Origin of the sequence: Pyruvatibacter sp. (assembly GCF_040219635.1) — a bacterium.
In the GTDB taxonomy this organism is placed as follows: Bacteria; Pseudomonadota; Alphaproteobacteria; order CGMCC-115125; family CGMCC-115125; genus Pyruvatibacter.
This window is the reverse complement of record NZ_JAVJSC010000007.1, coordinates 1-57,671: the sequence shown is the minus strand read 5'-3', so window position 1 is coordinate 57,671 and position 57,671 is coordinate 1. Positions and strand designations below refer to the sequence as shown.

General features: G+C 56.7%; 47 protein-coding genes, 1 tRNA gene and 2 rRNA genes (1 of these 50 running past the window's edge). 31 read left to right on the top strand and 19 right to left on the bottom strand.

The genetic code is table 11. The annotated features are described in order from the left end of the window. The 6 genes from RIB87_RS11845 to RIB87_RS11820 form a co-directional block, all read left to right on the top strand. Positions 1 to 2,207 (top strand): 23S ribosomal RNA (locus tag RIB87_RS11845); it begins 551 nt to the left of the window's first position. A gap of 121 nt (positions 2,208 to 2,328) precedes the next feature. Then, a 5S ribosomal RNA gene (gene rrf / locus RIB87_RS11840) occupies positions 2,329 to 2,443 on the top strand. A gap of 151 nt (positions 2,444 to 2,594) precedes the next feature. Further along, positions 2,595 to 2,671: transfer RNA gene (locus RIB87_RS11835), tRNA-Met, on the top strand. Between the two features lie 132 nt (positions 2,672 to 2,803). Continuing rightward, the gene (locus RIB87_RS11830; protein WP_350146876.1) at positions 2,804 to 3,481 is read left to right on the top strand and encodes a nitroreductase; all 678 of its coding nucleotides are present in this window, start codon (positions 2,804 to 2,806) and stop codon (positions 3,479 to 3,481) included. A 235-nt stretch (positions 3,482 to 3,716) separates the two neighbouring features. Next, a complete protein-coding gene (locus RIB87_RS11825; RefSeq protein ID WP_502943244.1) occupies positions 3,717 to 5,192 on the top strand; it encodes a SulP family inorganic anion transporter in 1,476 nt (491 codons plus the stop codon). Positions 5,193 to 5,253: 61 nt separating this feature from the next. Next, positions 5,254 to 6,108 carry a universal stress protein gene (locus RIB87_RS11820; RefSeq protein WP_350146872.1) on the top strand — a complete coding sequence of 285 codons (855 nt, stop codon included), beginning with the start codon at positions 5,254 to 5,256 and terminating at the stop codon, positions 6,106 to 6,108. 120 nt (positions 6,109 to 6,228) lie between these two features. Here RIB87_RS11820 and RIB87_RS11815 read toward each other — a convergent pair whose 3' ends face one another. Then, entirely contained in the window at positions 6,229 to 8,241 is a 2,013-nt protein-coding gene (locus RIB87_RS11815; RefSeq protein ID WP_350146869.1) for a methyl-accepting chemotaxis protein, read from the bottom strand. A gap of 452 nt (positions 8,242 to 8,693) precedes the next feature. Here RIB87_RS11815 and RIB87_RS11810 point away from each other — a divergent pair, with 452 nt between their 5' ends. Continuing rightward, positions 8,694 to 10,280 carry an ArnT family glycosyltransferase gene (locus tag RIB87_RS11810; RefSeq protein ID WP_350146867.1) on the top strand — a complete coding sequence of 529 codons (1,587 nt, stop codon included), beginning with the start codon at positions 8,694 to 8,696 and terminating at the stop codon, positions 10,278 to 10,280. On the opposite strand, the gene RIB87_RS11805 is transcribed toward RIB87_RS11810, so the two are convergent. Beyond that, a complete protein-coding gene (locus tag RIB87_RS11805; RefSeq protein WP_350146864.1) occupies positions 10,277 to 10,771 on the bottom strand; it encodes a winged helix-turn-helix transcriptional regulator in 495 nt (164 codons plus the stop codon). The genes RIB87_RS11810 and RIB87_RS11805 overlap by 4 nt on opposite strands. A gap of 97 nt (positions 10,772 to 10,868) precedes the next feature. Here RIB87_RS11805 and RIB87_RS11800 point away from each other — a divergent pair, with 97 nt between their 5' ends. Genes RIB87_RS11800 through RIB87_RS11790 form a run of 3 tightly spaced genes read left to right on the top strand, consistent with a single transcriptional unit; the run spans position 10,869 to position 13,043 of the window. Beyond that, positions 10,869 to 11,624 carry an SDR family oxidoreductase gene (locus RIB87_RS11800; protein ID WP_350146861.1) on the top strand — a complete coding sequence of 252 codons (756 nt, stop codon included), beginning with the start codon at positions 10,869 to 10,871 and terminating at the stop codon, positions 11,622 to 11,624. A 49-nt stretch (positions 11,625 to 11,673) separates the two neighbouring features. Next, positions 11,674 to 12,267 (top strand): 2-hydroxychromene-2-carboxylate isomerase, encoded by a 594-nt coding sequence (locus RIB87_RS11795; protein WP_350146859.1) that lies wholly within the window; start codon positions 11,674 to 11,676, stop codon positions 12,265 to 12,267. Beyond that, positions 12,264 to 13,043, top strand: coding sequence for a thioesterase family protein (locus RIB87_RS11790; RefSeq protein ID WP_350146857.1), 780 nt, complete (start codon positions 12,264 to 12,266; stop codon positions 13,041 to 13,043). Before RIB87_RS11795 ends, RIB87_RS11790 begins: the two co-directional genes overlap by 4 nt. Positions 13,044 to 13,047: 4 nt before the next feature. Here the strand turns inward: RIB87_RS11790 and RIB87_RS11785 are convergent, their stop codons facing one another. The 10 genes from RIB87_RS11785 to RIB87_RS11740 all read right to left on the bottom strand — a co-directional run bounded on the left by RIB87_RS11785 (position 13,048) and on the right by RIB87_RS11740 (position 24,062). Beyond that, complete coding sequence (locus RIB87_RS11785; RefSeq protein WP_350146855.1) at positions 13,048 to 13,791, bottom strand: hypothetical protein; 744 nt, start codon at positions 13,789 to 13,791, stop codon at positions 13,048 to 13,050. A 59-nt stretch (positions 13,792 to 13,850) separates the two neighbouring features. Continuing rightward, positions 13,851 to 14,135, bottom strand: coding sequence for an usg protein (locus RIB87_RS11780; protein ID WP_350146853.1), 285 nt, complete (start codon positions 14,133 to 14,135; stop codon positions 13,851 to 13,853). A 174-nt stretch (positions 14,136 to 14,309) separates the two neighbouring features. Next, the gene (locus tag RIB87_RS11775; RefSeq protein ID WP_350146851.1) at positions 14,310 to 14,939 is read right to left on the bottom strand and encodes a hypothetical protein; all 630 of its coding nucleotides are present in this window, start codon (positions 14,937 to 14,939) and stop codon (positions 14,310 to 14,312) included. 141 nt (positions 14,940 to 15,080) lie between these two features. Then, positions 15,081 to 16,226: a bifunctional 2-methylcitrate synthase/citrate synthase gene (locus RIB87_RS11770; protein ID WP_350146849.1), complete on the bottom strand. Its 1,146-nt coding sequence runs from the start codon at positions 16,224 to 16,226 to the stop codon at positions 15,081 to 15,083. A gap of 61 nt (positions 16,227 to 16,287) precedes the next feature. Beyond that, positions 16,288 to 17,181: a methylisocitrate lyase gene (prpB, locus tag RIB87_RS11765; protein ID WP_350146847.1), complete on the bottom strand. Its 894-nt coding sequence runs from the start codon at positions 17,179 to 17,181 to the stop codon at positions 16,288 to 16,290. After that, entirely contained in the window at positions 17,181 to 18,686 is a 1,506-nt protein-coding gene (locus tag RIB87_RS11760) for an MmgE/PrpD family protein (RefSeq protein ID WP_350146845.1), read from the bottom strand. Before RIB87_RS11760 ends, prpB begins: the two co-directional genes overlap by 1 nt. Positions 18,687 to 18,926: 240 nt before the next feature. After that, positions 18,927 to 19,187, bottom strand: a complete 261-nt coding sequence (locus tag RIB87_RS11755; protein ID WP_350146843.1) for a hypothetical protein — start codon at positions 19,185 to 19,187, stop codon at positions 18,927 to 18,929. A 2-nt stretch (positions 19,188 to 19,189) separates the two neighbouring features. Continuing rightward, a complete protein-coding gene (locus RIB87_RS11750; protein ID WP_350146841.1) occupies positions 19,190 to 21,055 on the bottom strand; it encodes a Na/Pi cotransporter family protein in 1,866 nt (621 codons plus the stop codon). A gap of 122 nt (positions 21,056 to 21,177) precedes the next feature. Continuing rightward, positions 21,178 to 23,220 carry a TonB-dependent receptor gene (locus tag RIB87_RS11745; protein WP_350146839.1) on the bottom strand — a complete coding sequence of 681 codons (2,043 nt, stop codon included), beginning with the start codon at positions 23,218 to 23,220 and terminating at the stop codon, positions 21,178 to 21,180. A gap of 425 nt (positions 23,221 to 23,645) precedes the next feature. Beyond that, entirely contained in the window at positions 23,646 to 24,062 is a 417-nt protein-coding gene (locus RIB87_RS11740; RefSeq protein WP_350146837.1) for a VanZ family protein, read from the bottom strand. 123 nt (positions 24,063 to 24,185) lie between these two features. Between RIB87_RS11740 and RIB87_RS11735 the strand changes: the two genes are divergently transcribed. From RIB87_RS11735 to RIB87_RS11675, 13 genes are all read left to right on the top strand, one after another. Continuing rightward, positions 24,186 to 24,683, top strand: a complete 498-nt coding sequence (locus RIB87_RS11735; RefSeq protein ID WP_350146835.1) for a YHS domain-containing (seleno)protein — start codon at positions 24,186 to 24,188, stop codon at positions 24,681 to 24,683. Between the two features lie 55 nt (positions 24,684 to 24,738). After that, entirely contained in the window at positions 24,739 to 25,554 is an 816-nt protein-coding gene (locus tag RIB87_RS11730; protein WP_350146880.1) for a metallophosphoesterase family protein, read from the top strand. Between the two features lie 217 nt (positions 25,555 to 25,771). After that, positions 25,772 to 26,437, top strand: coding sequence for a hypothetical protein (locus RIB87_RS11725; RefSeq protein ID WP_350146833.1), 666 nt, complete (start codon positions 25,772 to 25,774; stop codon positions 26,435 to 26,437). 222 nt (positions 26,438 to 26,659) lie between these two features. Then, positions 26,660 to 27,289 carry a polysaccharide biosynthesis/export family protein gene (locus RIB87_RS11720; RefSeq protein WP_350146831.1) on the top strand — a complete coding sequence of 210 codons (630 nt, stop codon included), beginning with the start codon at positions 26,660 to 26,662 and terminating at the stop codon, positions 27,287 to 27,289. Between the two features lie 230 nt (positions 27,290 to 27,519). Next, a complete protein-coding gene (locus tag RIB87_RS11715) occupies positions 27,520 to 28,764 on the top strand; it encodes an outer membrane beta-barrel protein (protein WP_350146829.1) in 1,245 nt (414 codons plus the stop codon). 179 nt (positions 28,765 to 28,943) lie between these two features. Then, entirely contained in the window at positions 28,944 to 31,163 is a 2,220-nt protein-coding gene (locus RIB87_RS11710; protein WP_350146827.1) for a GumC family protein, read from the top strand. 135 nt (positions 31,164 to 31,298) lie between these two features. Next, a protein-coding gene (locus RIB87_RS11705) for an IS3 family transposase (RefSeq protein WP_350146825.1) occupies positions 31,299 to 32,446 on the top strand; the annotation gives its coding sequence in 2 pieces (ribosomal slippage) (positions 31,299 to 31,560 and positions 31,560 to 32,446; 1,149 coding nt in all). Between the two features lie 156 nt (positions 32,447 to 32,602). Further along, complete coding sequence (locus tag RIB87_RS11700) at positions 32,603 to 33,793, top strand: NAD-dependent epimerase/dehydratase family protein (RefSeq protein WP_350146822.1); 1,191 nt, start codon at positions 32,603 to 32,605, stop codon at positions 33,791 to 33,793. A gap of 299 nt (positions 33,794 to 34,092) precedes the next feature. Further along, the gene (locus RIB87_RS11695) at positions 34,093 to 34,806 is read left to right on the top strand and encodes a class I SAM-dependent methyltransferase (protein WP_350146820.1); all 714 of its coding nucleotides are present in this window, start codon (positions 34,093 to 34,095) and stop codon (positions 34,804 to 34,806) included. 174 nt (positions 34,807 to 34,980) lie between these two features. Then, a complete protein-coding gene (locus RIB87_RS11690) occupies positions 34,981 to 36,141 on the top strand; it encodes a glycosyltransferase (protein ID WP_350146818.1) in 1,161 nt (386 codons plus the stop codon). Between the two features lie 430 nt (positions 36,142 to 36,571). Continuing rightward, a complete protein-coding gene (locus RIB87_RS11685; protein ID WP_350146816.1) occupies positions 36,572 to 37,639 on the top strand; it encodes an acyltransferase family protein in 1,068 nt (355 codons plus the stop codon). 32 nt (positions 37,640 to 37,671) lie between these two features. Continuing rightward, the gene (locus RIB87_RS11680) at positions 37,672 to 39,111 is read left to right on the top strand and encodes an O-antigen polymerase (RefSeq protein WP_350146814.1); all 1,440 of its coding nucleotides are present in this window, start codon (positions 37,672 to 37,674) and stop codon (positions 39,109 to 39,111) included. 11 nt (positions 39,112 to 39,122) lie between these two features. Continuing rightward, positions 39,123 to 40,355 (top strand): oligosaccharide flippase family protein, encoded by a 1,233-nt coding sequence (locus RIB87_RS11675; RefSeq protein WP_350146812.1) that lies wholly within the window; start codon positions 39,123 to 39,125, stop codon positions 40,353 to 40,355. 198 nt (positions 40,356 to 40,553) lie between these two features. On the opposite strand, the gene RIB87_RS11670 is transcribed toward RIB87_RS11675, so the two are convergent. The 4 genes from RIB87_RS11670 to RIB87_RS11655 all read right to left on the bottom strand — a co-directional run bounded on the left by RIB87_RS11670 (position 40,554) and on the right by RIB87_RS11655 (position 45,281). Further along, positions 40,554 to 41,690, bottom strand: coding sequence for a glycosyltransferase family 4 protein (locus RIB87_RS11670; protein ID WP_350146810.1), 1,137 nt, complete (start codon positions 41,688 to 41,690; stop codon positions 40,554 to 40,556). Positions 41,691 to 41,752: 62 nt separating this feature from the next. Then, the gene (locus RIB87_RS11665) at positions 41,753 to 42,457 is read right to left on the bottom strand and encodes an FkbM family methyltransferase (RefSeq protein WP_350146808.1); all 705 of its coding nucleotides are present in this window, start codon (positions 42,455 to 42,457) and stop codon (positions 41,753 to 41,755) included. A gap of 14 nt (positions 42,458 to 42,471) precedes the next feature. Beyond that, the gene (locus tag RIB87_RS11660) at positions 42,472 to 43,752 is read right to left on the bottom strand and encodes a WcaI family glycosyltransferase (protein ID WP_350146878.1); all 1,281 of its coding nucleotides are present in this window, start codon (positions 43,750 to 43,752) and stop codon (positions 42,472 to 42,474) included. 17 nt (positions 43,753 to 43,769) lie between these two features. Continuing rightward, entirely contained in the window at positions 43,770 to 45,281 is a 1,512-nt protein-coding gene (locus RIB87_RS11655; protein ID WP_350146806.1) for an undecaprenyl-phosphate glucose phosphotransferase, read from the bottom strand. 366 nt (positions 45,282 to 45,647) lie between these two features. Here RIB87_RS11655 and cysD point away from each other — a divergent pair, with 366 nt between their 5' ends. The 8 genes from cysD to RIB87_RS11615 all read left to right on the top strand — a co-directional run bounded on the left by cysD (position 45,648) and on the right by RIB87_RS11615 (position 53,809). Further along, positions 45,648 to 46,442 carry a sulfate adenylyltransferase subunit CysD gene (gene cysD, locus RIB87_RS11650; RefSeq protein ID WP_350146804.1) on the top strand — a complete coding sequence of 265 codons (795 nt, stop codon included), beginning with the start codon at positions 45,648 to 45,650 and terminating at the stop codon, positions 46,440 to 46,442. A gap of 14 nt (positions 46,443 to 46,456) precedes the next feature. Beyond that, on the top strand, positions 46,457 to 48,376 hold the full coding sequence (gene cysC, locus RIB87_RS11645; RefSeq protein WP_350146802.1) for an adenylyl-sulfate kinase: 1,920 nt from the start codon (positions 46,457 to 46,459) through the stop codon (positions 48,374 to 48,376). Between the two features lie 64 nt (positions 48,377 to 48,440). Further along, entirely contained in the window at positions 48,441 to 48,683 is a 243-nt protein-coding gene (locus RIB87_RS11640) for a hypothetical protein (RefSeq protein WP_350146800.1), read from the top strand. A 108-nt stretch (positions 48,684 to 48,791) separates the two neighbouring features. Beyond that, a complete protein-coding gene (gene gmd, locus RIB87_RS11635; RefSeq protein ID WP_350146798.1) occupies positions 48,792 to 49,841 on the top strand; it encodes a GDP-mannose 4,6-dehydratase in 1,050 nt (349 codons plus the stop codon). A gap of 3 nt (positions 49,842 to 49,844) precedes the next feature. Next, a complete protein-coding gene (gene fcl, locus RIB87_RS11630; protein WP_350146795.1) occupies positions 49,845 to 50,786 on the top strand; it encodes a GDP-L-fucose synthase in 942 nt (313 codons plus the stop codon). A gap of 167 nt (positions 50,787 to 50,953) precedes the next feature. Further along, positions 50,954 to 52,033 carry a GDP-mannose 4,6-dehydratase gene (locus RIB87_RS11625; protein WP_350146793.1) on the top strand — a complete coding sequence of 360 codons (1,080 nt, stop codon included), beginning with the start codon at positions 50,954 to 50,956 and terminating at the stop codon, positions 52,031 to 52,033. A gap of 36 nt (positions 52,034 to 52,069) precedes the next feature. Next, complete coding sequence (galE, locus tag RIB87_RS11620; protein WP_350146791.1) at positions 52,070 to 53,059, top strand: UDP-glucose 4-epimerase GalE; 990 nt, start codon at positions 52,070 to 52,072, stop codon at positions 53,057 to 53,059. An 87-nt stretch (positions 53,060 to 53,146) separates the two neighbouring features. Then, entirely contained in the window at positions 53,147 to 53,809 is a 663-nt protein-coding gene (locus RIB87_RS11615) for a hypothetical protein (RefSeq protein WP_350146789.1), read from the top strand. A 17-nt stretch (positions 53,810 to 53,826) separates the two neighbouring features. Here the strand turns inward: RIB87_RS11615 and RIB87_RS11610 are convergent, their stop codons facing one another. The 3 genes from RIB87_RS11610 to RIB87_RS11600 all read right to left on the bottom strand — a co-directional run bounded on the left by RIB87_RS11610 (position 53,827) and on the right by RIB87_RS11600 (position 57,102). Beyond that, a complete protein-coding gene (locus RIB87_RS11610) occupies positions 53,827 to 55,248 on the bottom strand; it encodes an O-antigen ligase family protein (RefSeq protein ID WP_350146787.1) in 1,422 nt (473 codons plus the stop codon). A gap of 70 nt (positions 55,249 to 55,318) precedes the next feature. Beyond that, a complete protein-coding gene (locus tag RIB87_RS11605) occupies positions 55,319 to 56,587 on the bottom strand; it encodes a Rad52/Rad22 family DNA repair protein (protein ID WP_350146785.1) in 1,269 nt (422 codons plus the stop codon). Next, complete coding sequence (locus tag RIB87_RS11600) at positions 56,587 to 57,102, bottom strand: siphovirus Gp157 family protein (RefSeq protein ID WP_350146783.1); 516 nt, start codon at positions 57,100 to 57,102, stop codon at positions 56,587 to 56,589. The genes RIB87_RS11605 and RIB87_RS11600 overlap by 1 nt, the downstream gene beginning before the upstream one ends. Positions 57,103 to 57,671 lie beyond the last annotated feature (569 nt).

The following is a 57,671-nucleotide window of genomic DNA, read 5'->3' as shown; positions in this document are numbered from 1 at the left end:
ACGGCGTACCTTTTGTATAATGGGTCAGCGAGTTGGTCTATCGAGCAAGCCTAAGCCGTTAGGTGGAGGCGCAGCGAAAGCGAGTCTGAATAGGGCGTCGAGTTCGGTGGATCAGACCCGAAACCGGGTGATCTATCCATGGGCAGGCTGAAGGTGCGGTAACACGCACTGGAGGGCCGAACCCACCTCTGTTGAAAAAGCGGGGGATGACCTGTGGATAGGGGTGAAAGGCCAATCAAACTCGGAGATAGCTGGTTCTCCGCGAAAGCTATTTAGGTAGCGCGTCGCGTGATTACCGCCGGGGGTAGAGCACTGGATGGGCTAGGGGGGCGCGAGCCTTACCAAACCTAACCAAACTCCGAATACCGGCGAGTACAGCGCGGCAGACAGACCATGGGTGCTAAGGTCCGTGGTCGAGAGGGAAACAGCCCAGACCTCCAGCTAAGGCCCCCAAGTGGCGGCTAAGTGGGAAAGGATGTGGGAAGGCCAAGACAACCAGGAGGTTGGCTTAGAAGCAGCCATCCTTTAAAGAAAGCGTAATAGCTCACTGGTCTAGATAAGCCGGCCTGCGCCGAAGATGTACCGGGGCTCAAGCCGCCCGCCGAAGCTGAGGATGCATGCTTGCATGCATGGTAGCGGAGCGTTCCGTAAGCCTGTGAAGGGAGCGTCGTAAGGCCTCCTGGAGGTATCGGAAGCGAGAATGCTGACATGAGTAGCGATAAAGAGTGTGAGAAACACTCTCGCCGAAAGCCCAAGGGTTCCTGCGCAAGGCTAATCCGCGCAGGGTGAGTCGGCCCCTAAGACGAGGGCGAAAGCCGTAGTCGATGGGAACCAGGTTAATATTCCTGGACCCGGTGGTAGTGACGAACGTGAAACGTTGTCTTCCCTTATCGGATTGGGAGGGCTGCTGGATCGTTCCAGGAAATAGCTCCACCGTAGGACCGTACCCCAAACCGACACAGGTGGGCTGGTAGAGAATACCGAGGCGCTTGAGGGAACGGTGTTGAAGGAACTCGGCAAAATCCCCCCGTAACTTCGGGAGAAGGGGGACCTCCGTGTGGGCAACCATGCGGGGGTGGCACAGAGTAGGGGGTGGCGACTGTTTACTAAAAACACAGGGCTCTGCGAAGTCGACAAGACGACGTATAGGGTCTGACGCCTGCCCGGTGCCGGAAGGTTAAGAGGAGAGGTGAGAGCTTCGAATCGAAGCCCCGGTAAACGGCGGCCGTAACTATAACGGTCCTAAGGTAGCGAAATTCCTTGTCGGGTAAGTTCCGACCTGCACGAATGGCGTAACGACTTCCCCGCTGTCTCCAACACCAACTCAGCGAAATTGAACTCTCCGTGAAGATGCGGAGTACCCGCGGTCAGACGGAAAGACCCCGTGCACCTTTACTATAGCTTTGCAGTGGCATTAGAAAATGACTGTGTAGGATAGGTGGGAGGCTATGAAACCAGGGCGCCAGCTCTGGTGGAGCCAACCTTGAAATACCACCCTTTTGCTTTCTGATGTCTAACCGCGACCCGTGAAACCGGGTCCGGGACCCTGCATGGTGGGTAGTTTGACTGGGGCGGTCGCCTCCTAAAGAGTAACGGAGGCGCGCGATGGTGAGCTCAGGCTGGTCGGAAATCAGCTTAGAGAGTGCAATGGCATAAGCTCGCCTGACTGCGACACCGACAGGTGGAGCAGAGACGAAAGTCGGTCATAGTGATCCGGTGGTCCCGCGTGGAAGGGCCATCGCTCAACGGATAAAAGGTACGCCGGGGATAACAGGCTGATGGTTCCCAAGAGTCCACATCGACGGAACCGTTTGGCACCTCGATGTCGGCTCATCTCATCCTGGGGCTGGAGCAGGTCCCAAGGGTTTGGCTGTTCGCCAATTAAAGAGGTACGTGAGCTGGGTTTAGAACGTCGTGAGACAGTTCGGTCCCTATCTGCCGTGGGTGTAGGAGAATTGAGAGGATCTGTCCCTAGTACGAGAGGACCGGGATGGACATACCTCTGGTGGACCGGTTGTTGCGCCAGCAGCATAGCCGGGTAGCTATGTATGGTCGGGATAAACGCTGAAAGCATCTAAGCGTGAAACCCACCTCGAAACGAGTTCTCCCTTGAGAGCCGTGGAAGACCACCACGTTGATAGGCTCGGTGTGGAAGCGCGGTAACGCGTGAAGCTAACGAGTACTAATCGCTCGATCGGTTTGATCGTTCTCATTACCCATGCCCGTCACGGCTGCCTTTCAGGCAGGACGTGACGGATATCGATACGAAGCTACCTTTGGCGGCTTCAAAAGGCCCGTGTATTCATATTGCTCGCTGTTATTTGCCGGCTCGGTGATTTTTGCGAGGAGCCTAAACCCGATCCCATCCCGAACTCGGCCGTTAAACTCCTCAGCGCCGATGGTACTGCGTCTTAAGGCGTGGGAGAGTAGGTCGTTGCCGGGCCTGCAAATGACAGCAGCGAGATCAAAGATCCCTCATTCATGAAACACATCCGGCTGATCCGGATACCAGAACAATCGCCCCTACAGCATGACGCGGCCACGCGCCAATTTGGTCCCCGTCAGCTTTGCTTGATGGGCGCGTACGGCATTGGCGCGGGGTGGAGCAGCCCGGTAGCTCGTCAGGCTCATAACCTGAAGGTCGCAGGTTCAAATCCTGCCCCCGCAACCAAAAACAGAAGAGCCCTTGATGCTTGTCGCATCAGGGGCTTTTTTGTTTTGGCGGCGTAGCTTTGAATGGCTGCTTGTTCTGCATGGCGATAGCCGATATTTCGATAAGACAAAGCAATCGTAGGAACAAATAATGCAGTTTGACGACGTGATCCTGGGCCGGCGGAGCGTCCGCGGCTATAAACCCGACCCTGTTCCAAAGGCACTGATTGAGGAAGTTCTTAGCCTCGCGATGCGTGCGCCATCGTCGATGAACACTCAGCCGTGGAGTTTTTATATCCTGACGGGCGAACCTCTGGACCGCATTCGCGCTGGCAATACGGAGCGAAACCTGGCGGGTGTGCCGCACTCGCGCGAGTTCCGTGTTGGTCAGGCATTTGAAGGGAAGCATCGGGAGCGGCAGGTTGGGGTGGCGAAGCAGTTGTTCTCCGCCATGGGCATTGCACGTGAAGACAAAGAAGGGCGTTTGGACTGGGTGTTGCGGGGCTTTCGCCAGTTTGATGCGCCGGTATGTGTGATTGTGACTTATGACCGTGAGTTGGCTGAAAGCGACGATACGCCTTTTGATTGTGGGGCTGTGACAACCGCGCTGGTGAATGCCGCCTGGTCTCGCGGGCTTGGTGCCGTCATTAACAGCCAGGGCATCATGCAGTCACCCGTCGTGCGGGAACATGCCGGCATTGCGGACGATCAGGTCATCATGAAAGCCGTTGCGCTTGGCTGGCCGGATGAGACGTTCCCTGCCAATGCCGTGGTCTCGGAACGTAAGAGCGTTGATGAGGCCGCCATTTTCGTGGGCTTCGACGAGTAGGCTCGAGCCTGCGTGCCTTCAGGCCAAAACGCTCGTCTGGCACGCTCGGGCGGGCGTTTTGGCTTTGCTGGCCGGGTCACCCGTTCCCTGCGCATGTCTGCCTCCCCCAAATGGACCGTGTGCCTAGGCTTAAACTGTCTATTGTGCGGCGCAGCAAGAGCGTTCGCCTTCGCAGTGGGGAACGCTTTTTTGGTTTTTGCGTTTGAAGCGGAGTTCTCGCTTGTCTCAGTTTTCCGTGCCGCGGCTCAAGCATGAGTGGCTCGGCAATATTCGGGGTGATGTGCTGTCGGGGCTTGTGGTTGCCCTGGCGTTGATCCCCGAAGCGATTGCGTTTTCCATCATTGCCGGTGTTGATCCCAAGGTCGGCCTTTATGCCTCTTTCTCGATTGCCGTGATTACGGCGATTGTTGGTGGGCGGCCGGGGATGATTTCGGCGGCGACGGCGGCCACCGCCGTGCTGATGGTCACGCTGGTGCGCGACCATGGGCTTGAATATTTGTTGGCGGCTACGGTGCTGGCGGGTCTGATGCAGATTGCTGCGGGGTTCCTGCGGCTTGGCTATGTCATGCGGTTCGTATCGCAGTCCGTGATGACAGGCTTTGTGAATGCGCTGGCGATTTTGATTTTCATGGCGCAGTTGCCTGAGCTCATTGGTGTGCCGTGGCTGACCTATGTGATGGTCGCTGGCGGGCTGGGCATCATCTATCTGTTTCCGCGCATCACAACGGCTGTGCCATCGCCACTTGTGTGCATCATTGTGCTAACGGCGCTGGCGCTGACCTTTGGGTTTGATGTGCGGTCTGTTGGCGACATGGGTGAGCTTCCCTCAACCTTGCCGGTGTTCTTGCTGCCGGACATTCCGCTGACGTGGGAAACGCTGCAGATCATTCTTCCGTACTCGGCAGCGGTGGCTGCGGTCGGCCTGCTTGAGTCATTGATGACGGCATCCATCGTCGATGACCTGACCGACACCAAGAGCGACAAAAACCAGGAGTGTATCGGACAGGGCGTGGCCAATACGGCGACCGGCTTCATCGGCGGCATGGCCGGGTGTGCGATGATTGGTCAGTCGATGATCAATGTGAAATCCGGTGGACGCGGGCGGCTATCGACGTTTTGCGCCGGTGTGTTCTTGCTGTTCATGATCGTTGTGCTGGGCGACTGGGTGAAGCAGATACCCATGGCCGCGCTTGTTGCAATCATGATTATGGTGTCCATCGGCACATTCAGTTGGTCGTCAATCAAGAACCTGCGCACTCACCCCCGCAGCTCATCCATTGTGATGCTCGCAACGGTCATTACCGTGGTTGCAACCCACAATCTGGCGATCGGTGTGTTGGTGGGGGTTCTGCTGTCCGGCATTTTCTTTGCGGGCAAAATTGCGCAGATATTCCGAGTAACATCGATGGTCAGCAGCGATGGAACAGCGCGGACATACATCGTTGAGGGGCAGGTGTTCTTCGCATCGGTCGAAGACTTTGTGGCCGCGTTTGATTTTCGCGAAGTGCTGGAGACTGTCACCATTGATGTATCGCGCGCGCATATCTGGGATATTTCAAGTGTGGCTGCGCTCGACTCTGTGGTGCTGAAGTTTCGCCGCGAAGGGGCACAGGTGCATCTTGTTGGTTTGAATGATGCAAGCGAAACGATAGTGGACAAGCTGAGCATCAAGGATGAGCCTGGTGCCCTGGATAAGTTGATCGGGCATTAGAAACACGCAGCCGCTGGCGTGCCTATGCTGCTGCTGATGCTCAAAAGAATGGAAAAACAACGTGCTGAAAACGATCGCTCTTATTGATGGGTCTGTTTACGGGCAAAGCGTTTGCGACGCTGCCGCGTGGGTTGCCCATCGCACTGGCGCGTCCGTAGACCTGTTGCATGTGCTTGGCCGCCGCGATGGGGCAGGTGGCGTGACTGATCTGAGCGGAAGCATCGGGCTGGGTGCGCGCACGGCACTGCTTGAAGAGCTCGCAGAACTTGATGCGCAAAAGGCCCGGCTTGCGCAAAAACGCGGTCGCGCCTTGCTCGATGACGCGAAGCAGCGTCTGCAAGCAGCAGGCGTTGAGACGGTATCCACGCAGCTTCGGTATGGTGACCTTGCTGAAACCGTGCAGGAGTTTGAGCGCGATGCCCACCTGCTGGTGCTGGGTAAACGCGGAGAAGCTGCTGACTTTGCAAAGCTGCATCTGGGGTCAAACCTTGAGCGTGTGGTGCGGTCAACGCGGCGGCCGATATTGGTAGCATCGCGCACGTTCAAACCTGTTGAACGCTTTTTGATTGCGTTTGACGGCGGGGCAAGCGCCACCAAGGCGATTGACCATATTGTTCGCGGCAACATGTTTTCGGGTCTGCCCTGCACGCTGTTGATGGTCGGTCGCGAGGATGCATCTTCACGCGGTCAGCTTGAGATTGCGGCCAATACGTTGCGTGATGGCGGCTTCTCAGTGGATGCGCGAATTGAGGCCGGTCAACCGGAAAACGTCATTTCGCAGGCGGTGGAACGCGACGGAATAGACATGCTGGTTATGGGTGCCTACGGACACTCGCGGATCCGCACGCTCATTATCGGATCAACCACCACAGAGATGATACGCTCCTGCATGATACCAATCATGCTGTTCAGATAACGCCCACAAATGAGCCCGCCGGGATTATTTCCCGGCGGGCTTTTTTGTCAGAGGAGAAACATGTATTTGCGCTGCGGACAGTGCTGTCCCATATCCGCAGGCTAAGTGCACGCCGGTTTGCTAGGCAGCCTTTACGCCTGCGAGGAAGTCATCAACTTCACGGCGCAGGGCTGCTGTCTGGCCGGTGAGTTCGCCTACCGCCTGCACAACCTGTCCGGCGGCGCGGCTTGTTTCATCCGCCCCGTCGTTGACGCCCACCAGTGAATTGGAGACGTCATTGGTGCCAGCGGCAGCCTCCTGCACATTGCGGGCAATCTCGCCCGTTGCAGCGGTTTGCTCTTCAACCGCTGCCGAAATGGACGCAGAAATGCCGTTCAACTCATCCACGGTGCGGGCGATTGATTCAATCGCCTCGACGGCACCGCCGGTTGCGCTCTGGATTTCGGCAATCTGCTGGCCAATTTCCTCGGTCGCTTTGGCGGTCTGTGTCGCCAGTGTTTTGACCTCGGATGCCACGATGGCAAACCCCTTGCCGGCTTCACCGGCGCGGGCGGCCTCAATGGTGGCATTCAAGGCAAGCAGATTGGTCTGCTCTGCGATGTCGCTGATGAGATTGACGACTTCACCAATCCGGTCTGCGGCACGGGCCAGTTGTTTGACTGTCCCCTGCGTTTCACCGGCTTCGCCCGCGGCGCGCTGTGAAATGCCGGCAGACTGTTCCACCTGTCGGGCAATTTCACGAATGGACGCGCTGAGTTCTTCAGCGGCTGATGCAACTGTCTGCACATTGGCGGATGTTTCAGTTGAAGCACCCGTCGCAATGGTTGCCTGTTCGCGGGTCTGATCCGCAATCGACGACATCGACTGTGCCGTCGCCTGCATTTCTTCCGCTGCCCCGGCCACGCTTTGCAGCATCTGAGCCACGGCCTGGTCAAAGCTGTTGGTCAGTTGTTCCAGATTTTTGGCACGGGTAATCTGTGCTTCCTGCGCCTTGGCCTGTTCAGTCTGAAGACGTTCTGCCTCAATCATTGAGTCCTTGAACACCTTCAGCGCTTCCGCCATGTCGCCCACCTCGTCTTTCTGACCAACGGCAGGCACATCCACCGTCTTGTCACCTTCAGACAAGCGACGCATAGCATCCGTCATGGCGCCGATGGGCCGGGCAATGCCCGTTCCAATCAACCATGCGGCGGCAACGCCCATGGCAAGGGCACCAATGACGGCAATCAGAACGATCATCACAGCGGTTTGCATGGTGGCCATCGCCTGCGGGCCGAGGCGGTTTTGTTCGGCGGCGGCACTTTCGGCCAACGCGGCGGCGGTTGCCATTATCCGGCTGCCCACGGCGTCCAAGTCGGTTGCTGTCAGTTTGTTGCTCGCCGTAACAATGTCGTAGACGTTTAAGAAGGCGTCACCAAAAGTCCTGGCGCTATCTATTGCCCCGGTGGCGAGTGCGCGCCGGGTCGGATCCTGCAGGTCGGCCAGCAGGGTGTTTGCAGCAGTCTGCATGTGCTGAAGTTCAAGAATGACACGATCATGGTCTGATTGTGCATTTGTTGTAAGAAACTTTTGTACATAGAACCGCGCGAGTAGCAGATGCTGCTGCGCGATGCCGGCACGATAGGCAGCCTGCGGGTTGCCGTCGCGGGAAGCGGTTTCTATGATGGTGCTGAACTTCTTTCGGATCTGCGGGCCCAGCTCGTTCAACGACCCGTAAACCAGTGTGGCTCGTGCGGTGCGGTATTCGACCAGGCGGTCAAACGAAGCTGCGTATGAGCCAAGATCGGTCTCGATCATTGACAGCATTTCGAGCTTTTCAGTTTCCGAGGTTAAAGTTCCGGCATTCAATGTCGCTGTCAGCGCTTTTTGCTGTGCAGAATGCACGCGCTCAACGCTTTCGTTGTCCCCCGTGACGGTGAACTCGCTTACGCCAAGCCGCGTGTCGCGCATGTGTGACGCAACTTCTGTCATCGCCAATGATTTTTGCGCCAAATCTCGGTAGTTCTGGAAGACACTGCTCCCCGAACTCAGTGCATAAATGGCACCGCCGCCGATCAGCACAAGCAGTGCCAGTATGACGCCAAAGCCACCAAAGGTTTTCGCTGTGATGCGAATATCATTCAACCAGGTCATGTTCCGTATCCCACCTAAAATTGCGCAGCGTCCCCTCTGCGTAACTTGCTCACGAACGTTTCCGATGGCTGTTCGCGCCGCCAGACCACCAATCAAGTAATACACTCATAGATTGCATAAATCATCCTAAGGAAGTGTGAAGCGGCTTTGGCCCAATGAAGTGCGGAAATGCTGGGAAAAATACCCGTCCTGTTACTCCAGATGCCTGATCTGTGACCGAGGCCTGCACAGCGAGTGACACTCGCATGGGTAGTAAAGTGCTGTGCTGCCGACCCCTTGGAAAACTGCGTTCATGCTTCGATGAGTTACAAACACACTAGTCTGTCGATCTGCAGCTTCCGCGTCGTGTTGGCCTGCGTCTGTGTGTATTTTAGGGTCAGCGTCTGCGGTTGCAGCGTTTGAAGTCTGGCGGAGGTCTGCCTGACAAAAGCCGCCACAAAGGCCGGGTGCGAATGTCCAGATCAACTGTGAATTACGACCAGGTGCTGCACCTGTGGCCGCGTGGCATGTCTGCGCTGCAGGCAGTGGCCTGGGGCACGCTTGCCTATGTGGTGGCGCATACGCTGGTACGGATTTTGTTTTCGGACGTTATTGCCGTCGATTGGGTGGGCGAGACGGTTTACGCGCAAACGCTTGATTGGGGACAGACGCCGAAATATCCACCGCTTCCCGCCTGGGTGTTGTGGGCCGTGCATCAGGTGACCGGGCCGAGTGTGCTCAGTACACTGATTGTTAAATATGCCGTGTTGTGGGCTGCATTCGTTGTCTATTTTCTGGCGGCACGCAAAGTACTGGCGAATGACGGGTGGGCGGTGCTTGCAACGCTTTGTGTTCTGCTGATTTTTCAGGTTGCATGGAACGCCCATGAAGGCGTCACACACACGATTTTTCTTATTCTTGCAGCACCACTGACGCTGCTGGCCGTCTTGAGGGCTGCCGACACCGGGGAGCACCGGTGGGTGGCGTATGTGGCGCTGGGTGTGGCGGTTGCCATCGGCGCGCTGTCGAAGCAGGCCTATTTTGCGGGCCTTGTGGCGCTTGGCCTTGCGATGCTGCTGCAACCGCGTTTTCGCGCTGTGGTGTTTGATTGGCGGATACTCATCGCCGGGGCGACATGTACGATGCTCGCCGGGCCGCATTACATCTGGGCGCTGAGCAGTGGGTTTGACTATGGGGCTGCGGCAAGTGCAACGCTGGGGCAGCCGGGTGTTGAAAATGTGCTTGCACAAGTCAGCGCCGGGCTGATCTCAAGCATTCAGGCCCCGGTGCTGTTTTTGTCACCGCTCTTGCCTGTCCTGCTGCTGACTTTCCCGCGGGCCTTTGGCTGGGGCAATCTCGTTCACCCAGGCACGCATGGTGTGCCGGGCGGTGATCCGGTGCGGCTGGTGCGTGACACGGTTTTGTTCGGCATCGTGGTGTTGATTGTGCCGGTGCTGGTGGCAGGGGTTGCGCATTACGGCGAACGGTGGATGCACCCGCTGATGCTGTTGGCCCCGATTTACCTTGTCGCAATGATACGGGCCATGCACCCGTCACCGGCACGGCTGCGGCTGTTTGTCGGCATTGTGTTTGCGGTGACGGCACTGGCGCTTGGCTGGCGACTGGCAGGTTTCGTCAATCCGTCGCCGCTGACATGTGGCAAATGCCGCCTTGAAGTGCCGTATGCAGCGCTCGCCAAAGGGGTTGCCGAAATGGGGTTTGCCGGCGGCACAATTCTGGCGGGCGACGAACACATTGCCGGCAACATGCGCACGCACTTTCCCGATGCCCGTGTTGTGGCGCTGAACTACGACTATTACGATCCCCCTGAGAATGATGCGTTGGCGGGTCAGTGCCTGGTTATCTGGCGTCCGTCAGCCGGGCAGTCGACAGCGGTGGTCCCGGCTGCAGCATTTTCCTATGCCGGATTGTCGCGGCTTCCCGATGCAGCGCAGGCGCGCGCGTTCAGGCTGGCCCATGGCCATGCATTCAAGCCTGATGACTATCAGGTATCGCAGTTTGCGGCTGTGTTGATGCCGGCATCAGGGCGCTGCCGCTAACGGTCGGCCTTGCGCGGGGAAGCAGGCTGGTGCGCGGCTTCCGTCGCGCCGGGGCCGGGCATGGCTTCCATGTCCTTGGCCAACACCGGCTCACCGCAGTCGGGGCATGTCAGTTGGGGGGTGATGAAGTTGCCGCAGGGCACATGACGCGTCACCACAGGTGCGCCGTCAGGACCGGACATGTATTTGTCGCCCCAGGCTGTAAGCGACATAACAACCGGATACAGATCGCGGCCTTTGGACGTCAGGCGGTATTCGTAGCGCGCCGGGCGCTCTTCGTAGCGCACGCGGTTGAGCACATCTTCTTCCACCAGCTTTTTCAGCCGTTGCGACAATACGGGCCGCGCGATGCCAAGTCGGCGTTCAAAATCCTCAAACCGCCGCACCCCCAAAAACAGGTCACGCAGTACCAGCAGCGTCCAGCGGTCACCGACGACCGAGACAGCGCGCGCAACCGAACACGAGACCTTGGGCAGATCGCTCCAGCGCATGGCGTGGTCTCCACTAATGAGAACGAACAACACTATAGCTTGACGGGTTTTGTTTTTGAACCCACACTTGCGATAGGGTTCAAAAAGGAAACGGACTATGGATTCAGAGAGATCCGAACACTCGTCTGGTGCGGGTAAGGCCATCATTGTCATCGGTGCGGGCGATGCGACGGGCGGTGCCGTTGCCAAACGGTTTGCCCGTGCGGGCTACACAGCCTGCGTGTGCCGCCGCAACGGTGACCAGCTTGCCGGGCTGGTAAGAGACATTGAAGCTGACGGCGGCACGGCGCGTGCCTTTGGCGTTGACGCCCGCGACGAGGACCAGATCGTCGGCCTGTTTGACACCGTCGAAAATGAGGTTGGCCCCGTGGAGGTGGTGCTGTTCAACATTGGTGCCAATGTCAATTTCCCGATCGCTGACACAACGGCGCGTGTGTACCGCAAAGTTTGGGAGATGGCGGCCTTTGCAGGCTTTTTGACCGGGCGGGAAGCGGCCCGGAAAATGTCACCACGCGGGCACGGCACCATTTTGTTTACCGGCGCAACGGCCAGCCTGCGCGGTGGTCGCGGGTTTTCAGCCTTTGCCGGTGCCAAGTTTGCCTTGCGGGCATTGGCTCAATCCATGGCGCGCGAACTGGGGCCGCGCGGCATTCATGTGGCGCATCTGGTGGTTGATGGGGCCATTGATACGGCGTGGATACGTGAAAACTTTCCCGGCACGGCTGAACGCGATGCGCAGGGCGGCATCCTCAAGCCGGACGATATTGCCGAAACCTATTGGCAGCTCCACCTGCAGCCGCGCACCGCATGGACGCATGAGCTTGATCTGCGCCCATGGATGGAGAGCTGGTAGAGCGTGTCTCAACATTCCGCTTACTGAGCAATGCAAGGATAAGAATTAAATGACAAAGTCTGTAGAGTTCTGGTTCGATTTTGGCAGCCCCACGGCCTATCTGGCATGGCTCCAGTTGCCGAAGATTGCGGCAGCCCGCAATGCTGAAATTGTGTGGTGTCCGATGCTGCTTGGGGGCGTTCACAAAGCCACAGGCAATACGCCGCCCGGCGCTGTTGCCGCAAAGGGAGCCTATATGGGCGTGGACCTGGCTCGCTTCGCTAAGCGCTATGGCGTGACGCTCAACTTCAACCCGCATTTTCCCGTTAACACGCTGCCGCTGATGCGCGGTGCCGTAGCCGCGTTGCACGAAGGAGATGATTTCTTTCATCGCTACGTCAAAACCATGTACGAAGCGATGTGGCTTGCGCCGCGTAATCTCAATGAACCCGCCCAGATCGCTGCTGTGCTGCAGGAAGGTGGGTTTGATACGGACTGGTTTCTTGCCAGAACCAGCGATCAGGCCATCAAAGATGAGTTGATTGCGCGCACGGAGCGCGCGGTGAGCAAGGGTGCATTCGGGGCTCCCACATTCTATGTGGGCGACCAGATGTTTTTCGGACAGGACCGGCTGGACTTCGTTGACGCGGCGCTGGCCGAATGATGGTCGTCGCTGATGCCGAAGCAGTTGTCGGATTTGCAGGCGGAAAGTGGCTCCCGACGCCAAGCGCCATGGGGCCGTTTGGTGGGCTACATGGCGGCGTTGTCTCCGGCGTTCTCACCGGCGAGCTTGAAGCGCGTGCCGAGCGTGAGGGATGGGGGCAGCCGGTGTCGGCCACCACCTATCTGGTTCGCCCGGCACCCAATGAACCGTTTGAGACGACGGTCGAAATCGTGCGCCAGGGCGCCCGGCTCACGGTGGTTGAAAACGCTCTGATGTCCGGCGGCAAGCTGCGCGCCAAGGCCAGCATGGCGTTTCTCAATGATGTGTCGGTACCCGGTCTTGTGCCTGCGGCGGACACACCTGCAACGCCTGAAGATCTGGCAGGGTGGGGGTTCCGGCCTGTATTCAGTACACAGACATACCTTGCCGCTGTCGAGGTGCGCGAGGATCCGGCGTCACAAACGATCTGGGTTCGTCCAAACCGTCCGCTGGTGCCGGATGCCACGCCCTTTGGCCAGGTCATTGCTGTCGCAGATTATGCAACCTTGTTCGAAACCTATCTGGCAGGCGAACGCCCCAAGGCGAGCGGGTGGCCGAACGCGGATATATCACTGCATCTGTCGCGGATGCCCGAAAGCGAGTGGATCGGCGTTCGTCCGCGCAGTTCGTGGCACCCCAACGGCACCGGCCTCACAGAGGCTGAGATTTTTGATGCGCGCGGGTGGATTGGTCGCTCATGCCAGAGTGTGGTGTTGATGCCACTGACAGAGGGCTAGGCTGCTAGCGCACAACCGGCGGGAAAGGTGCTGCGTCAGGGTCGCCGTTTTCCTCACGTACAGCCTTGCGATAGGCCTTTGGCGATTTGTATGCGCCATACGCCTTGAAGTCGGCTGGCCTGGCCGGCACGAGCTTGCCTTTGGTCTTGGGCAAAATCTTGTAGAGCTTGCCGTCCCGACCGATGACCGGAAGCGGCGTGCCACGGCGTGAAAAGACGCGACGCATGGAGGCTGACTCATCCACAAATGCTTCCAGCTCTTCATCGTCCTTGGCGAACAGAAGTTCGTATGCGTCCAAAAACTCATCCACGAAGTTTTTTTCGACGCAGGCTAGGTTGGACAGGACCCAGCACCGATCTTCGAAGGACCAGTAATAGCCAAGGCCCACGAGCTCGCGCTGCTTGTTGAAATAGGGAAAAAACGGGAAGGCGCGGCACGCCAGCGTGCGGTTGTCGCGTTCACAAAAGGCCGCGCCCTTGCACTCAATGGCCTTGCAGCCTGAATGCAGCTCGTCAACAATCTCGCGGCTGGTTTTGTCAAACGGCTGAAACTTGCTCCACAGATCAGTGCGGCCCTTGAGCAGTTTCCATTCCGATTTTTGTACAATGGGTATGGCGTGACTGGTGGTGCAGCACACGGGTTCGCCGCCGTTGAGGGGCGCACAATAGCGCCCGCAATCATGGCGCGAGGCGATGGAAGCGCCGAACCTGTCGTAGATGTCAGCGAAGTCTTTTGCTTTGGCAGTCATGGGCGCACCACAAAACAGGGACCGAATCAAAGATCACTATAGCGCGGCTTTATCGGGTTTTATTGCAACGTCATCAGGGCATCTGCATGATGCCATTCGCCTGGCGATACCAGTTCACAGCTACCGACACGCACTGAATGCAGTGGGCCGTCAATCTCCCGCTCCCAGAAATCCAGAAACTGCGTCAGGCGTGGATACTTGGGAGCAATATCCAGGTGCTGCCAGACAAATGTCTGAAGCAGGGTTTGTGCGTCCGGCATCCGATAGGTGATTTCAGCCGTCGTCAGCCGATAGCCGCGCAACTGCAATGTGAACTCAGATTTTGGCTCGTTGTGGTCATGCATGTGCACCTCCGGGTAAATCCAAGGACATGTCATCCGTACACGGAATCGTCTCTGGCGGCGCGCAAAACCACAAGTGAAAAATGCGCCGGAATGGTGGGGCAAAGCTATTTTGGCAGCGTGTGGGCAAGAGTGCTGCTAGGCGTTGACTGCCAACCATTTACGAGAGAGCGGGAATCAGTACTCCAGGCAGCGGTTCAGCTTGCTTTGATTACCATTGTACCGCTGCCAGCAGCCATCCCGCAGGGCATCGCGCCAGTGGGCGTCGCCGTTGAGGCAGGCGTGGCGTTTGCGGTCGTTGCCGGCGTAGCGCTGCCAGCAGCCATCCTTGAGGGCATTTTGCTGGATGGTGGTCAGGCCACCACCGGAATAAGAGCTGCCGGAGCTATAGCCGCTGTTGCCGCCATAATTGTCCCCGCCATACTGGTTGGAGTCGCGGCGATTGCTGCCGTAGTAGCCGTCATTGCTGTAAGGGTCGTCGCGGTAATAGCCGTCGTGGTTGCCATATGTGTTGCCGCTGTAGTGCCCACCCAGATTGCTGGTATTGAGACATCGGTCGAGCTTTGAGCCATTACCGGAATAGCGCTGATGGCAGCCGTCAATCAGGGCGTTTTGCCAGAATTGTTCACCGTTGAGGCATAAATAGCGCTTGTGCGGGTTGCCGGAATAGCGTTTCCAGCACCCGTCCTTGAGAGCATTTTGCTGCAGATCGTTCATGGATGAGCGTGCGTCGCTGTATTGGGCGAGCGCGGGCGCTGACCATGTGGCGGCGAAGGCGGCAAGGGCAACCAAGAGTACGGTACGCATCGATATGTCCCGGTTTGATGGCAGCGGAAGTATCCCGCAAACCTTAGCGCGGGTTAGATGACGTGGACATGAACAAAAAGCCCCGGCGCAGAGCCGGGGCTTTTGTCGTTTGTAATTCATGCAATCGCATGAACGGCAGCGCTATGCCGCCGAGCGCTGGTCCAGCGGTGTGACCTGACGCTGTTCCTGACCCACATAGGCGGACAGCGGGCGGATCAGCTTGTTGTCCTCCACCTGCTCCATGATGTGTGCCGTCCAGCCGGTGATGCGGCTCATCACAAACAGCGGCGTAAACATCGGGATGTCGAAACCCATCAGGTAATAGGCGGGGCCTGCGGGAAAATCGAGATTGGGGTAGATGTTCTTGTCGTCGATCATGGTCTTGGCCAAGTTCTTGGACATTTCCACCCACTTCTGGCCGCCCTTGATTTCGGCCATCTTGTAGAAGGCTTCCGTCATCGTCGGCACGCGGCTGTCGCCGGACTTGTACACCCGGTGGCCAAAGCCCATGACCTTGCGCTTGGAGGCCAGCGCGTCACGCAGCCACTGAGCGGCCTTTGCGGGATCATCAATCTCGATCATCATGTGCATCACGGCTTCATTGGCACCGCCATGCAGGGGGCCTTTGAGAGCGCCAATGCCGCCCACAACCGACGAATAGATGTCGGAGGTGGTGGATGTGATGACGCGGGCTGCAAATGTGGAGGCGTTGAACGAATGCTCCGCATACAGAATCATTGAAATATCGAAGCAGTCGATCACTTCCTTTGCAGGCACTTCACCAAAGCACATGTTGAAGAAGTTTTCAGAGAAGCCAAGCTCCGGGTTGGGCGCGATCGGCTCAAGCCCGTTGCGGCAGCGGTAGTCGGCTGCAATGCAGGTGGGTATGCGGGCCAGCATCTTGATCGATTTTTCAAGATTGGACGCAGGGCTTGCATCTTCCGTAGTAGGGTCTTCCTGACCCAAAAAGCTGACCGCCGTGCGGATGGTATCCATCGGGTGTGCGTGCTTGTTGAACCGTTTGATGACGGCCATCAGATCATCTGAAATCGCGCGGAAGCCGATTTCCTGCTCCACGAGCTGTGCAAGCTGCGCCTTGTTAGGCAGTTCGCCGTGCCACAGCAGATAGGCCGTCTGCATGAAGTCAGCGTGCTTGCACAAGTCCTGCACCGCGTAACCGCGATAGGTCAGGGAGTTGGTTTCGTGCATCACTTTTGAAACAGCCGTGGTGTCGGTGACAACACCGGCCAGGCCGTATTTGATGTCTTCTGCGGGGACGTCGCTCATTGGGTTTTTACCTCCTGTTGCCGGCCAAGGCGGTGCGCCGCTCAGCCGGATATTGCTCGACTCAGACCTTGAAGTTGAAGATCGACGTGTCGAACTTGTTGTAGTCCTCGTAATTCAAAAGCTCATAAAGGCGTGCGCGGGTCTGCATGTCCGGCACGACGCCTTCCTGCGTGCCCTCGTCGCGGATGCGCTCAAACGCGCTCTCCACAGCACCCATGGCAATGCGCAGGCTCGTCACCGGATAAATTACCAGATTGATGCCGAGATTCTGCATCTGTGTGGTGGTCAGCAGGTCCGACTTGCCGAACTCGGTCATGTTGGCGAGCAGCGGCACATCAATGGCCTTGCGGAATGCCTCGAAGTCGCTTTCGTCCTTCATGGCTTCCGGGAAAATCGCGTCAGCTCCCGCATCCACATAGGCCTTGGCCCGATTGATGGCCGCTTCAAGACCTTCCATCGAGCGCGCATCGGTGCGGGCCATGATGGTGAAGTTTTCGTCCTTGCGGGCTTCGACAGCCGCCTTGATGCGGCGGACCATGACGTCCGTGGGCACAACTTCCTTGTTGTCCAGGTGGCCGCAGCGCTTGGGGTTCAACTGGTCTTCAAGGTGAAAGCCTGCCAGCCCCTGGTTTTCCATTTCCACCATGGTGCGGTAGGCGGACATGGGCTCGCCAAACCCGGTATCGACGTCAATCAGACATGGCAGGTTGGTGGAGCGGGCAATCTGGTGGCCACGGGTGGCCACTTCGGTGAGCGTGGTCAGGCCGATGTCGGGCAGACCCAGATCAGCCGACAACACGGCACCTGAAATATAGATGCCGTCAAAGCCCTGTTCTTCAAGCAGGCGCGCCACAAGCGGCGAGAAGGCACCGGGGACGCGTTGCAGCGTCCCCGAATTGATCCCGTCCCTGAAGGCTTTGCGCTTTTCAGCAGCCGTCCTGGTGACGTTCAGCATTAAAAGATGCCCTTCTTGTCGGCGATGCGCTTCACTTTTGCTGCGGGCACCTGAACGTTCAGATCACCCAGTTCATCGGCCTTGAGCTTGGGCAGACGCTCTGCGGTTTCCACAAACCGCTCTGCTTCGTTCTTTGTGATGATGCCGTCGGTCAGCGTCATGAACTTGTTGATGTAGTGCTCCCGTACAAACGGACGCGCGCCATAGGGGTGCGCATTGGCAACGGCCATTTCATCAACCAGCTTGGTGCCGTCCTTGAAGGTGATTTCCACCTTGGCGCCAAACGCTTTTACCTTCGGGTCGCGCGAGTGATAGCGCTCCGTCCACTTGGGGTCTTCGGTCGTGGTGATCTTGTGCCACAGACGCACGGTGTCGGGACGTGCAGCGCGCTTGGGTGCATAGGACTTCACATGGTGCCATGCACCGTCCTGCAGGGCGACGGCGAAGATATACATGATCGAGTGGTCCAGCGTTTCGCGGCTGGCCTTGGGGTCCATCTTCTGCGGGTCGTTGGCGCCCGTGCCGATCACGTAGTGAGTGTGATGCGACGTGTGGATGACAATGTCTTTGATGCTGTCAAAGTCGTCGATCTTTTCACCCATGCGGAAGGCAAGGTCGATCAGCGCCTGGCTTTGATATTCGGCCGAGTGTTCCTTGGTGTACGTGTCGAGGATGGCGCGCTTGGGCTCACCAGCGCCAGGCAGCGGTACAATATATTCCGCATCCGGACCATCAAGTATCCAGGCGATGACACTGTCTTCACCTTCATAGATCGGAGACGGTGCGCCTTCGCCGCGCATGCAGCGGTCAACGGCTTCGATGGCCAGCTTGCCGGCATGTGCCGGGGCAAAGGCTTTCCATGTTGAAATCTCGCCCTTGCGCGACTGACGCGTGGAGACGGTTGTGTGCAGCGCCTGCTGGATCGACTGGTAGATCACGTCGGTTGGCAGTTTCAGCATCGCGCCGATGCCGCCTGCAGCTGACGGCCCAAGATGGGCAATGTGGTCAATCTTGTGCTCGTGCAGGCAGATTCCGGTTACCAGATCCACCTGAAGCTCGTAGCCAGCCGCAAGTCCGCGCACCAGGTTCTTGCCGGTCTGGCCGGTCTGCTGGGCAACCGCGAGGATCGGCGGGATGTTGTCGCCGGGGTGGGAATAGTCTGCCGCCAGATATGTGTCGTGGAAATCAAGTTCGCGCACAGCCGTACCGTTGGCCCATGCTGCCCATTCCGCGTGGAAGCGCTGGTTGTTGGGCATCCCAAAAACAGTCGCGCCGTTTTTGCGCGGATGTGCCAGCGCCTGCACGCGGGCGGTGGCCGGTGCGTGGCGGTTGACGGAGGCGATGGCAACCGACGCATTGTCGATCACGCGGTTGATGATCATTGCCTCGACATCTTTTTCCACCGGCACTTTGTCGGCGCAGACTTCAGCCATTTTCCATGCGAGCTGCTTTTCGCGCGGCAGGTGCTTCTTGGATGGATAAACGTGAACTTTATGCTTCTTCATGGGGGCTGTTTCTCTCAGGTGAAAGTGTGTGGCGGTATCAGGCAAAGCGAAGGGCCACCGAGGCTATGCATCGCAAACATGCGCGCGGTTTTGCCCGGTAACCAATTTGGGCGCCACTTTGGCTTTTTCGCCTGTTGAGTCAAGTTTTTGGGGTCGGTATGCCGGCCTCACAAACCCACGAATAGGGTCTGACGCAGCGTTACCCTGACAATGCATTCGCGGGACGCCCGCAAAGCCGGTTCAGTGCCTTGCCGCCGTGATTTCAGCCAGCAGCCATTGCGCCCGCTCCTGGTGTTCGTGCGCCACCAGCAGTTTTTGCTCGATGCGGATGCGATCACTGTTCTTTAGCGGCTTATCGAGCTCAGCAATCAGCGCGGCTTCCTTGGCTGCCAGCTTCGCGATGACGTGCTCCACGTCCTGCGGCTTGATCTTCTTCGCCTTGCCGCCGAGCAGGCGCTGATAGTAGTCGTCCAGATGGCTGATTTGTTTCTTGAGAGCCATGGTCAGGCTCCACTGCGGGGGGGCGGTGCAGGCTGCATCGCGGATGGCATGATGCCCGATTTGTGTGCCGACTGGATGTCCAGTACAGCGCCCACGTCTTCGTCGTCGAGGGCCAGAAGCTTCTCAATTTCGGCCACGGCTTCGTCTTGCTGAATGTAAAGTGCGCGCGCCGCAGAGATGAGGTCGCGCATGGCGGCGTATGAATAGCCTGAGTCGTTCAAGAATGACGTGGCATCGCTGGCAGACAGTTCATCGGCGCGGATCATCTGGTCGACCATGCTCGCCGTGCTGCGTGCCGCGTCTTCAACGTGCACGGTTTCGTCATCCAGCCACAAGCTGCTGCGGTCCTCTGGCTCCAGCAAATCCAGCCGGTGTATCTCGGCAAGAATGCGGCCCATATCCACCCGCAGGCCGTTGTAGAGATTGGTGATGGCCCCATTGGGGCGGGCCGTATGCGCGATCATGTTGCCGCGCAAATGCTTGACGGCCTTGAGGGCCCGCACAATCTGGCCAGCGGCTTCGCGCAAGCCGTAGATGCGGTCTGTTACCGGCGCGGGCAGGTTTTTTGGACCGATCCGAGTGGAAAATTGAACAATGGCGTTATGCAAGGTTTTCACCCGCTGTTCGTAGCGCTCGTCAAAATCAAAATCGTATCTGTGTCGGCTCAGGCGCACAGTTGCTTCCATGTCGTGACTGGCAAACACCTCGTTGCGACTGAGATTGAGGCCGTGGGCAATCAGTTCGGCGGCGTTGTCGTACAGGTGTTTCACTTCCTTTCGCAGAGCGGCCTCAATCGTGGGCGGAAACTCGTCAACCGCCTGCGAGAGATATTTTGGCTGGCTGCGGTCAAGCACCGGTTCGGGTATGGACCGTTGCAAAAAGCTGATGAGCCGACCCATCAACGGTAACATCAAGGCGACGCCCAGAAGATTGAAGATTGTGTGAAATACAGCAAGCTTCAGCGCGTAGTCGGTGTCAGCAATGCCAACGCTGGCGCTGACCCAGTCCACCGCGATGCGCAACGGCACAATAAACACCAGCGCCACCGCAGCGGTGGCGGTGTTGAACACAAGATGCGCCAGTGCCAGCCGTTTGCCCTGAAAGTTGGACGTCAGCGACCCCAGTATGGCGGTAATGGTCGTGCCGATATTGGCACCGATCGCCAGCGCCAGTGCGTTGTCATAGCTGATCTGCCCCGCCGCCAGCCCCGCCAGAATGAGCAGCAGCGTTGCATGGCTTGACTGCATGATGACCGTCGCAACCGCGCCAATCAGCGTATAGACGGCAAGGCCGACAAAGCCTGTGAGGGCAAACCGGGTTAGGTCTATCTGCTCGGAAAACGAGTCGAAGCCGATCTTGATGTAGTGAATGCCCAGGAACAGGAACCCAAGCCCCGCCAGCGCGTAGCCAATGCCGCGGGCATAGCGGGAACTTTGCAGCACCAGCACGATGCTTATCGCAAGCATCGGCATGGCGTATGCGGCAATGTTGACCTTGAGACCAAGCCCGGCCACCAGCCATGCGCCCGTGGTGGTGCCGATATTGGCCCCGAAGATAATGCCGATGGCCCCCACCAGCGTGACCAGACCCGCGCTGAGGAAAGAGATGGTGATGACCGAGACCAGCGAGCTGGACTGCATCAGCGTTGTTGAGAGAATGCCGAAGGTCAGGGCGCGGGCTGTTGAGCGGGTGGCGTGCTCCAGCACACGCTCCAAAGAGCCTCCGCTGAACATCTTGAAGCCGTCTTCCAGCATCAACATGCCAAACAGGAAAATGGCCACACCGGCAGCTATCTGCTGGACGTCCGGGCTGAGCCAGAAGCCGAAAATGAGAACCAGAATTGCAACGGGCAGCAAAAAGCGCCGCATGGTCGAACCCCTGTGTGCCGACGATCACGCCAGTCTGCACCGGGGGGCAGGTATTGTCATTGATCTGTCACACTGAGCGCAGGCAGCAGCATACCCGTCGTCAGCCCGTCGTCAGCCCGTCGTCAGAAGGTGACGGAAGTGCCTATATAGGCCGTGCGCGGTTCGCCGGGGAAATAGCGGAAACTGCGGAACGCGAAATCAGCCCGTTCGGCAAACTCGACATTGCCAAGGTTCATGATGCGGCCGGTAATCTCAACGCCGGGCACAACCTCCATGCGGGCGCGCAGGTTGAATACCTGATGGCCGTCATACTCGTTGACGTTGGCGGCATCGGCAAAATACTCATCGACAAAAACATATTCGAGTTCAGCGCGGGCCGTCTCTGTGAACGTCCAGCCAAGGCGGGCGTTTGCCAGCCAGCGCGGGGCTGAGTCCACGTCCGTGCCGGAGCGGATGGCTTCGGTCTGCTGGGCCGGGCTGGTGATCGGGCGGTCGAACTCGTATTGATGCACCGCATAAGTGCCGGATGCTGCGATGTCGAACCCGAATGGCAGGTCCGCGGACCCGTCAAACTCGATGCCACGATGCGATGTTTTGCCGTCGGTAACGTTGAAGCCGTCGGCATCGCGGAAGAAGAAATTGTCTTTTTCCGCATAGAACGCCGCAAGCGATGCGCTGACCGGTCCGAAGCGGGCGCGGGTGCCAATCTCGTAGCTGTCCAGAGTTTCGGAGTCGATCTGGCCAACCGTCTGGTTGTTTTGTAGACGGTAGAGGTCTGTCACCTGGGGCGCGCGGGCGGCGCGGGCGATGTTGGCATAGACCTCTGCCTCATCGCTGACCTGATGCACGATGCCCAGCTTCGGTGTGACGTTGAAAAAGCTGTCGCTGCGGTCCGCCGGGCGGAAGAAGCGCCCTACGGTGTTGGAGACTGTCTTGTTCTCGTAGTCGTAGCGCGTCCAGTCAAAACGCACGCCGGTGGTCACGCGGGTGGCAGGGGCTACCTGCCATTCGGCGTGCAGGTAGGGCGCGACAACGGTTTGCGTTGCTTCAAAATCATAGTGGACGCCCTGAGGGAACGTGCCAAAGGTGGCGCGGCTTTGCGTTTCCTTGAGGTAGCCGTCGGTATATTCAAGGTCGAGGCCTGCCACCAGCGAGTGGCCGCCTTCAAGGTCGATGTAAAGGGCTGTCAACGCGCCGGTGCTCCAGTGGCCGGTTTCTTCCAGCGACTGATCGGGTACGAAGTGGCGTAAGAACTCCATGTCGTTGACGCGTGCAAACGGCGTGATGGAGAGTGTCATACCCTCGTTGAGTTTTGTGTCCCAGCGGGCGGAGGCGCGCAGCGACCACGCGTCGCGGAACGCTTCCGGGTTTGGGTTTGACCGGGCAAGGTCGCTGTCGCGGTAGGCTTCAAAACCCTGAATGAAGCCCGCCGTTTCCTGATTGAGGTTCTGGCCTGAGAGCAGGAACTTCAGCGTGTCGCCACCCATCTCATGCAGGACACTCAACGTGGCCTTTTGCTGGCCGACGCCCGCGTGCTCACGGAAGCTGCTATCTTCCAGAATTGAAACGGCAGCGCGATAGGCCGTGGTGTCTGATAGCGGCCCAGTGACGTCAGCAGACGCCTTGTCGCGGTGGCCGCCGGTTTCAAAGCTGATGCTGCGCTCGGCTACAAAACTTGGGTCGGGCGTCACGACATTTATCAGCCCGTGAATGGCGTTGGAGCCATACAGCGCTGAGCCGGGGCCGCGGACAACTTCGACGCGGTCGGCTTCTTCAAAGTGTGCATCAAACAGCCCGTTGACGTTGCCCCAGCCTGCCGCGCGCAGGGGAATGCCGTCTTCGAGATACAAGAACGAGCCCTGGCCGGCGCCGCCGGTCAGCACGGGTGACCGAATAGCTGTGAGGTGTTCCTGCCCGTCGTTTGAGTGGACATACACGCCGGGCACCCGGTTGAGCAGTTCGGCCGGGTTGTCCTGGCTGATGAGCTTGATCGCGTCATCCTCAACAACAGCGGTGTTGCCGGCCAGATCCTTGATCGGCTGGGCAGTACGCGTGCCGGTGACCACAACGGTGTCGAGTTCAAGAGGCTGAGCAACGGCAGGGGCGGTTGCCAGCAGGGCGAGGGTGCCGCAGGCGGACACCAGATGAGCTTTTGATTTCCACATGGGGCAAACACCTATCTGTGAAGCGTCGTTGCGGCAAGGCATCAGTTGATGCCGCGTGGTTCTAGAACGTGCTCCCCAACGCCATGAGTGTACCTGTTTCGCGCAAGGTCTGGGCACCGGCGATGGTCCGTAAGCCGCCGATTTCAACGTGATGGGTATCGTGAAACTGCCAGCGTTGCGCGGCCTGTAGTTTGTGCGACCGTTACGACGTGAAAGGCGCGCGCGCATTGCCGATGTTGGTAACGGTCTGCGACTGCACTGTCGCGATCCTGTCAACATTGGGGCCATACAGGCAGGCGGCGTGGCGACGTAAAAAAGTGCTCAAGACCGTTCGTGTCTGAGGGGGCGTCGCACTCAGACCCAAAGCCGGCAGATCAAGTTCAGGCTCTTGCATGGTGCTGGTCGGTGTGCAAGGCGGCATTGCCCTAAGCATCCTTGGGAAGAGCCAGAAGGCGGGCGAATGCATAGAACAAAAGTCCGCCAGCAACGACGCCCGCGAGATTGGCCGCGATGTCTTCGAGGCTGCCCAAGCGGCCGGGGACCATCATCTGGGCCAGCTCAATGCCGGCCCCCAGGGCGATGGCGGCCAGGACCCCCAACCAGGGTCGGCGCGGGATGGTCGCGCAGAAGAGAAAGGCAATCACGAGAAACGCTCCCGCGTGCGCATACTCGTCAATATCAGGCGACGGGCCTGCGTCGGGTGCCAGCCCAAGGCCCACCACGGTGAGCGCGGCCATACCGGCAAAAATGCTGGCACGGTCCATAAACCAGTGGCTGATCGTCATAAGGACAGGCATGGGCGTGACGGGACCTGAAGCGGGTGAACAGCGTTGCGTTGTCATGACACTCTCACACAGACGTAAACAGGATGTGATGGCGCGGTACACCAATGTGAATGGTCAAACGACGAGGAAGGTCTCACGTTAGGCGTGCCTTTCAACCTTACATCCAGGGACGCTACGCTCATGTCATCAATTGCTACCCCCATCGCGCCCTATCAATCTGCCTGGCACCGGCTGTTTGTTGTGGTCAGCGCGCTGTTGTTGGCTGCCGCGTTTTTTGTTTCGCCTGCCCATGCAGCCAAGGATGTGATTTACACCGGGTTCTTCAGTGATCTTGCTGTCAGCGGATATGACCCGGTGGCGTATTTTACCGACGGCAAACCTGTCGAAGGGTCAGCGGCGTTCGAGACCACCCATGAGGGTGCGACCTGGCGGTTTGCAAGCAAGGCCAATCTTGATGCGTTTGTTGCCAACCCCGAGGCTTATGCGCCGCAATATGGTGGGTATTGCGCCTGGGCCGTATCGCAGGGGTATACCGCCTCCGCTGACCCTGAGAATTGGTCGGTTGTGGATGGCAAACTCTATCTCAATTTTGACGACAGTGTTCAGGCCACATGGGAAACCGATATCCCGGGCTTCATTAAGAAGGCAGACGCGAACTGGCCCGCCGTCCTTAAATAAAGGCTAGGGACCGGTATAAGTTGCGGGGCCCGTGCCATGGGCCTATCTCTTGACTATGTTCAAGCAGGCACTTTCAAAACTGAAATCGGCCATATCTCCCGCGGCTCGCCCCGCAGCGCGGGTACCTGACGGGACGCGGGTGTATGCGATCGGTGACATTCATGGCCGGGCCGACTTGCTCGACCAATTACATGACAAGATCCAGGCGGATGCCAAGGGCTCAGACGCGAGCCGCCATGTTGTTGTGTATCTGGGTGATTATGTGGACCGCGGCCTCGACAGCAAGGGCGTGATTGACCGCCTGATTGGTGACCCGCTGCCGGGCTTTGAGAAGGTGTTCATCAAGGGCAACCACGAGGATGCATTCCTCAAGTTCTTTGTAGAACCTGAGTTTGGCCGCGACTGGAAATACTATGGCGGTCTTGAAACGCTGATGAGCTACGGCGTCAAGGCACTTCCTATGAAGGACGAGCCCGAAGCTTTCGTTGCGGCCCGCGATGAGTTGGCCACGAAGTTTTCCCCGCAACACCTTGAATTTTTTGGTGGTTTGAAGCTCTCGCACGAAGAGGGGGACTATTTTTTTGCCCACGCCGGGGTAAGGCCCGGGCGGCCGCTTGATCGCCAGACCGGGGACGATCTGATGTGGATACGTGACGAATTCCTGGCCTCGGACGCGGATTTTGGCAAAGTTGTTGTCCACGGCCATACGCCCGAAGAAGTCCCGATCGACAGATCCAATCGGATCGGCATCGATACCGGGGCCTATATTACGGGCGTGCTCACATGTGTGGTGCTTGAGGCTGGCGCGCGGCGGTTCATTCAGGTCGGGGGCCAGACAGATGGCCAGCCAGGGGACCAGGCGGAATCCTGATTTTCTGCGGATCTCAGGCGGTATTTGCCTGCTTCGGGCCCGCTTTCTCGGCCGTTTTCAGGTATGTTGCCGGGCAGTCACTATGAGCGCCAAGTTAACCTTCCATTAAGTGGCGCGTTGAGTTGGGCCGGGGTTTGATGTAGCTTTCTAGCCTGTTTTGCTATTTTGGGGGCGTATCATGCGTCGTTTCTTTCTCGTACTAGTGAGTTCTCTTGGCATGTCCATCGCCGCCGTCAGCGGTGCGTGGGCCGAGGACGCGACTGTCACGCTGCCCGAGGGGCAGACGTCCGCGACCATTACGATCGATGGGACGCCGACCGTTGTAAGTACGGGGGATACCATTGATGCCGCGTCCTCCATCGGCACCGGGTCCAGTGAAATCGAAGTGACATTGTCTGACGGCAGCATCATCGCGGTCACACCCGGGACGGTGTTCACATTCAGCGTAAGTGCGTCGGGTGTACCGACCGTGACGCTGACGAGCGGTTCAGCGCGCGCTGTGTCGAACACATCATCGAGCTTCGCGATTGCGACACCTGATGGCAGTCAGGTGTCGGGGACCGACGTGGCAGCCCGCGTCAACACTGACGGCACGGTCGATTTCGGGTCAAAGTCGGGTGACGCGGTTTTGGCAACGTCCACTGGTGGAACGACGACGATCCCTGCGGGAACATCCGTCAAGAAGACCGGTACGACAGTCTCAGCCAGCACGACGCCATTGAATGTGGGGCGGACAACGCTTGTGCGGACCGCAGGAACAACCCCGGCGACGACACCTACAACACCTCCAACAACCACACCGCCGACGGTAACGATTGCGAACATCACGGTCGTTGAAAATGCGCTTCAGGATACCGGAGACGGTAGTCCGCAAACGCCTTAACACGCCGGCGGGGCGTGATTTGTTATGCTGGAAGCGGGGCCTTGGGGCCCCGCTTTCTTTTTTGGGGTCATCCCGTCGCTTCATGCGGGGTTCATCGCGACCGTGATGGGATGGCCGGAAGATTGCATTGTTCTTGGCGTATGTTGGTCTGGATTTTGGGCCTGAGGGTAGTTAGCCGCTGCAGTTATGTGTGGTCCTGGAGCGTGACGTGAGGATTGCGGGATGAGAAACGCGAAAATGATAGCGAATGGGTTCAGCATCATGATGCGTCTGGTGCTTGGCACCGCGTTGGTTTTGGGTGTAAGCGGGTTTGTAGCGCTTCCGGCCGTCGAGGCTGAGCGCCATGTGACGGTGCAGGGAAGCCCGGCCGACCGGACAACGCGCGATATCGTCTATGTTCTTGGGTCCGGTGACCGAATCCGCGTCATCGTTTTTGATGAACCTGATTTGTCCGGAGAGTTTGAAGTCGATGGCACAGGCGTCGTGTCGCTGCCGCTCATAGGCAAGACGACGGCAAAAGGGCTCACGTTGCGCGAGTTCGAAGATGAGGTCGCCACTGCGCTTCGCGACGGGTATCTGCGCGATCCCCGTGTCAGCATCGAGGTCTTGAATTTCAGGCCGTTCTATATCATTGGCGAAGTCCAAAACGGCGGCGAATATGATTATGTGCCGGATATGACGGTCTTGAACGCTGTCGCGTTGGCGGGCGGATATACCTATCGTGCCGACGACAATCGCGTGTTTATTACCAAGGCCGGGGGCAATACAGAAACCGAAGTCCGGTTGGACCGTGGTCAGGGCATTCAGGTTCTGCCGGGTGATATCATTCGGGTACCGGAACGGTTTTTCTAGCCCGCGACGGTATGATCCGGTCGCGACCGCGGCCCAAGATGCGTTGCGCGTTGGCAACAGTGTGCCGGATCTGGTCAAAACAGTGTCCGACATTGCAACGCTCGCAACGACAGACCTTTTGACGCGGTCACAATTACGCTACGGTAAAGGGATATTTAGGTGGTTTCCAACGCCGGTCCCCGGTGTGGAGTGCCGTTTTGCCTTTGGGGGGCATTATGAACAAGCGTTTGATGTGTGTGGTAACGGCCGCGGCCGTTGCAGGTGTCTCTGGTATCGCCATGGCTCAGGAAACCGGACGTGGCATTGGTGTGATGGACCGCGATCGGCCGGACTATGATCCGATCGGCATCCGCGCTGGCGGCTTTATCATTTACCCATCCGTGACGGCGGGTGTTGGATATACGGACAACCTGTTCCTTCAGCAAAATAACGAGCAGGACGATACGGTGTTCCAGGTAGCACCGGAGCTTCTGGTGGAATCCCAGTGGAGCCGCCATGAGCTGAACCTCAAGGGTGGTCTGTTGACCAAGGGCTATGACGAAAACGATAGCGATAACATCACCGACTATAATGGTGAGGTTGAGGGTCGACTGGACATTACGCGCGATACGTTTGTATCCGCTGACGTGGGTTACCGGCTCTATCATGAAGATCGTGGGTCACCGGATTTGCCTGCTGCAGCGTCTCAGCCGACCGAGATTGCTAGTTTTTATGCCAATACGTCCCTCTCTCACCGGTTCAATCGCCTGATCCTGCGTCCGTCGGTTTCTTACAACGAACTCGACTACGACGACGTCGGTCTGATCGGGGGTGGGGTCATTAACAACGACGACCGTGACCGTGAGCGTGTCGAATACGGCATGCGGGTAAGCTACGAAGCGTCCCCGGCATTCCTGGTCTTCGCTGAAGGGCGCTACAACGAGATTGAATATGACAATTTCGATGATGCTCTTGGCGGCGGCGGTGTCGCCAAGCGTGACTCCGACGGCTATGACGCACTTGTGGGTACGACGTTTGACCTAGGCTCTGTGGCCCGCGGTGAAGTTGCCGTTGGTTATACCGAGCAGTCGTATGACTCAGGGCTGATCCCTGACGTTGATGGATTTTCTTATGAAGGTGGCGTCGAGTGGTTTGTAACTGAGCTTACGACCTTGAGCCTTGGCGGTGCGCGTACCGTTGAAGAAACCACGATTGTCGGGTCGTCGGGCTTCCTGTCGACAGCCGTGGCTGCCGGTGTGGATCATGAGCTTCGCCGCAACATCCTGATCGGTGCAGACGTAAGCTATGCCAACAGCGCCTATGAGGGCATTAACCGTGATGATGATGTCTACGGTGCCGGCGTTGATGCGACCTATCTGATCAACCGGAATTTCAGTGCCAACCTTGGCTATGAATTCGAGTCGCGTGAATCCAACGCGATTGGGTCCGATTATGATGCGAATACCATTCTGTTGACGCTGCGCGCCGCACTTTAGGCCCTGCGTCAGGACTTTGTTCGTTCGTATGCGTTAGAGATATAAATGCCGCCTCTCGCTTGAGGGGCGGCATTTGTTTTTTGTGGTTGGGGTATATGTCTTTTGGGGTTGGCTAAACCAGCACAATCGCGTCCAAATGCGTGTTTCGTATCTCTTGTTGAAGGTAACCAGGGCCTCCCATGACAGCTGAAGATATGGGCCGCGAGTATCCCCAAAGGCGAGATGCAGATCAGGACGAAGACCTGATTGATATTCGCGCCCTGATCAATGTCTTGCGGCGTCGGATGGGAGTGATCGCGGGCTCGGTCTTGCTGATCACCGGCATTACGTTGCTGGTGGTGTTTCAACTCACTCCGCTTTATACGGCAAGTGCTCAGATCCTGATTGATCCGCGCGAACAGCAGGTGGTCGATATCGAAGCCGTGATGTCGGGGTTGCCGCCTGACAGTGCTGCGATCGACAGCGAGGTTGAGGTTCTGCGCTCACGGACTTTGGCGGCGCGTGCTGTAGAGCAGCTTGAGTTGGTCAATGATCCTGAGTTCAACTCTGTGTTGCGCGAACCAGGAATGATGGCGTCTTTGGATCCGCGTAGCTGGTTTGCGTCGGAGAATAATGTCCCGGCTGAGGACCAGGCGCGCATTGAGCTCAACCGGGTCATTGATGCGCTTCAGTCACGGCTGTCGGTCTCACGCCGCGGGCTTACCTATGTGATCTCAATTTCCTTTACATCCGAAGACGCCGTCAAGGCGACCAAGGTCGTCAATACGATTGCTGATCTATACGTGCTCGAACAGCTCGAAGCGAAATACGAAGCGACCAAACGCGCCAATGACTGGCTCAACGGCCGGCTGACGGAGCTCCGCGGTGAAGTACGTGCTGCGCAAGAGGCTGTTGAGATTTATCGGCGCGATAATGATCTTGTGGCGAGCAGCGGTGTTACCGTGAACGAGCAGCAGCTCGCAGAGCTCAATGGCCAGCTTATCCTGGCACGCGCTGATCTCGCGGAACGTGAGGCAAAGTTTCGGCGGTATCGTGAACTCCTGCGTTCGGGGTCAGGGGCCGATACGCTTGCGGATGTGCTCCAGTCGCCGGTCATCGCACAGCTCCGACAGCAGGAAGCGGAAGTAACGCGGCGGTTGGCCGAACTCTCGTCACGCTACGGTGACCGCCACCCGGAAATGATCAAGGTGCGGGCTGAACGCCGTGACTTGGCGGTTGCGATCGACCGTGAAGTAGGGCGGACCGTTGCGAATGTTGAAAATGAGGTCGAGGTAACGCGCACACGGGTAGCGTCGCTGCAGAATTCGTTGAACGAACTGCAGGGCCGCAGCGGTGAAGGTGGGTTGAAAGAAGTGCGGCTGCGCGAGCTTGAAAGCGATGCCGAAGCTGTGCGGACTTTGTACGAGTCGTTCCTTGAGCGCTTTAAGCAGACGACGGAGCAGACAAGTCTTCAGGAAGCGGATTCGCGTATTCTGTCGGAAGCGACCGTTCCCAATGCGCCGAGTTATCCCAACAAGACATTGTTTCTGGCATTGGCTCTTGTGGGATCCGGCATGGTTGGCGTTGGACTGGCGTTCGCGCTTGAACAGCTTGATGACGCGTTTTCGAATGTAGCGCAGCTTGAAAAGGCGTTGGGGTTGCCGCATTTGGCATCGGTCCCGGAGGTAAGCGGTGATTTGACATCACGCGGGCCTATCAAGGCACCGTTCGACGTAATTCTCAAAAAACCGCTGTCGGCCTATAGCGAAGCGTTTCGGGCGTTGCGGTCAGGCATCGCGTTGTCGGATGTAGATAATCCGCCGCAAGTTGTTCTGGTAACGTCGGCGCTTCCGGGTGACGGCAAGACAACGACGGCGATTTCACTGGCACGGGCGGCGGACGCTGCGGGGATCAGGACGGTTCTGGTGGATTGCGATCTGCGGCGTCCCACCGTGCACAAGTCCTTTGGTGTTACGCCTGAAGCCGGGATTGTCGAGGTTCTCGCCGGGCAAGCGGACCTTGAATCAGTGCTGTTGCAGGATCCGCAAAGCTCGCTGCAAATCCTGCCCGTCCGGTCGGGGGCGGCCAACCCGCCGGATCTGCTTGGGTCAAACCATATGGCCAACCTTCTCAAGAGGCTGCGCGGTGACTTTGACCTGGTCATTCTTGACTCAGCACCCGTGTTGCCTGTGGTCGATAGCAGGGTCCTGTCTCGGCTATCGGACAAGGTTGTGTTCGTAGTCGCTTGGCGCAATACGCCACGCGATGCAGCAGGCAATGCTGTTCGTGATTTGAGGGACTACGGGGCCGATATCGCGGGGGTGTTATTTGAGCGGCTCGATCTGAAGAAGCAGCAACGTTACAGCTATGGCGACAGTGGCTACTATTATGGGCGCTATAGCAAGTACTACATCAACTAGTGAGCGCTTGACCCGAGCGCAACCACAATTTATCGATGTGGATTCCAATCTGCGTGCTCTGCCCCCTGAATTCTGAACCATTTGTGGTTAGAGCTTTCGGCCTTAGATTTCCTTGGCTGGGCGAGGAGAATTGGCATGAAGGCATCGACGTTTACGGACGCGCAGAAGGCGTTTGTCATCAAGCAGGGTGAGGAAGGGATGCCGGTGGCGGAGATCTGCCGCAAGGCGGGGATCAGCCAGGCGACCTATTTCAACTGGAAGAAGAAGTACGCTGGCCTGATGCCGTCCGAGATGCGACGGCTGCGTGAGCTCGAGGACGAGAACGGCCGGTTGAAGAAGATCGTGGCGGACCTCACACTGCACCGCGAGATGCTGCAGGACGTTATCAAACGAAAGCTTTAAGGCCGGATCGGAAGCGCGAGATCATCGACGCGGTTCGGCAGGACTGGCAAGCGACGATCCGCAGGGCATGTTCAGCTTTGCAGTTTGATCGATCGACTTATCACTATCGGTCCCGTCGCACTGATCCGGCCGTTTTGAAGAAACGCATTAAGGAGATCTGTGAGACGCACGTCCGCTACGGCTATCGACGGGTGTATTACATCCTGCGTCGCGATGGCTGGACTGTGAACATGAAGAAGGTCTATCGGCTTTACAGGGAGCAGGGTCTGCAGTTCAGGAACAAGACGCCCAAGCGGCGGGTCAAAGCCAAGCTGCGCGAAGATCGTGCGCCTGCGATCAGACCGAATGATGTGTGGGCGATGGACTTCGTGCACGACCAGCTGGCGACCGGGCGCAAGCTGCGTATCCTGACCGTCGTTGACACGTTCTCCCGGCTCTCACCGGTGTTAAATCCCCGGTTCAGCTATCGCGGTGAGGACGTGGTCGCGACCCTGGAAACAGCATGTCGGAAGATCGGCTATCCCAAGGTGATCAGGGTGGACAATGGGAGCGAGTTTATCTCTCGGGACATGGATCTGTGGGCCTACCAGCGCGGTGTCATTCTCGACTTCTCCCGCCCTGGAAAGCCCACAGACAATGCCTTCATCGAAGCGTTCAACAGCAAGCTGCGAAGCGAATGCCTGAACGCTCATTGGTTCATGTCGCTGCAAGATGCTAGCGAAAAGCTGGAGGCTTGGCGTAGACACTACAATGAAGAACGCCCGCACATCTCGATCGGGAATATCCCCCCGATGATGCTGGCAAACTCAGCCGGTGAAACCAGCCCACCGGACCTGGGAAAGGCGGAAAACTCCACACCCGAGTGGTCCAAGGTTGGGTAGCAGAGCAGGGTTCACGTCAGCTGCCATTCGGCGAGGGAGGAATTAACAGTGTAAGGATTTTAAAATACGTTGAGCTTTCCAATACATTACCGTTGACTTAAACTCGTCGGCAGAACAGTCAACATGGTTATTCTAGTTAAGGTTTTGGGGCCTCTTATGAAAATACTGGTTCTTGGCGGCGATGGTTTCTGCGGCTGGCCTTCTGCACTTCATTTATCTGAGCGTGGTCACGATGTTGTAATCGTAGACAATCTTTCTCGGCGCAAGATCGACGTTGAGCTCGAAGTCGAGAGTCTCACGCCTATCCAACCTATCAGTACGCGTCTGAATGCTTGGAGCCGCGTGTCCGGAAAGTCAATTGGGTTTGTCAATCTCTGTGTTGGCAAAGAATACCAAGAACTTCTTGATCTGATCGCGTCGGAAAGACCTGCAGCGATTGTCCATTTCGCTGAACAGCGCGCTGCACCTTATTCGATGAAGTCAGCGCGTCACAAGCGTTATACGGTTGACAATAACCTCAACGCCACGAACGACGTGCTCTCTGCGATCGTGGACTCGGGGCTCGACATTCACCTAATCCATTTGGGTACGATGGGTGTTTACGGGTACGGCACCGCAGGTATGAAGATACCCGAAGGTTATCTGAATATTAAGGTGGCGACGTCTGAGGGGCTGCAAGATCAGGAAATCCTCTATCCGGCGAACCCTGGTTCGATCTACCACATGACGAAGACGCAAGATCAGTTATTCTTCCATTTCTACAACAAGAATGACAAAGTTAGGATTACTGACCTCCATCAAGGAATCGTGTGGGGCACTCAGACTGCGGAAACCAAGAGAGACGAAAGCCTGATCAACCGCTTCGACTATGACGGCGATTATGGCACTGTTTTGAACCGCTTCCTGATGCAGGCAGCAATCGACTTCCCTCTCACCGTGCATGGTACGGGTGGGCAGACCCGCGCCTTCATCCATATTCAAGACACTGTTCGCTGCATACAGCTCGCGGTAGAAAATCCGCCCCAGGCCGGCGAGAAGGTTCTAATCATGAACCAGATGACGGAGACTCATCGGGTGCGAGATCTGGCGAAGATGATCGCTGACATTACTGGCGCAGAGGTAGTCAATCTATCGAACCCACGCAATGAAGCAGATGAGAACGACCTGCACGTTGAACACGACACCTTCCTATCACTCGGACTGAAGCCTATCACGCTTGAGACCGGGCTGATGGAGGAAGTCACCGACATCGCTAGGAGATACGCTGATCGCTGCGACCGATCCAAAGTTCCTGCATTGTCTTATTGGAATGCTGAGCGGTTGGCAGCAAAAAACCGAGCTGAGTAGTGCTTTAGTGGGGCGGTCCATGGCGACGGCACGCATCAGTATTTGCCGAGCCCAACCCTTATGCATTCAGGCCTACGATTACATGTTCGTCGTTGAATTTATTCTTGCGCTTTGTCTGTCTCCGTTGCGACAGGCTCTCCATTCGAATGTGGGGCCAAATGGGTCTCAGGTCACAGCCCACCGGACCTGGGGAAGTCGGAAAACTCTAGATGCGAGTGTTCCAAGGTTGGGTAGCAGTGCAAAAAAACGCGGCTAGGCTCTAATCACAGCTGGGGGGCACGTCACTAGATGGATCTCAAATGAAACAGTTTTATGATGAAGAGTACTGGGAACTTGTCGAAGGATTCCATGAGGAAGATTCGCTATTCAAGGTTAAATATGCCTCTTTACTTATAGACCGCAATCACCTTGACCCTGACTCATTCGTAGAAATTGGGTGCGGCGCAGGGCGTGCCGCTCGACTGATGGCAAACAAGTATGGCGCTGAAAGTGATGCGTTTGATCTTGCCGAGTCCGTAATCGAGTATGCCCGGCGTAACAATTCTTCTCCTAGAGTGTGTTTTAAGGTCGGGTCGCCGGTTGTCGGGGAAAAAAGTTACGATGTTGGTTATGCATTTGATGTGCTAGAGCATGTCGCCGACTATATTGGTTTTCTCGAAGAGTGTAAAAGAATAGCGCCCGTCTGGATATTTCATGTGCCGCTTGACATGAATGTTTCGAGTGTTCTGCGGCACGGATACTTACGAGCTCGCGAAAAGGTGAGGCACATCCACTATTTTTCCGAATTGAGCGCTATAGAAACGTTGAAGGATGTAGGTTTTACGGTGGAGGATAAAACCCTTACGCCTGGTTGGAGGGAACTTAAGGGTCGGCAGCCATTTAGGGGGGCAATTGCAAGCGCCCCGCGCGCGATTTTAGGACTGCTAAATACGAGCGTCGCCGCTCATCTACTAGGCGGCTGGTCACTTATGGTTTTGTGTAGGGTGCATACACCAGAATCTTCCGAAGGCTAGTGGACCTGAGTGATTGCTGTCGAAGCCGGTGCGCCGCAAACAGAAGACTGTCTAGTCTCAGGACAGATATTGTGACAGCCAGAAAACCTTTCATTCTTTTTGGAATTAAATCTTTGAATCCTGTGCCTCGGAAATTGTCATAGGAGGCCACTTCAATAAAGGACTAGTCGAAATTTGAAACGATTTTCTAATCTGGAACCTGGACAAGTGCGGCTAGTCTATTGGAATAATGTCCCGACCCCTTACATGGACGAGCGTTTTGCTTGCATAAAAAACTTACTCGGCGACAATTTTGCTGCCGCTTACACTCTTAAAGGTGCCAAGAGTCACGGCTGGAAAATCGGTTCGCCTCGGTATCAGGTGATACATTCAGGTGCAACTGCCCCGTCATTAGCTAACGACGCGACGCTGATCTTGAAAATCTTGAAATACCGGCCAACGCACGTGGTAGCACTGCATGCGGAGAGGGTGGCCCCTTTGCTCGCCTTACTGGGGCGCTTTCTGGGATTTTACGTGATTTTTTGGACCGTAACAACTTTCGACACGTGGATAAAGCGGTCGAAAGCGAAGGAGTGGGCAAAGCGCTTCGTTTTCCGGCTTGGCTCAGGCGTCGTCTCGCCGGGGGCGGACGGGATAGCGTACGCGCGCAAATATCACCGGCAAGTTGCTGCTGCTGTGGTCCCGCATTCCATTGATTTGGTGCACTTCGCGAGTCCTCAGATGCCGGGATTTCGCCGGGCAGCGCGCCGCGCAATTTTGACCAATAATCAGGCCAACGGAACCATATTCCTTTACGTCGGCAGGATCATCCGTGACAAAGGCTTATTTGAAATGGCGAGCGGCTTTTCTCGCAGCAGCGCAGCGGGTAGCGGCACCCTTGTCTTTGTCGGAGATGGTAAAGATCAGGAAGAGTTGCGCCAGTATTGCAGCAATATGGGCATTGATACGCGCTTCGATCGGTTTCAACAACGCGCCGATCTACTGGATTTCTATGCGCTTGCAGATTATTTCGTGTTTCCAACGCTCGGAGACCCTTACGGCTTGGTGATTGATGAGGCACTACAAGGTGGTTGTCCGGTGCTGACTAGTCCAGCGGCTGGTGAACTGCGAGGCCGGATCAGTGATGGATTTAACGGCCGGATTGCTGAAGGAACGGGGTCGGATGCGTGGCGCGACCTTTTCGACGCTATTACCAAAAGCCCGATACCTCGCCACAACAAAAGCCTTCTTCCGCGCCCCATCGCGCCTCTGGATTACGCAACGAGGCTACTTTCTGCTCTGCAAGAGGTGGGCCCGTTGGCCGGGCCGAGTTCGGCGTCTGAGACTGAGCGCTGATCAGGCGTGTTTGTTCTGTTGGGCGTGCCTGCCGGCCTATGCTTCATAGTAGTGTCGGCACCTTGGTACCCCGGGGGTCACGTCACAGATCCAAAACGTCCTGTGTTATCCTTGACTTCGTTAGGGTCAGAATAAACTTCCTGACGTTGTTATTTGGAGTGGGTGTAAACTAGGCTTTGCTAATGGTGATACCTATCGGAAATCAACCCCCATTGAGCGGACGCTGTCGTTTAATCGCGACAAGCGCCGCCGTCCGTCGAGTGCTAGTGTGTCCGCCTTGGCGTTCTTCCTTGACCGAACTGGTACCAATGGTTTGCGCGGCATGACCCCTGAGCTCCCACAGTCTTCCGGTGAGCGAACCGGCACACGACGCTGGTTTGGTTCAGGCAGCGTGTTTAGCGCACGGCCACTTCGGCTTGAATCAGACAAGATGATCAATTTCGATGCTCTGCGGATTATCGCTTCGATTGGTATCGTCTGGCACCATTCTCACTTTTTCTTCTACACTGAAGCGGCACGCCCAGAAATTATCGCTCGAACGCAGAGCTTCGCACTTTTCGTGGACCTGTTTTTTATTATCTCTGGCTACGTTATTACTTTCCTATACAAAGAAAAAATAACATCTTCTTCCAAGTATAGCATGTTTATGCGCAAGAGAGTAGCGCGCCTGCTCCCCTTGCACTGGCTAACTTTTTTAGTTTCATTCGCTGTTTGGACACTGGCTTTTACGACCGGTACACAGATAAATAACCCACCCTCTTATGACTTGGTCTGCATCACCAGCACGGTGTTTCTAATTCACGCAATGGTTCCGTGTGGCGGTGAACATTTCAATGGCGTCAGTTGGTCGGTAAGCGCCGAGATGGTTATGTATGTGGTATTTCCGCTAGTTATGCTGTTGGCGCGTCGGCGGGCCTTGTTTTCATCAGCTGTACTAGCTCTTCTGGTAACTGCATTTGCGCTGCAGATCGCCACGGGCTGGCACTGGAAGGAACTGCATCCTCTCGTCCGTGCTATGATCGGTTTTAGTTTTGGCACCGGGCTTATGCTATATCGGACGGTCTTGTTGAGGGTTCCGGTGCCAAGATGGGCCTTGCTGGCGCTCGTGGCGGCGCTTTGCATAGAAATGCAGATCGGCGTGCACGACGCTATCGTGATGCTCAATATATATATCCTTTGCATTTTCGCTGTCGCTGCAGACGCCCGTCGTGAGCACCCGCTCATTTTCCGCATAATTGCACCCTTGGGACAACTTACCTACAGCCTCTACATGTGGCACCCCATTGCGATTCTCATAGTCATGAACGCGATCGGCGACAAAATTCTTGGCTGGAGCGGCTCGTGGCACATGATTGCGCTTTCCGCATTTTGTTATTCATTCTGCCTCGCGCTGGCTTATTTGTCCTGGGCTTGGTTCGAGGGGCCAAGTCGGTTGCTGATCGCAGGACGAAAACAAGCTCAGCCATTGAGGGGCGGCTTTAAACCAGGCGATTCATGAGGCGGGTGTCGACAAGGAGGACGGTTTATAGCTTGATCTGGACCGCTCTGTGCCTTGGCGTTTTCCTGTTTGGCTTGAAGGGCGAGATGCGCGGCCATATGAGCGGCGTTGCGATGCTCTTTGTCTCCACAGTTCTTGTTTATACCTATTTCCACAACGTGTTTTCTCCCTCGTCTGGCCCGGCAACGAAGATGTTCACCTTTGGTTTCGCCTTTTTCATAGGCCTTCCGGGCGCAGCTCAAGTTCTGACTGGGAAATTTTATTGGGGAGCAGCGAGCTATTCCGATGCCGAGTACTGGATCGCCTTCCTCATTTTTTCAACTTTCGTGGGCGTTTTCTTCGCAGTTTCGTCCCCAATCGACCGGCGGTTGCGCCGATTGGTTTCCCTCGGTCCCCGGCGCACCTTGGCGTCTCCGACTGTTCAACTGCATCAGCTGAGGGTGTTCATTTTCTTCTCCATCGCCTGTGCGTTTTCTGCGGCATTAATTTTGTCCTATCTTTATTTTCAAGTCGGTCCGGCCTCGATTTTTGGTACGCGCTACACCTCAATGGTGGCATTTGAAACGAGCGGATCGCTCAACACGACAGTTATGGGGCTGACAAAGTCTCTTGGGCGTCAACTTGCCCTGCTAGGGTTTGGAGGGGCTATTATTGTCTGGCTCATCAGCCGGAGTTCGAACCGGCATTTCCACTCTGTAGCTTTTCTATTGGTCGCGGGTTCAATCGCGCTACTGGCTAACTATCCGAGCTCTACACCGCGCACACACATTTTCGCTATGCTCTTGCTGGCCGGCTTCGTGGTTGAGATCCAAAGGGTTTCTCCCTTGCGATGGTTTTATTTGGTGTTCCCAGCCGCCTTCTATTCAATTGCACCGCTGATGCGCAACTTCAATCGAGGTAGCAATATCAATTTCGACGTGGCCATTCCATCATTCGCCGAAGTAATAACTCACGGCGATTTAGATGCCTACCAGCAGCTTCTAAATGCTGTTCAGTTCACCGGCGAGACAGGGCACAAGCTCGGAATTCAGAATTTTTCGGCAATATTTTTCTTTATTCCGCGCTCGATTTGGCCACACAAAGCAGAACCCAGCGGACAAATCGTAGCCGAGCACATGGGCTACATTTACACCAATCTTAGTATGCCAATGCCGGCAGAGGCTTGGATCGATTTCGGCCTATTTGGCGTCATACTTTTTGCCGTTATGCTCGCACTGGCAGTTAAGTTGCTGGAGCACGCAGAACGGGCGCGTCGTAGCACGATAAGCCTGTTTTTGACACTGTCATTAGTTGCCACAGCTGCCTATGCGCCAATTATGTTGCGCGGTTCGGCCATGGCCGCCGCTAGCAATGTCGCAGTTGCGGTAATGCTGCCGCTCGTCGTCAGTTTGGCTCTGAAGCTGACCGCATCACGTGGTGACCGAAACTCAGCGACTGTGCCGAGTGTGCGGCGTGTCCAAATCCACAAATGAAGAGCGGCAATATGCCTCAGAATGACTTACTTGCCGGATACAGGACGGCGGTAGGGCGCCTTGCGGGCTTTTCCGGCGACGCAGGCGGACAAGCTGCGTTTGGCTTCCTCATTATCGCCCTAGCGGCGCGGGCCAGCGAGTTGGAGGCATTTGGCACTTTTGCTTTCACGCTAGCACTGGTGGGATTGCAGGCACCATTGGGCGTATTTGGTCTGCGGGCGTTGATCTATAGCCGCGTGGCCGCCCGTAGAACCGGTCGTCATCGCTTGATCTCCATCGCGTTCTGGAGCTGTCTTCCGTTATCTTGCCTACTGTATTTGGGATCAGTGTTTATTATACTTTCTCTTGGGCAACAGGATTTAGCTCTACTATATTCATTTTGCGGGCTGAAAGTGCTGGCTGCGCCAGCCCAAATTATTCTTGCCGATCACGAGGCTCGTTATGCAATTCGGGACTATGTCCCGCTGCGCATCGCTAGTATCTCTTTTGCTTCGTTAGCTGCAGTCTGGCTGTTTATGGCGGGCGAGGGCGTGGAGGCTATGGCACTCGTCTGGGGTGGGGAGAGCGTGCTCTTCGCCCTGGCGCTCTGGGCAGCCACGCTCAAGCGTGTGCGTATGCCGAGAGCACTATGGATGCGTCAGCGTGCACTTTTCTACAAGGCGGCACCGCTGGCGATTCAGACGGTGTTTGTGGTCCTCTATCTCCGATTTGACCAAATTTACGTGCAACTGCGCTTCGGGCAAGCAGAGCTAGCCATCTACGCTGCCGCGGCGCGAATAGCGGAAGCAGGCAACTTGGCGTTCGGCATAGTAGTTTTGATGTTGACGCCGTACCTAATCCGGGAAGCGGTCGACGGATCGCTCTCGCGCAGGAGCTTCGTCGCTCTTGTCGCGATCGCAGCGGCGACATTGTTTGCCAGCTTCTCCGCACTTTTTTTTGGGGCGGCTGTTCTAAGGACTATTTTCGGTGCACCGTATCAGCCCGGTCAGACGATACTCGCTATCTATATTCTCTCAACTGCGTTTGTTGCTTATAGCTCCATGGCTTCGCGCATCGCTACGTCGTTGGGTGCGACAGGTGTATCAGCACTGACAGCTGCGGCTGGCGCCGCAGCAAATATCGTGCTCTCGATTGCCTTGGGCGAACTGATGGGTCCTGCCGGCGTGGCGGGCGCCACTGTCCTGAGTTATGCACTGGTGGTAGCATTGCTCGTATCCTATCTTAAAGTACGATCAAAAAGATAAATCCTGTGCTTATGACGTGACTCCTGCTCTGCCCCCTGAATTCTGGACTGACGTGACCCCTTGTGACCTGCGACCCATTTGGTCCCGCACTTGATTGCCTATGACGTGACCCCCTGATCTTCCTGCAAGTTTGATTAGAGTTGGCCCTTATGAAAGGGGCAGATTCTCGAAATAACTGAGGGACCGAAGGGTCTCAGGTCACCCGTTAATCATTGAATTTGTCCAGCCATAATAGCCACTTTTTGCAGCTTCATACTGCTTGCGTGTTCGCGAGAGTGATAGGGCGCGTGTCGCGGCAAGCGTGTTGGGAGTGTCAACAAAAGTCTGAAGAGCATTTAGGTACGCATTTGGGTCTGCCGCGCTTTCCCTAGGTATAAGGATACCGCCCATGGCCCGCATGTCCTCGGCAATACAACCTCTGTCAGTAGATATGACGGCGCAGCCCGCGATCAGTGCCTCAAGTAAAACAATCGGCTGAGCTTCGTGATAATAGCGTGTCGGAAACACGAAAATATCCAGTGCGCGGAAAAATTGAACTTTTTTGCCCCCAAATATTGGGCCGAGGTATTGAAGGCTGCCTGCCAATCTGTCTTTAGCCTTGTCGATGTATTCCGTTTCGAGTGCGGAACTAGGAGCACCAGCAAGAATGAATTCCACCGGAAGACCTCTTGTTTTTGCAAGTTCAGCAATTTCGATGAACGTATCTAGGCCTTTTTCGAAGCTCAAATTTGAGAGGTGCCCAACGCGAATTGGTGCTTGAGCTTTTATGCGCGGGAGGCTTCTTGCGGCATTCCAGAATTGAGCCGACTGGGCCAAGTTGTGGTTTAGGACATAACCCCTCGGCGTCGTGTACTGAGCGAAGAACGCATCGGCCATCCCCTGGCTCAGGAAAACATGCTTGCTTCTCGGTCCAAGCAGTCGATTTATGGTGCTCACAATGCCGCGTGGTGAATTGATGTATCCAAAGCTGTGGTGATGAAGGGTTACCGGGAGTGCTTTAACGCGGGCAATGAGGAGCGTTAGCAAGGTTAGGAACAATGCGCGGTCGCCTTCGCAAACGTGATAGAGCGTTGCGGGACGGTCTGTTGGCAGAAATAGCAGTTGGCACCAGTATTTGACATACCGCAACACTTTCCACGCTATTGCTGATTTACCTAATCGCGTTCCGTTCACATTCAGACGGGTCACGTGGCCCGGTGCGCGCCCTTCCAAGTCTTTCGCTATCGTAGCAAAGCTCAAAGAGTTGCCCGTCACCGGAGGAGGAAAGCCACCCAACAGATAAATATGCGGCTGCGGTTTGCCTTTTTTCCCGATTCCAGAGCTCTTAAGGGGCATTACGAATTCTCACGCTAGAAATTTTATGGAAAGCGACCCTTGAGCACGCGCGGCCTAAATGCTCAGCCTCTCTGTTGACGCCTAAATAGAAGATCAGCTTGGACTAAATTTCTGGTTTCATCTCCGGTGCTATTGAATCGCCCTGTGCAAGAGAAACCCATCTCCTCAAGATATGTGGTCACGCCGTCGGCAAGTTTCTGGCCCTCGTATAGTTCCGTGAATGAGGCTTCCACATAGATGCATTCGAATGAGTGGATCAGTGCGGACGCACCCTGAAGCACCTCATACTCGAAGCCTTGGACATCTATCTTCAGGAGCGCTGGCCGCGTGAGTGTTTTGATCATTGTGTCAAGCCGCTCGACGGGCACGGTAACTGTACCTACCTCGTCCATTCTGTAGAGTCGTTTTTGAGCTTCCCCGAGTGGCAGCAGCGACGAGCTGTCTGCGCGTGTTGCCAGATGTAGCTCGGCAGTACCTGTCTGAGTACCAAGCGCACACTCATGGCTAGTAACCCGAGAACCTAGAAGATGATCCAGTTTTGCACGTGGACCGGGCTGCGGCTCGAAGCAGTGCAATTCGGCCAGCGGCCATTGGGTTGCAGCAAAGAAAGCAAACTGACCTTTGTTCGCACCGACATCGACCACCGTTTTGAAGTCGAAGTCCTTAAGTGCCTCGCGATGCTCGACGGTCGGTGCGACGCCCTGCAGCAGGGCCGGCCAATAAGCCGGGCTGGAGGCTAGTGCCATGAGTTTAGAGAGCGATGCCATTACATGGCCTATACCTAACGGTTGTTGATTGCGGGTTGGCCAGCTTTGAGCTTATCGGCTTTAACGCGCCTTGATGGAACTGAATCGAGAAATGCGCCTTCAGCGGCGAGCAGGATTGCATTCATGTCCAGGCGAAACATTGCAGCAGCATGTGCCTTCCGGCCTAGCATTTCGCGCTGAAGGCCGTCGTCGGCCAGTTTTTCGAGAGCTATCGCGAATGCCTGTGCATCTCCAGGTGCTGTCGCGACGCCGCAGTCTTCTATTTCGGTTGCAAGCCCACTGCCAGGCGCAGCGGTTGCTACGACGGGGCGGCCGGAGGCGAGCATGCCGGTCAGCTTCGATGGCAGCACAAGGTCTGTGGCACCAGCTTTTTGCGGGAGCATATGAATGTCTGCAGCGCCCAAAAGGTCGTTCAATTTTCCAAGGGGCTGCAGCGGCAGGAGCGAAATATTGGGATGCGTTCTAGCAGCCTGCGCGAATGTATCGCGGCCGGAGCCGTTGCCGCAGATGACAAAGCGAATATCCGTGCGGTGAGCAAGCAACCGCGCGGCATCAATGATGACCTCCATGCCTTGCTTGTTGGCAATATTACCGGAGTAAAGACAAATGATGTCGTTCTCACTTGCATTCCACTGCGCACGATAAGGCGATGGTGTGGTGAGCGGGTGAATGGATGTGACATCCACCCAATTCCTCAGTTCGTGGATATTCTGAGGAGCGACACCTTTTTTTTCCAGTAGCTCAGCCATTTTGGCGGAGATAGTTGATACATGGTCAAAGCGTTTAAGTATCCTGCGCTCGATCCATTTAGCCGTTCGGCGCAATGAGCCATGACTGAGCAGACCCAATTCAAAGGCTGCATCCAGCTCAAAGTCCTGAACGTGAAGCCATGCAACGGCGCCTCCAAGCCGGGCAGCGCCCCATGTGGCGGGTGCAGCAGCAAGGGCGGGGGCAATTCCGATGACCAGATGTGGCCGCCAGCGGGCAGCGATCCACGCAAGCGGTATCGCACTTGTCAGGGCGAATGATGCGAGGTGCAGCAGCCTGTTTGGGCCGCTTGGGTTAGCGGGGACATAGATGGGGCAGCGCAAAATGCGTATGCGATCTTCGGCGTCGCGTACATATTCGCTGGCCGTGTATCCGGCGCGGATTTTCCACTCAGGATAGTACGGAGGGGCAGTCACAACGCGTATGTCATGACCCCTGGCCGCGAGCCAACGTGCCATCTCACTCGTATACTTCGGAATTCCAATCTCATCCGGTGCGTAATTGATGCCATGAATGAGGATTCGCATATTGCCCATAGGATTGCTCAATAGGCACTTGTTTGGAATGGAAGCACGATCATAGTCCGTAGCAGGATCTTTATGTCCAGCCAGAGCGACCAGTTCTCGATATAATAAAGGTCGTACTTGATACGGGCCTCCATTTTTTCAGGTGTGTCGGTTTCCCCCCGTAGGCCATTGACCTGAGCTAAGCCGGTCATGCCGGGTTTGACCCTGTGGCGGTTGGCATAATGGCCGATAATTGTCGCGTAATGTCTGTTGTGGGTCAGCGCGTGTGGACGCGGGCCTACCAGCGACATGTCACCGCGGATGACGTTGATGAGCTGTGGCAACTCATCAAGGCTGGTGCGTCTTAGGATTGCGCCAAGTCGCGTGATGCGCGCGTCATTCCTGCGTGCCTGTTTCACTGTGTTGCTGTCCTCCATCACGACCATGCTGCGGAACTTCAGCATCGTGATGATCTCGTGGTTGAAGCCGTTGCGTCTTTGTTTGAACAAGGCGGGCCCCTTGCTTTCCAGGCGTATGGCAATGGCAATCAGCAGCATCAGCGGTGATGCGGTCACAAGCAGTAGTGTGGCAACAATGCGATCGAAGGTCGTCTTTGCCACCCATGCCCATTCGCCTATCGGGCGTTTGAGGGCTGAGATCAGGGGCATGTCATCAAGGTAGCTGACGCTGGGTGCGGTGCCTTCGATCAGCGGCATACCGGGGCACATGCGAATATCAATGGGCAATACAGCAAGCGTCTCTATCAGCTGGTCCAATCGTGTGCGCGCGCTCATGGGTACTGTAATGATGATTTCGTCGAGAGGTTCCCGCTGGCCGCGGTTAACAAGGTCCTGGGTCGTGCCGATCGGGGCGAGCGTTCCCGTGCCGTTGTCCCTGTCTGGCGAGCGGTCGTCAAAAATGCCGACCAGCACCAGTTCCGGGTTGCGGTTGCACAGGTGTAGCGACAGTCTGTCCGCCACCGGGCCTGCGCCCACAATCGCGACGTGGCGTGCCAGTCCTGCTTGTCCAATAAGCCACATTGCAAGGTGCCGGACGACGACGCGGCCCAATAGTATGGCGGCAGGTGTGGATATGGCCCACAGCAAAACCCAGCCACGCGAAAATTCTTCGGATGTCTTGGTGAGAAAAGCCATCACGATCAGGCTGATGATTGCCAGAAACCAGCCAACAATCGCTTTTTGTAAAGTTGCGTAGCGCGGGCGCAACACGCTTTCGCTGCGGTACAGGTGCAGGTACGCGAAAATACCCAGTGTTATGATGCCTGCAATAAAGCTCAGCCCCAACGTACGCTGAATGTCGATTGTCTCCTGCAAGACGAGGCCTGCATACAGGAACTCAGCAACCACAGCGCTGATGACGATTGCGGCCAGATCAACAAGCGTCACGCTCTCACTGATAACGCGAACCAAAGGGCTGCGGCGGGTCGCACCTTTGGGCGGCACGCCTGATTCAGGTTCACTTTCGCGTTGCCTATCGTAAGCATGGGGCACGTCGTCGGGCGATTGCTGATGTGTCAGATGCTTAGTCATGATCCTTGCGGTCTAAACTGGGCAGGCAGACGATCATTCCCGACCGCTTTAACGCATTGAAAGCAAGCTGTTTTCGTTGCGGAAGCAGAGTATGCATAATCCGGACGAAATATGGAAAGCGAGAAAACGGCATGGGAAGTCTGTGCTTTTCTGTTACGCCTTTGATGCAACATCCTGATAACAGCAAGTCCCGCGCCAACTCGCTCGCCCCTTAATCCTCGCGCGTCGACGTAATAAACAACAACAAGGCTATGTACAATATTATAATTGACATAAGCAAGGTGGGTTATTAGGTAATCCGCACGCGAATTGAGGGGCCTCGGTATTGGGTTGGCCATCAGGCGCATAGTCAGGAGAGTGACCCTTATGGACCGTCTCGACCAGCTTGAGGCGCAGAGCATTTATATTCTGCGCGAGGCGTTTAACCGGATCGACAACATCGCAATGCTGTGGTCGCTCGGCAAAGACTCCAACGTCATGGTCTGGTTGTCACGCAAGGCGTTTTTCGGCCATTTGCCGTTTCCCGTGGCGCATCTTGATACCGGGCTTGAGTTCGACGAGACCTACGCGTTTCGCGATCGCTACGCCAGGGAGTGGGACCTGAAACTCATCAAGGACATGTGCCCGCCGATCGAGAAAATTGACCCCACCCTCCCACCTGCCTCTCGCCTGGCCGCCCGCAAGACGGCCGGCGTGAAGGAGGCGATCGAGAAATACGGCTTCAACGGTCTTATCACCGGCATTCGGCGCGACGAGCAATCAATGCGCGCCAAGGAGCGGGTGTTCAGCCCGCGCGGCTCCGACGGTCAGTGGGATTTTCGCGATCAACCGCCGGAGTTCTGGGATCAGTACAAGACGGACTATCCCGACGGCACGCACATCCGCATCCACCCGCTGCTGCATTGGACGGAGCTTGATGTGTGGCGCTACATCCAGCGCGAGGAAATCCCGCTGGTGCCGCTGTATTTTGCCAGGGACGGCAAGCGCTTCCGGTCGCTGGGGGAAAAAGGCATCACGTTCCCCATCGACAGCCACGCGGCAACGATTGAAGAGATCATCGCCGAGCTTGAAACCATTCGCACCGAAGAGCGGGCAGGCCGCGCCATGGACCATGACAGCGAGGACGCGTTCGAGCGTCTGCGCGCTGATGGCTACATGTAGGCGGGAGAAAAATAATGACAAACCAAGCTGTAAATCTCGCTGCCGTGCCTGATGCTGACGCACTGGCCGCGCGCGTACGTGACTTGTTGCGGATTGTGATTGTGGGCCATGTTGACCATGGCAAGTCCACCCTTGTGGGTCGCCTGTTCCATGACACGGGGTCGTTGCCGGAAGGTAAGTACGAGGCAATTCAGGCCATGTGCGAACGGCGCGGCATGCCGTTTGAGTGGGCGTTCTTGATGGACGCTATGCAGGCGGAGCGGGATCAGGGCATCACAATTGATACGTCGCAGATATGGTTCAAGACCGAGCAACGGGACTACACGATTATTGATGCGCCGGGCCACAAAGAATTTCTGAAAAACATGATTACGGGTGCTGCGCAGTCTGATGCAGCGCTGCTGATTATTGATGCGGCTGAAGGCGTGCGTGAGCAGTCGCGTCGGCACGGCTACTTGCTGCACTTGATGGGTATTCGTCAGGTGGCGGTGGCCGTCAACAAGATGGACATGGTGGATTACGAGCAGGAGCAGTTCGACCTCATTGAGGAAGAATATCGCGACTACCTCACTTCCATTGGCGTGACGCCGACATTCGTCATTCCCGTGTCCGCGCGCGAGGGTGACAACATCGCCGAGCAATCCACCAACATGGCCTGGTACAACGGCCCCACCGTCGTTAAAGCGCTGGATAGCTTCTTGCCGTCAGCGCCTACTGTCGATCAGGCGCTGCGGTTCCCCATTCAGGATGTCTACAAGTTTGACACGCGCCGCATTATTGCAGGCCGCCTTGAAGCAGGCTCGCTGAATGTGGGCGACACACTGGTGTTCTCGCCGTCAAACAAGAGCGCCAAAGTGGCGAGCATCGAAGGGTGGTCATCCAAGGGTACGTTTGAAAACCCGTCGTCGGCACAGGCAGGCGAAAGCGTTGGCGTGACGCTGGATGAACAGATTTTTGTTGAGCGTGGCGACATGGCCAGCCACGTCGAGCAAGCGCCTGTGGAAACGGACGTATTCCGTGCACGGTTGTTCTGGCTTGGCAAAGAGCCGCTTACCGTAGGCAAGACTTACAAGCTCAAACTCAACACGTTTGAAGCGCGCGTCCAGGTGCAGGAGATTGAGCGTATCATTGATACGACGGATCTTTCGGCAACCGATGCGGGCCAGGTTGAGCGCAATCAGGTCGCCGAGATTGTTTTGCGTTCCAAGCGGATGCTGGCGCTTGATAGTTTTGTCGATAGTCCGCGCACGGGTCGCTTTGTGCTCATTGATGGGTACGATATTTCCGGCGGCGGTATCATTTCCATGGAAGGCTATGCCGACCAGCGCGACCTGATTACCCAAAAATCCACCAACATCACCAAGGTCGAGCATGGCATCACGCTTGATGCGCGCGCGGTGCGCAATGGCCACAAGGGTGGCGTGCTGTGGCTGACCGGACTTTCGGGTGCCGGTAAATCTACGCTGGCGGTGGAGCTGGAAAAGCGGCTGTTTGAAAAAGGCATGAATGCATTTGTGCTGGACGGTGACAATGTACGCCACGGGCTCAACGCCAATCTTGGGTTTTCACCCGAAGACCGGGCCGAGAACATTCGCCGCGTCGGCGAAGTGTCTGCGTTGTTTGCGCAGTCGGGCGCCATCGCTATTACGTCCTTCATTTCGCCCTATCGCTCGGACCGTGATCGGGCGCGGGAGGCTGCAGGCGAGCATTTCCACGAAGTGTATGTGGCGGCTGATCTGGCAACCTGCGAAGAGCGTGACCCCAAAGGTCTCTATAAAAAGGCACGGGCAGGCGAGATTTCCGACTTCACCGGCATTTCTGCGCCCTATGAGGCACCGGACAGTCCTCAAGTCACTGTTGATACGTCCACATGCGACATTGAGGAGTGTGTTCAGCAGTTGGTGGACTACGTGGAAGCCAATTTCAGCGTTTGACGCGTTAACCCTTTATCGCTGATGCACGGCTGCATTGATGTGGTATTGTCCCTTTATGGGACACGTGCGCACCATAACCCTGGATGCATCCTGGCAGCAGCAGACTTCTTTCGCTGCGGCAGTATCTGCGCGGCTGGACGAGATGCGGCGCGGGGTTGATGCTGACCTTGCCGCACATGGCACGGGCATCGCCGACAGATATCGCGCACAGCGGGCTGATGCCCTGCAACGCGGTGACTGGTCACTATTCAAAAAGGTTGATGACAAGCTGACATATCTGCAGAGCGTAGCGCGCTCGCCCGCCTGACCTTCTCTTAAGGATCCGGGTTCAAGGTTCTGGAAATTGCTGTGGATATGCGGCACATAGGTGTTTCAGTGTGCGTATAGCGCCAACACCTAGCATCCGGGCCTGCCAATGACACAGAAGACCGCACTTATTTCCGGCATTACCGGGCAGGACGGCGCTTACCTTGCGGAGCTCTTGCTGGGCAAGGGCTACAAGGTGCACGGCATAAAGCGGCGCTCATCGTCATTCAATACCGGGCGGGTGGATCATCTCTATATTGATCCGCATGAGGACGATGCGTCCTTTGAGATGCATTATGGAGACCTTACAGATGCAACCAACCTCATTCGCATTGTGCAGGAAGTGCAGCCCGACGAGATTTATAATCTTGCAGCGCAAAGCCACGTGCAGGTGAGTTTTGAAACGCCCGAATATACAGCGAACTCTGACGCCATCGGTACACTGAGGCTCCTGGAAGCAATCCGCATTCTGGGTATGGAGCAGAAAACGCGCTTCTATCAGGCATCAACTTCGGAACTGTACGGCAAGGTGCAGGAAACCCCGCAGCGCGAAACGACACCGTTTTATCCGCGCAGCCCCTATGCTGCTGCTAAGCTGTATGCCTACTGGATTACGGTGAACTACCGCGAAGGGTATGGCATGCATGCCTCCAACGGCATCCTGTTCAACCATGAAGGCCCAACGCGCGGGGAGACGTTTGTTACGCGCAAAATCACCCGAGCCGTTGCTGCTATTCACCATGGGCAGCAGGAGAAGCTTTATCTGGGCAATCTAGATGCCAAGCGCGACTGGGGCCACGCACGCGATTATGTGGAAGGCATGTGGCGGATTGTGCAGCAGGATGAGCCAGATGATTTTGTGCTGGCCACGGGCGAAACCCATGCGGTACGCGAATTCGTCGAGCTCGCCTTTGCCGAAACCGGCGTGACCATTGAATGGTCAGGTTCAGGCGTTGATGAAAAGGGCAGTTGTGCAAAAACCGGAAAGGTGCTGGTTGAAGTGGACGCGCGCTATTTCCGTCCCACGGAAGTAGACCTGCTTCTGGGCGACCCAACGAAAGCGCACGAAAAACTTGGTTGGTCACACACAACTCCGTTTCATCAGCTGGTGTCTGAAATGGTGGCGGCCGACCTGGCGCTTACCAACTCAAATCTTTGACCCATGGATCTTTCGGGAAAACGTATTTATCTGGCGGGCCATGCGGGCATGGTGGGGTCTGCTGTTTACCGCAAGCTTGCGTCTGAAAACTGCCAGGTGCTGACAACCAGCCGTCGTGATGTTGATTTGCGCGATCAGGCGGGTGTGCGGACCTGGATGGCTGACGCAAAACCGGATGCTGTGATTGTTGCGGCTGCCAGGGTTGGCGGCATTCTGGCCAACGATACTCAACCTGCTGATTTTTTGTACGATAACCTGATGATTGAGGCGAACCTCATTCATTCAGCGTTTGAAGCGCGTGTTGAGAAACTGCTGTTTCTTGGGTCGTCGTGCATTTACCCAAAGCACGCTGACCAGCCGATGCGTGAAAACGCCTTGTTGACGGGGCCTTTGGAGCCTACCAACGAATGGTACGCGATCGCGAAAATTGCGGGCATCAAGATGTGTCAGGCATATCGCAAACAGCACGGCTGCGATTTTATCTCGGCCATGCCCACCAACCTGTACGGCCTCAACGACAATTTTGATCTGAAGACATCCCATGTGCTGCCAGCCTTGATGGCCAAAGTACATGCTGCCAAAACTGCTGGTGACAAGAGCTACGAAGTGTGGGGCAGCGGTACGCCGTTGCGTGAGTTCATGTATGCGGATGATTGTGCTGACGCGCTGGTGCATCTGCTCAAGACATATTCGGGCGACAGCCATGTGAATGTGGGCACCGGGGAAGAAGTGTCGATCCGTCAGCTTGCAGAGACCATCTGCGATGTCATTGGCTTTGAAGGTGAACTTGTTTTTGATGCCAGCAAACCTGACGGCACGCCGCGCAAGCTGATGGACAGTAGTGCATTGCTGGGAATGGGCTGGACGCCGAAAACAGACCTGCGCGATGGCATTGCGAAGACCTACACCTGGTATCTGGAAAACGCCGCCACGCGCCGGGACTAGTGTTTTTGCAGCGTTTCTGCCGTTTTTCGCCGGCGATACATGGCAATGGCTTGTGAAAAGCGTGTTGGGCGTTTACCAAAGATGACAGTTTTGTACCCCGGCCAGGTTGGCATTTTTCAATGCTGCTGCCCGCTCCTCCCCAAGGAGCGAATTCCCAGGATTATCTCGTGACGCAACGATCGGCCTTTATCACCGGTGTAACCGGACAGGATGGCGGTGAGCTTGCGCGTCTGCTGCTTGGCAAGGGCTATCGCGTGCACGGGCTTGCGCGGGCGCCGTCACGGTTTGAGTGGTCACGGGTGGAGGGTGTATCGGGCGCGCGCCAGAACCTCTTTCTCCATAAAGGTGACATGCGTGATGCAGTCAGCATTGCCCGCGCTCTGCACGGTGCCCAGCCCGACGAGATTTATAATCTGGCAGCGCAGAGCAATGTGGGCTTGAGCTTCGAGCAGCCCGACGAGACCTTTGATGTAAATGCCGGAGGCACCCAACGATTGTTGCGCGCGACGCGGCTTTTGGGGCTTGGCGACCGCACGCGCATCTATCAGGCGTCGTCGTCGGAGATCTTCGGGCCAAGTGACGGCCATCCGCATACGGAAGAAACACCGTTTAACCCGTGCAGTCCCTATGCCGAGTCCAAGGTTCACGCCTTTGAGACCATAAAACATTATCGCGACGCGCTAGGTGTCTTTGCCTGCAACGGTATCTTGTTCAATCACGAGGGCCCGCACCGCTGGAAGGGGTTCGTTACCCGCAAGATATCCATTGCGGTAGCGGCTAAGCACCTGGACATTGAAGCCCCTCTGACGCTTGGCAATCTGGATGCCTGCCGCGACTGGGGGCATGTCAGGGATTATGTGGCGGGAATGTGGGCCATGCTACAAAACGATGTGCCTGAAGACATGGTGCTGGCTACCGGTGAAGCGCGCTCGGTGCGCTCGTTTGTTGAGGCAGCGTTTGCCTATGTGGGTCATGATGTGGTGTGGGACGGGCGCGGGTTGGATGAGCAGGGCCGCGATGCGCGGTCAGGCGAAGTGTTGGTGCGGATCAATCCAAAGTTTTACCGCCCCGTTGATCCGCCGATTGCCATTGGCGATGCGTCAACAGCGCGGCGGGTTCTCGGTTGGCGGCCACGCGTCACGTTCCAGCAACTAGTTCATGAGATGGTGCAGGCCGATATTGAGCGGTTGCGGATCTTGGCCGCGGCAGGCGAAGCCCCGTCCCTCGTGGCTGCTGTCGCGGACTGACCGAAGGGAACCGCGACTTTTTGAAGGGGTGCTTTCATGACTGTTTTGGTGACCGGCGGTGCGGGTTATATCGGCAGCCATACCGTGCTGGCTTTGGCAGACCGCGGCGAAGACGTGATCGTCCTTGACAACCTGTCGACCGGGTTTGCGTCCGTCATTCCCGATGGGGTCACTTTCGTGGAAGGCAATGTGAGTGACCGGGAATTGCTGGACCGGGTGATGGGCGACCATGACCTTGATGCAGTGATCCATTTCGCCGGGTCCATTGTTGTGCCGGATTCGGTCGCGGACCCGCTTGGTTACTACCACAACAACACGGTCAATTCGCGCGAGCTCATTGCCGCCTGTATCGCGCATCGCGTGCCACGGTTTATTTTCTCATCGACGGCAGCGGTCTACGGGACCCCTCAAATCGTTCCGGTGCGCGAGGATTCTCCCCTCGAGCCCATCTCCCCTTACGGCGCATCCAAACTCATGACCGAGTGGATGCTTCGGGATACGGCACTGGCGCATGATTTCGAATACGTAGCGCTTCGTTACTTCAATGTAGCCGGTGCCGACCCCAAGGGACGTGCGGGACAATCGACAGCGCGGGCAACCCATCTCATCAAGGTGGCTCTGGAAGCTGTTACGGGCGCGCGCGACCATGTGCAGGTCTTCGGCAATGATTACGATACGCCCGATGGTACCGGCATCCGCGATTATATTCATGTATCCGATCTCGCAGCCGCACATCTTGCAGCGCTTGATCATATGCGCTGTGGCAACAAAGGCGGACCATTCAATTGTGGGTATGGGCATGGGGCCTCCGTTTTGGAGGTGCTCGAGACAGTGCAGCGTGTATCAGGCCGGACAATCGATGTTCGCCACGCACCGCGTCGGGCAGGCGATCCGGCGGAACTCGTCTCTGACGCCACCCGCCTGCGCACACAGCTTGACTGGCAGCCCAAACTCGATGACCTGGCGGTGATCGTCGAACACGCGCTACGCTGGGAAGAACGCCTGCGACAGTCGCCGCCGGTCTGAGCAAGCTTGCATATGCGATCTGTGTTCACGGACCGATTTAACAAAAACAACTGGTCGGGAGGATGGTTGATGGGGGCTCGGCGGGTCGTGATAACCTGGTTAGTGGCCGGGTGTGCGGTTGTTTTCGGGGGCATTGCTGCGTGGGACGCTGTCGGTGAATACCAAGCAGTGCAGATACAGGAACGGTTTGACAACGCGCTTGTCGGCGAACAAGACCAGGCGGCGTTCATGGAACGTGTTTTGGAAGAACAGCCAAGTCCTGTGCTCAAGCCATCCCTTAACCAGCAGGATCTTGGGATCGGCAGGGCGTTGCTTGGACTGTTGGGCAGGCTTGGTGACGAAAGGCGTGCTTTGGCTGCCATGGCCGCTGAACGTCACCTGCGCGCGGCGCTGCGGCGGTTCCCGAATGCGCAGGGTGTCTGGCGCAGCTACGTTGCAGCGCGTTTGGTCTCGATCGGACCTGAGGTGGGCCTCGACCGCGTGGCGCAAACAGCGCTGCAGCTTGATGGGGGCAACCCGTTTACCGCCATCACACTTGTTGAACTGGTCTTGCGATATCCGCAAAACTTTTCGGCAGCCACATCATCCGGCGTGCTGGCCTCGCTGCCCAAGCTTCAAAAGGATTGGCGCATGCGTCGACCGGTGAGCAGGCTTTACGCGACGCTTCACGCCGAGGGTCAGCGCAACATGGCCATGGCATCGGATGATCCCGATCAATTGCAGGCGTGGTCCCGCCGCTATGCACCCTAATCGGTGATGCCGGTGTTCTATTTGTGATCGGCGCTCGACGTAGACTGCGCGACGCCTAGGCCCAGTGCTATGGCAAAGACCAACGCTACCGCGGGTGTCTGCACGCCAAAATCCACGGTGCCCTGTACGACAACCAGAACCGTGGAAGCTATGGCTAAGACCGGGAACATGCGATCACGGCGTCGTGTCAGGATTGCCCAGCTGCAACTCCCAACCAGCAAGGCGATGCTGGCAAACAGAAACACGGTTGCCGGCACGCCGAGTTCGAGAGTCATCTCGAGAAACACACTATGTGCTGCCTCATAATTGGGACCGAAACTCTCTGCGGTGCCAGCGTAGATGCGGAACACGTCGTCAAATGCGCCGTATCCTCCACCCAGCCAGAAATGATCCTGGATGGCTATCGCGACAATCTCATAAATCCGCGACCTGCCACCGAGCGAAGCATCAACCTGTGAGAACCGATCAAAAAGCAGGTCGCCGCTCAACAAGAACAGCACAAATCCCGCTGCAGCAATCGCCCCAAAGCTGCCCACAATGGTTGTCACCGATGCCCGCCGGGCCGCGAAATAAAGTCCGACAAGCGCCAAAACACCCAAGGCGGACGCGGTCGATGCGGCCCGTGACCCGCTCAGGATCAATGCGCTCGACCCGACAATTATGGCGAGTAGCCAGAAACCTCCAGGACCGGTCATATATGAGAGCGCCTCGCGGGCCTTGTCTGCCCGCCTCTGGCGACCGGCAATGATCGGTGCGATGAAACTCAACACTAGTGCTGTTGCAAACACTATCCCCAGGCCTGCATAGACGCCGTAGGTGTTGCGGTTCACAAAGCTTGAAGACAGCGAATCCCGATAAAATCGCTTGTCAGCCCATGCCACGGTTTCGTTGCCCGTGAGATAAACGACAAGCCCGTATACAGCGTAGGCAAATGCGATAATTGCTGCTGCTGCCAGAAGCGTTCGAGCCTTCTTGGGATCACGCGCTTCAATAACAACAATCCCGAATATCCCCGCAAGCCCAAGCAGGCTCAGCAGGTCCTCGATCGAAGCGGCAGGATCAAGCGAGATTGTACCTGTAAGGGGTTCCCCAAGCGCTTCAGCGGTAAGCTGCCAGGCCGGGTGGTGCCACGATACGGGCATGAAGGGGGCTGCCTGGAGCGCAATCCAAAGGCATGCCAACACAAAAAATGCGAGGCTCCAGCTCAAAGCCCTGTTGCCATGTGGTGGCCAACGAAGTGTTGGGCCTTTGGCTATGATGAATCCGGCAAACATCAGCAGCGATGCTGCCGACAAGACGTTTTTCCAGACCGGTTGCACTGATCCAAACGGAAGCGGTGCCCACGCCAGCAAAATGATCACACCCAGTAGCCAGGGCGATAGGCCCCATCGTTCAAGGCTCATCCCGGATGGTGTTACGACGGGTTCGGGCTGAGACATTTTGGCTGCTGACCATGAGCGTGTGACGGGAATGAGCGGCAGTCGCTTCTTTAGTCCCTTGTTGTAACGATCAGGATTGCTGCGCACCAGCCTTCAGGGGTAAGTCATCGCGCCCGTGGCCATCAGCACCAGTTATCTTGGCGGCATGTGATGCCGGGTCATGTAACAAGGGGCCATGTGACGAGCGATCATGTGCCTCGGTGGGCTGGGCCCATAACTGGGCAGCAACGTCGAGCGGATCGATGGCATGGGTTGCCCACCATGTTTTTTCATTTCCGTGGTCGTGGAGTTGTCTGTGGTGGATGGTGCAAAGGGGCACCGTGAACTCATCGCTTACTTTCTGACCAAGACCACGCCGCTGTGCATAAGTTATGTGGTGGGCCTGACTTGGTTTGCGGCCGCAGACGAGGCAGGAGAGCCCGGCTACGTATCGAAGGTGGTTTTTGTCCCGGCGGCGGGGTGGTGCGCCGATGGTCAGTTCTGACTTGTCGATGCGATTGTCACGGGCCGTTGCACTTGGCCCTACGCGCGGAGCCAATTGTTTGGCTGTCTCTGCAAGAACTGCGGACGACTGCGTGTTTTCCTGGTCTGGCAAAGCAGGTGTGCCATCTTGAGTCGGTCGTGACATGAGGAGGTCTTCAAGCCGGTGCTCGTACGTGCGCCGAAGTATTTCTGCGTAGTGGAGGCCCGCCTGGTTTTTGAGGTTTGGCGTCTCACGCACTAGTCGAGATAATTCAGGAAAGTTCAACGCCCATAGGCGCGATAGCAGTCCTAAGTCATCTGTGCCCTGAAGTAGCCTTCGTAGGCCACCGCAATAATCTGCGGCTGCGCGAAACAACCCCAAGCTCGATCCATCGGCGCCGAGCAGCGACCATGGCGGCGAAGGCGGTCGTTGTTCAATCAGCCCTTCTACGTGGGTCAGGCTTGGATCATAGAGACACAACCCGAACTTGTTGCCAAAGGTGGCAAACGCCCGTTTTGTCGCATCGGTCTCGGCCGCTTTCAGCGCGATGTCTTTTGCCTTCGCCTGGATGGTGTTGGTCCCATGACCAACCCCTGTGCCATCGCGGGCAACAGGCCCGTCGGGACTCCACACAGTCACACGTACGCGCGCTTGATAGGCCGCATGCCACGCGGGCTCCTGAAACGATACCTGCAGCGGTTCTAGCAACAGCGTCTCTCGGTCCCACCCGTCAAAGCCGAAGAGACGATTGGCCTGATCCATGACGTGCCATCCTTCCAGGTAGTGGAGGGCGGTCTCACCTTCTGTGCGGATACGGACGTGTTTTGCCGCAAGAGGTGCGGCCAAAACCCGTGTTTGATATCGCGTGAATCCCATTATTTTGTCCTCACGCTAAGGGTGTCGGGCTGGTCAATCACCTGTGTTCCTGGGACCGCCAGCCCTGACAGCACGCGTTCGCGCAGGTCTTTGCGATTGAGTTTGGCGGGTTGGGCAATCCAATAGTCCTCCGGGACTAATTGCTCATCTGTGACCGCGACAGTCGGAGGACAGGGACGCAGGCTGAGCGTTAGGTCAGGCTCCAATATTTTACGGAGCGATGTTTCGCGCATGGCGTCTGCGGCCAGTTCGCGCTTCTTGTCAGCGCGTGTCAGCAGACGGGTTCGCCTGAGCGACATCTCATCGATGCGTGCCTTTAGGGCTGACGCCAACGATTTATCGTCAAGGGATGATCTGATGACCTGTGCAACAAGTTCGGGCAGTGCACTTATCCCTTCGGTGGTATCGCTAAGCGTTTCTTCGTCGGCATCCGGGAATTCTTGAGCAAGCTTTAGGCGAAGCGTCCGGAAGGCGGCCACCGCGTGATCAACATCGATTTTGCGGACTGTTTGCATTTTTGAGCTCCTCGTTGGGTCTGATTTTGGAACTCCATGCATCCATGCAATGCGGCCAGCATCCAGTCATCTGGTCACGAAAGCAGGGGACAAAGGAGGGGATAAGCAGTGGGTTTGTGCGATTGTTGTTGACTGCGCCAGCGCTCTCGCGCGCATTGGTGAGGCGTCAGTGAATCAGCACTACAACCTCTTTAGTCACGACGTCGATTTTGATGCTGTTGGGCTTGGGTGTGGCTTGCGAACAATAGGGGTCACGATAGGCGCTGGATGATGTGCGCTGTGGATTCGGATATTTCGAAAGTGCGTGGTCGCAGAAAGGAGGGGGGCTGCCGCGGTGCTTATCTGCTCCCTTTAACCTAAAACTGCCGGATCAGGCACTCAGATATGGCACTTTTGCGCCGATTTCGCGCCTGTCATGCTTTTCGTGTTTGCACTCCCTTAACCTTCTGATCTACGGTCCGGGGCGGGGATCAGTCACGGGGAATGCCTGATACGTGCAGCAGACGAGGTGCCGAATGTCGGCACCGGGCTAGGGGACGCCGAATGGCACGTAAAACGCACAAGAACTC

Coding starts and splice junctions, on each gene's coding strand:
- RIB87_RS11830 (WP_350146876.1), top strand. CDS start 2,804: ATGCAGTTTGACGACGTGATCCTGGGCCGGCGGAGCGTCCGCGGCTAT.
- RIB87_RS11815 (WP_350146869.1), bottom strand. CDS start 8,241: ATGACCTGGTTGAATGATATTCGCATCACAGCGAAAACCTTTGGTGGC.
- RIB87_RS11810 (WP_350146867.1), top strand. CDS start 8,694: ATGTCCAGATCAACTGTGAATTACGACCAGGTGCTGCACCTGTGGCCG.
- RIB87_RS11805 (WP_350146864.1), bottom strand. CDS start 10,771: ATGCGCTGGAGCGATCTGCCCAAGGTCTCGTGTTCGGTTGCGCGCGCT.
- RIB87_RS11800 (WP_350146861.1), top strand. CDS start 10,869: ATGGATTCAGAGAGATCCGAACACTCGTCTGGTGCGGGTAAGGCCATC.
- RIB87_RS11795 (WP_350146859.1), top strand. CDS start 11,674: ATGACAAAGTCTGTAGAGTTCTGGTTCGATTTTGGCAGCCCCACGGCC.
- RIB87_RS11790 (WP_350146857.1), top strand. CDS start 12,264: ATGATGGTCGTCGCTGATGCCGAAGCAGTTGTCGGATTTGCAGGCGGA.
- RIB87_RS11785 (WP_350146855.1), bottom strand. CDS start 13,791: ATGACTGCCAAAGCAAAAGACTTCGCTGACATCTACGACAGGTTCGGC.
- RIB87_RS11780 (WP_350146853.1), bottom strand. CDS start 14,135: ATGCATGACCACAACGAGCCAAAATCTGAGTTCACATTGCAGTTGCGC.
- RIB87_RS11775 (WP_350146851.1), bottom strand. CDS start 14,939: ATGCGTACCGTACTCTTGGTTGCCCTTGCCGCCTTCGCCGCCACATGG.
- RIB87_RS11770 (WP_350146849.1), bottom strand. CDS start 16,226: ATGAGCGACGTCCCCGCAGAAGACATCAAATACGGCCTGGCCGGTGTT.
- prpB (WP_350146847.1), bottom strand. CDS start 17,181: ATGCTGAACGTCACCAGGACGGCTGCTGAAAAGCGCAAAGCCTTCAGG.
- RIB87_RS11760 (WP_350146845.1), bottom strand. CDS start 18,686: ATGAAGAAGCATAAAGTTCACGTTTATCCATCCAAGAAGCACCTGCCG.
- RIB87_RS11755 (WP_350146843.1), bottom strand. CDS start 19,187: ATGGCTCTCAAGAAACAAATCAGCCATCTGGACGACTACTATCAGCGC.
- RIB87_RS11750 (WP_350146841.1), bottom strand. CDS start 21,055: ATGCGGCGCTTTTTGCTGCCCGTTGCAATTCTGGTTCTCATTTTCGGC.
- RIB87_RS11745 (WP_350146839.1), bottom strand. CDS start 23,220: ATGTGGAAATCAAAAGCTCATCTGGTGTCCGCCTGCGGCACCCTCGCC.
- RIB87_RS11740 (WP_350146837.1), bottom strand. CDS start 24,062: ATGACAACGCAACGCTGTTCACCCGCTTCAGGTCCCGTCACGCCCATG.
- RIB87_RS11735 (WP_350146835.1), top strand. CDS start 24,186: ATGTCATCAATTGCTACCCCCATCGCGCCCTATCAATCTGCCTGGCAC.
- RIB87_RS11730 (WP_350146880.1), top strand. CDS start 24,739: ATGTTCAAGCAGGCACTTTCAAAACTGAAATCGGCCATATCTCCCGCG.
- RIB87_RS11725 (WP_350146833.1), top strand. CDS start 25,772: ATGTCCATCGCCGCCGTCAGCGGTGCGTGGGCCGAGGACGCGACTGTC.
- RIB87_RS11720 (WP_350146831.1), top strand. CDS start 26,660: ATGAGAAACGCGAAAATGATAGCGAATGGGTTCAGCATCATGATGCGT.
- RIB87_RS11715 (WP_350146829.1), top strand. CDS start 27,520: ATGTGTGTGGTAACGGCCGCGGCCGTTGCAGGTGTCTCTGGTATCGCC.
- RIB87_RS11710 (WP_350146827.1), top strand. CDS start 28,944: ATGACAGCTGAAGATATGGGCCGCGAGTATCCCCAAAGGCGAGATGCA.
- RIB87_RS11700 (WP_350146822.1), top strand. CDS start 32,603: ATGAAAATACTGGTTCTTGGCGGCGATGGTTTCTGCGGCTGGCCTTCT.
- RIB87_RS11695 (WP_350146820.1), top strand. CDS start 34,093: ATGAAACAGTTTTATGATGAAGAGTACTGGGAACTTGTCGAAGGATTC.
- RIB87_RS11685 (WP_350146816.1), top strand. CDS start 36,572: ATGATCAATTTCGATGCTCTGCGGATTATCGCTTCGATTGGTATCGTC.
- RIB87_RS11675 (WP_350146812.1), top strand. CDS start 39,123: ATGCCTCAGAATGACTTACTTGCCGGATACAGGACGGCGGTAGGGCGC.
- RIB87_RS11670 (WP_350146810.1), bottom strand. CDS start 41,690: ATGCCCCTTAAGAGCTCTGGAATCGGGAAAAAAGGCAAACCGCAGCCG.
- RIB87_RS11665 (WP_350146808.1), bottom strand. CDS start 42,457: ATGGCATCGCTCTCTAAACTCATGGCACTAGCCTCCAGCCCGGCTTAT.
- RIB87_RS11660 (WP_350146878.1), bottom strand. CDS start 43,752: ATGCGAATCCTCATTCATGGCATCAATTACGCACCGGATGAGATTGGA.
- RIB87_RS11655 (WP_350146806.1), bottom strand. CDS start 45,281: ATGACTAAGCATCTGACACATCAGCAATCGCCCGACGACGTGCCCCAT.
- cysD (WP_350146804.1), top strand. CDS start 45,648: ATGGACCGTCTCGACCAGCTTGAGGCGCAGAGCATTTATATTCTGCGC.
- cysC (WP_350146802.1), top strand. CDS start 46,457: ATGACAAACCAAGCTGTAAATCTCGCTGCCGTGCCTGATGCTGACGCA.
- gmd (WP_350146798.1), top strand. CDS start 48,792: ATGACACAGAAGACCGCACTTATTTCCGGCATTACCGGGCAGGACGGC.
- fcl (WP_350146795.1), top strand. CDS start 49,845: ATGGATCTTTCGGGAAAACGTATTTATCTGGCGGGCCATGCGGGCATG.
- galE (WP_350146791.1), top strand. CDS start 52,070: ATGACTGTTTTGGTGACCGGCGGTGCGGGTTATATCGGCAGCCATACC.
- RIB87_RS11610 (WP_350146787.1), bottom strand. CDS start 55,248: ATGTCTCAGCCCGAACCCGTCGTAACACCATCCGGGATGAGCCTTGAA.
- RIB87_RS11605 (WP_350146785.1), bottom strand. CDS start 56,587: ATGGGATTCACGCGATATCAAACACGGGTTTTGGCCGCACCTCTTGCG.
- RIB87_RS11600 (WP_350146783.1), bottom strand. CDS start 57,102: ATGCAAACAGTCCGCAAAATCGATGTTGATCACGCGGTGGCCGCCTTC.